Origin of the sequence: Acidocella sp. MX-AZ02, from assembly GCF_000306035.1 — a bacterium.
Classification (GTDB): Bacteria; Pseudomonadota; Alphaproteobacteria; order Acetobacterales; family Acetobacteraceae; genus Acidocella; species Acidocella facilis.
The window spans coordinates 295,293-351,361 of the sequence record NZ_JH976209.1; the positions used below are offsets into that span (position 1 = coordinate 295,293).

Consider the following 56,069-nt stretch of genomic DNA (forward strand, 5'->3'; position numbering starts at 1 on the left):
CACCCCCAAAAACTTTTGCAAATGTTCCTAAACCCAGCCCGCCTGCCGGTACCAGGCGGCCGTTTGCGCAAAGCCCTCCGCCAGCCCGATGCGCGGCGCATAGATCTCACGTGGCAATAGCTCCTGTGCGGGCACCGACCAGTCCGGATGCAATATCTCCCTTGCCTTGCCCAGTGTGAAGATCGGTGGCGCGCCGCGCAGCCATCCGGCAGCGCCGGAGAGCGCCCCCGCCGCCAGCACCAAAGACGCCGGCAATTTCACCAGACGCGGCGCCCCACCCATCGCCGCCCCGGCCTGCATCGCGACAAAGCGCAGCGTGTAGCCCTGCGCCTGGGCATCCGCCAGCGCGAAGCAGCCCGGGCGAAACCCAGCCCCGGCCAGCGCCGTGATCGCCCCGGCCGCGTCATCGGCATGGATCACCGCCACCTTGCTATCGCCAAGCACCGGCGCGATACGCCCTTTTGCCGCCTTGAACATCGCCAGGCTCTCACGATCCCACGGCCCATAGATCGCCGGCGGCCGGACGATGGCAAGCTGGTCCGGCGCCTGCGCATAAGCCGCCCGCGCCGCCTCTTCCGCCGCGCGCTTGCTGAACGCATAAGGTGAAAGCCCCGGCTCGCGCGCCGCCAGCGAGGAGATGAAAATAAACCGTGCCCCCGCCGCGTGCAGCCGCGCCGCCCGCGCCAGCGCCGCAGTGCCATCCCGGTTGCCGCGCAGAAATTCGGCCCGGCTGCGCGCCTTGATCAGCCCGGCGCCATGCACCACCACATCCGCGCCGCGCACCAAGGCCGCCAGCGCCGCCTCATCCTCCAGCGCGCCGCGCACGGTCTCGAAGGTCAGCCCCTCCAGGGCAGGATGTTCCACCGGCCGCCGGCTCAACAGCCGCAGCCGGAAGCCGGCGCGGGACAGGGCAGGGGCCAGATGCAGACCCAGAAACCCCGTCCCGCCGGTCAGCGCCAGAAGCGGTGCCTCAGTTACCACGGGTCTGATAGAGCACTGGCCAGTCCGCCGTGGCGCCGCCACACGCATCCTGGAAAGTCAGGCTGGCCAGCACGAAGCGGCGCCCGTCCCAGATCCAGCTCGCCGCCGTGCCGCAATCGCCGATGCCCCGGCCTTTCGCGAACATCGCCAACAGGCCCCGCGCCGGATCGAACTCCGGGCTGGTCAGGTCGGTATCGTCGCTGTCACCGGGGAGGGGCAAGGGCAGATGTAAGGCGGTGACGCTGCCATCCCCTCGCCCCACGATGAAGCCCAACATGCTGCCCTGATACGCGCCCATGATGCAGGGCAGCAGCACCAGCGCCTTATCGTCACTCAGCGCGTGCGCCTCCGGGGGCATGGCCTGGGCGGCATCCGCCTCGCACTCATCCGCCTGCAGCGCCGCTGCCTTGCCGTTGGCCAGGGCGATCAGCTTTGCGGCCTCGCCGGGCGCCAGCGTCGCGGTGATCTTGCGTGCCGGCAGCAGCGGCAAGGCGGGCGGGGCCGGCACGTCGCTGGCCGGCTTGGCGCCTTGGTTGAGCAGCGCGGTGACGGTGCCGACACGTCCCTGAATGGCATCTATTTTCAGCATCGCCGCCGAAAACCCGTCCAGTGGCACCGCCGTCTCACCCGGAAGCTCAATCTCATGCCCGTTGCGCACCGCCTGCACGAAGGCACGGATGGCGGTAGCATCATCGGTGCTCAGCGTGGTGACGCCGTCCTGCGTGACGCTGCGCCAGCCTGCACCCAGCTTCAGCGGGCCGCCATCCAGACTCAGATCGTTCAGCCCCAGCGTGGTGGTGGAAATAATGTCCAGCTCGGCCGTGCCATCCGCCCCGCCGGCGCGGGTGAAGTCGATGGTCGCCTGCTGGTCCGTGCCGTCGCTGTTCAGCCCCTTGGCCTCACAGTTCAGCCCGTTATCGCAGGCGATGATCCAGCTTTTATATTCATGGTAGAACGGCGCCGCCCCGCCCGCCCAGGCGAATCCCGGCAGCAGCCAGGCCAGCAGAGCGAGCCGGCGCATCGCGGCTCTACTCCGCGGCGGTGGCGGTGGCGCGCAGCTGGAAGGCGCCGTCCAGATACATCGCCCGCGCCCGCGAGCGGCTGAGCTTGCCGGACGAGGTCTGCGGCAGGCTGTGCGGCGGCACCAGCACCACCCGGGTTTCCAGCCCCTGGCGGCCGCGGAAGAAGCGGGTGAGATCCTCCACCAGCGCCTGGCGGGCCGCATCCTCCGTGGCGCGACATTGCACGAGGACGATCACCTCCTCATCCTCGCCATGATCCACCGAGAACACCGCGACATCGCCGCTGCGCAAGCTGGCGATCTCCGCCTCGGCCGCCCATTCCAGGTCCTGCGGCCAGACATTGCGGCCATTGACGATGACCAGATCCTTGGCCCGCCCGGTGATCACGATCTGCCCGCCGGTGAGATAGCCGAGATCCCCGGTATCCAGCCAGCCCTCGGCGGAGAGCACGCGCGCGGTCTCCTCCGGGGCGCCGAAATAGCCCAGCATCAGGCTCGGCCCGCGCACATAGATGCGCCCGACCTCACGCTCGGCTAGCAAGCCGCCATCCTCGCCGCGCACCTGGACCTCATGTTCGGGCAGCATTTGCCCGCAGACGACGAAATGCCGGGTGCGCGCACTATTCTCATTCGCCGGCACGGCGCGGTGTTCCTGCTCCAGCACCAGCTGGTCCACCGCATCCTCGCGCGCGCCCTGGCCATCCGGGCTGAAGCTCAGCGCCAGCGTCGCCTCGGCCATGCCGTAGCAGGGGATGAAGGCGGTGGGGGCGAAGCCATGCGCGTCAAAGCGTGCCGCGAAGCGGGTCAGCACCGCCGGGCGGATCATGTCCCCGCCAATCCCGGCACGCCGCCAGGAGGAGAGATCGAGATCCGCGGTCGAGGCGGTCTGGGCGCGCCTGGCGCAGAGCTCATAGCCGAAAGAGGGGCTGAAGGAGATGCTGCCCTTGTTGCGGGTGATCAGCTGCAGCCAGAGCAGCGGCCGGCGGGCGAATTCGCGGGTGGGCAGAATATCGACCGAAAGCTGGCAGGCCATCGGCATCAGCAGGAAGCCGACCAGCCCCATATCATGGTAATAAGGCAGCCAGCTGGTGCAGCGATCATCCTCATTCACCTGCAGCCCGTATTTGGCCATGTAATGCGCATTGGCCATGAATGCCGCCTGCGTCACCGCCACGCCGAGCGGAAAGCGGGTGGAGCCGGAGGAGAATTGCAGATAGGCCAGGGCCTCGGGGGCGGGCAGGCGCTCCTGCGGCACCATCGGCGCGTCGGCGAGATCCGCGATCAGCCCGGCGCATTTCAGCCCCAGCCCGTCAACGGCCTCGGCCAGCCAGTCGGAGAGCACGGCGGGGCCGAACACGGCATGCGCGTCGGCCGCCTGGATCATCCGGCGCAGGAAGGAAATATAGCCTTCCTTGCCACCAAACGCCGCGGGCAAGGGCAGTGGGGCGGGCACCAGCCCGGCATATTGGCAGGCGAAGAAGGCGCGGGCGAAATCCCCATCGCTCTCGGCCAGCAGCCCGACGCGATCCCCCGGCTGCAAACCCGCACCCAGCAGCTTGCGGGCCAGCTCCAACGCCTGCATACGCAAGCGGGCATAAGGCAGGGATTCGGTGAGGACACCTTTGCCGGAATAGAAATTCAGCCCGGTTGGGCCCAACGCGGCATAGTCCAGAGCCTCGGCCAAAGTGCCGAAATCGGCGATACGCTTGGGCTGCCCGGGATGGTGAGTCGGGGTCGGCTCAGTCATATTGCCTGGAATTTACCGTTGGTGCCATCGCTTGGCGCTAACAGACTCACAAGGGAATGGCAATGGCTTTGGCGTCTGGCACGGTTGACAGAGCGCCCCGCCGCCGCCTAGCCAGCCTTGGCTAACCGCTTCATTTTGTTTGCTGGATTACCAAATCTCCATGTCCATCCCCGCGATTGCGCGATTCTGCTGGATCGGTCCGAAGCTGGCCTGGGCGCACGGCCTGGCGCTGCTCTCCGCCGCCGCGCACGGGGGGATGGAGGGCGTCTGCCTGCATCATACCGATGATCTGGCGCCCGGCCCGGTGCTCGAGGCCCTGCAGGCGGCCGGCATCCAGCTGGTGCGCGAGGATGCGCCAGGCCGCCTCGCCCGCGTCGAGGCGGCGCTGGGCCTCGCCCCCGGCCTGACCCGGCTCTATGCCCGCCTGAGCAGCCCGGTGCAGCGCGCGGACATGCTGCGCGCCGCCATCCTGTTCGAGGAGGGCGGGGTCTATCTGGATGTCGATACCCTCACCGTGGCGCCGCTCACGCCTTTGCTGAATGTCCCGCAGTTTCTCGGCGCGGAGCGGATCGTCTGGCCGGAATGGGTGCGCGCCTCGCGTTCACCGCGACTCTGGGCCAAGCATCTGGGGCTGGATGTGCTGCGCAAAACCTTGCGCCTGCTGCCCGGCGGCTGGCGGTTCTTCCGGCTGGTGGAAGGCTGGTACGCGCCGGCGGTGAATAACGCGGTGATGGGGGCCACGCCCGGCGCGCCCTTCTTCGCCGCCGTGCTGCGCGCCATGGCGGCGCTACCGGGCGATGTCGCGCCCGGTGCTTACGCGTTGGGGCCGGATCTCTACCAATCCCTGCTGGAAGCCGCCCCGGTGCCGGACCTGACCATTCATGCACCGGCGGTTTTCTACCCCCTCCCGCCGGAAATCTCGGAACATTGGTTCCGCCCCACGCGCCACGCCCAGGCCGCGCTGGCCCGCGTGCTCAGCCCGCAAACCAGGGTCGCGCATTGGTATGGCTCGGTCCGCACCAGGCCCTATGTCGCTGAAATCAGCCCGGATTATATCCGCGCCCACCGCACCACCCAGCTTTTCAGCGCCCTGGCGGACCGGCTTCTGCCCGCCCTCGCCCCACAAGATTGAGCCCGTCCAGGCGTCTTACGCGCTTGTCATACTTGCGACACATGACGGAAACAGCTACGAGACTGACTTACTTACCGCGCAGAGTTCGGACTCATCCCGCAAGTGCCTGCAGTCCGTCCAGGGTTTTCCGCAAGAGGCGGGAGGCCCGGTGCCAATCCCCGGCAGGGCTGCGAGTGGCAGGAGGCCTTTGGTTACAAGGTTGAGAGACGAGCGCGTACCCGGTTCTGTTTACAGTCCCCGCCAGCTTTGCTGGCGCGGCCGGCGTGCGTCCTGGCGTCTGGTCAAGCTGGCGGCATCCTGCCCGTCGGCGGAATTTAGCGAGAGACGAGGTTGATTATGGCGAAGAACGGCGGCATCCGCATCGCGATCGCTGGCATCGGCAATTGTGCCAGCTCCCTGATCCAGGGCATCTATTACTACACGCCCGAGCGCTGCGCCGAAGGCGTGGTCGGCCTCATGCACACCGAGATCGGCGGCTATCAGCCCAACGATATCCGCGTGGTCGCGGCGTTCGATGTCGATGCCCGCAAGGTCGGTCAGGATGTCGCCACCGCGATCTTCGCCAAGCCGAATTGCACCAAGGTGTTCGAGCCGAACATTCCCGCCACCGGCACCATCGTGAAGATGGGCCAGGTGCTGGACGGCATCTCCGAACACATGGCCGATTACGACGAGGACCGCACCTTTGTGCGTTCCGACGCGAAAGAGCTGAGCAAGGACGAGATCGTCGCCGAGCTGAAGGCCACCAAGGCCGACGTGCTGCTGAACTACATGCCGGTGGGCTCTGAAGCTGCCGCGCGCTTCTATGCCGATTGCGCCCTGGAAGCCGGCTGCGCCTTCGTCAACAACATGCCGGTCTTCATCGCCAGCGATCAGGCCTATGCGGACAAGTTCGAGGCCGCCAACCTGCCGATCATCGGTGACGACATCAAATCCCAGGTCGGCGCCACCATCACCCACCGCGTGCTGACGGATCTGTTCGCCAAGCGCGGTGTGAAGCTGATCAATACCTATCAGCTCAACACCGGCGGCAATACCGACTTCCTGAACATGAAGAACCAGCAGCGCCTGGTCTCCAAGAAGAAATCCAAGACCGAAGCCGTGCAGGCCGTGGCCAAGGAGCGGATGCAGAAAGAGCACATCCATATCGGCCCGTCCGACTATGTGCCCTGGCAGAACGACAACAAGATCGCCTTCATCCGCATGGAAGGGCTGCAGTTCGGCGACGTGCCGATGGATCTGGAACTGCGCCTCTCGGTGCAGGACAGCCCGAACTCCGCCGGTGTCGTCATCGACATGGTGCGCTGCTGCAAGCTGGCGCTGGAAGCCGGTGTCGGCGGCGTGCTGGCCGGCCCCTCCGCCTATTTCTGCAAGCACCCGCCGGTGCAGTACACTGACGACATCGCGCATGAGATGACCGAAGAGTTCATCCGCACCTGCCGTCCGCTGCTGGCCGTCACCGCCGCCGAATGAAGGCGCTGATCGTCGCCGCCGGCCAGGGCACGCGGCTGCGCGAAAAGGGGGAGCTGAAACCGCTCATCCCGATTCGCGGCGTGCCGCTGATCGAGCGCGTCATCAGCAATGGGCGCGAAGCCGGGATCGAGGAGTTTCTCGTCGTCACCGGCTATCGTTCCGAGGAATTGCAGGCGCGGCTGGGGGAATTCTCCCGCCGCTCCGGCATCCATATCACACGCATCCATAACCGCGCCTGGGACCGCGCCAACGGCGTCTCCGTGCTCGCGGCCAAGCAATATCTGGATGAGCCGTTCCTGCTCACCATGTGCGACCATCTCGTCGACCCACAGATTTTGCGCCGGCTGATCGAGGCCAAGGCCGAGCCGGATACGGTCACTTTGGGCGTGGATTTCAATATCGAAAACCCGCTGAACGACCCGGAAGACGTCACCCGCGTCAAATCCGAGGGCGATGTGCTCAAGCATATCGGCAAGGTGATCCGCGACTTTAACTGCTTCGATACCGGCGTGTTCCGCTGCAACCCGGTGATGTTCGACGCGCTGGAAGAATCCCAGACCCGCGGCGATGACAGCATTTCCGGGGCGATGAACGTGCTGGCCGGCTGGGGCAAGGCGCGGGTGCTGGATATCGGCGACCGGCTCTGGGTGGATGTCGATGATCCGATCGCCTTCGGCAAGGCCGAGGCGCTGCTGGATGAAGGCCGGCTGTAAGAAGGTCCAGATATCGTGAGCGATGCCACCAGTGCCGGCGCGGCCGATCCGATCCGGCGCACCTATGAGATCGAGGACCCGACCAACCTCTATCTGATCCACCCGATCTCCGCCGCCCTGGTGCCGCTTTTCGCGAAATGGGGGATTTCGCCCAATATTGTTTCGCTGCTCGGCATGGGCTGCGGGATTCTGGCCGGTGTCTCCTATCATTTCTACAGCAGCACCGGCTGCGCCGTGCTGGGCTTCCTGCTGATGCTGGCCTGGCATGTGATGGATGGTGCCGACGGCCAGCTGGCGCGGCTGACCAAGCGTTATTCCGAGCTCGGCAAGATCCTTGACGGCATCTGCGACTATGTCACCTTCACCGCCGTCTATGTCGGGCTGGCGCTGGCGATGAGCCGGTTCATGGGCGGTTGGGCCTGGGCGCTGGTGGCCCTCTCCGGTGTCGCCCATGCGGTGCAATCGGCGTCGTATGAGATGCAGCGCCAGGATTATAATTTCTGGGGCTGGGGCCGGGCCTCGGCGGCGCTGCCGCGGCTGGATGCGAAGCCAAAAGGCATCGCCGGGCGCCTGCATCATCTCTATGCCCGGGTGCAGCTCTGGGCCTCCGGCGGGGCGGCGGAATTTCACCGCGTCTTCGCCGCCATCCTGATCTCAAAGCCCCGGCAGGAGGCGGCCTTGCGCGAAGCCTACCGCGCCCGCTTCGCCCCGGTGACCCGCCGCTGGGGCGTGCTCTGCGCCAATTACCGCACGCTGGGCCTGTTCCTTGCCGCGCTGGTGAAGCTGCCGGTGCTGTATTTCGTCTTCGAGATCATCGGTTTCAGCGCCATCCTGATCGTGCTGCTGGAGGCGCAGAAGGTGCAGTACCAGGCTTTCCTGGAGCAGATCGGCCAGCGGAGCGGGTCAGGCGCAGCCTGAAAGCTTGACCACCCGGCGCGACGAGGCCGGGTATTTCGCCAGCATCCGCGCCGGGCGGATCGGCCGTTCCACCAGATTGCCGCTGCAATTCGGGCAGAGCCCGCCCAGATCCTCGGCGCAGGCCGCGCAGAATGTGCATTCGAAGCTGCAGATGCGCGCGGTCTCACTCTCTGGCGGCAGATCGATATCGCAGCATTCGCAGTTCGGCCTAAGGTCGAGCATGGGGGCGTCCCGTTTTCGTTATACAACCATAATGATGTATCGAAACGGATCAGGCAAGCCAGGATTGCGTGCCGGTCAAGCCCCGGCGTTCAGCCGCCCCGCCCCAGCCGGCTATGGCTGCGCTCCAGCAGCCAGCCCCCCACTCCCAGCAGCACGAGCGAGGGGGCGAGGGCCGCGATCGCCGGATGCACCGCCAGCAACAGCCCGAGATAGCCGGTAATCTGCTGCACCAGCAGATAGACCATGCCCAGCAGCGCCCCGATGACGATCTGCCGCCCCGCCCCGCCGGCCCGCTGCGGCCCGAATACGAAGGGGGCGGCGATCAGCGCCATGCCGAACAGCGAGAGCGGCACCGCCACCATGCTCCAGAAGGTCTGCTGATAGCGCAATGCCTGCTGATGCTGCGCCTGCAATTGCCGCAGATAGGCGTAGAGCGCCAAAGGCGGCATCGTCTCCGGCGGGATCGCCAGCAATTGCAGCTGCCTTGTGGAAAGAAAGGGCTTCCAGCTCAGGCTCTGCGCCGGTGCGCTCTCCACCTGGCCATGGGTGATGACCTCATGATGCACCCCGCTCAGCGCCCAGCTGCCATCGGGTTGCGGGGTGGCGTCATCGGCCTGCACCACATCCCGCAGCGTGCCGTCCGGCGCCAGCGTGTAGATGGAGACGCCGTGCAGCGTGTGCCCATCGGCGAAGCTCTGCACATTCAGGAACACCCCGTCTTTCTGTGCCCAGAAGCCGCCATTCACCATCCCGGGCAGGGCATCGCCCAAGGCCGCCGCCTGGGCGCGCTGGGCGGCCTGCTGCGCCGGCGGGATGACGAATTGCGCCAGCAGGAACAGCGCCAGGATGATCGGCAGGCAGAGCTTGGCCACGGCGCCGACAATCCTGGCCTGCGACACGCCGAAGCTGCGAAACGCCGTGAGTTCGGAGGATTTCGCCAGGCTGCCCAATCCCAGCAGGCTGGCCAGCAGCATCGAAACCGGGGCCAGCTGCAGCAGCCGGTCCGGGGCGGTGAGCGCCGTATAGCTCAGAGCGTCGGCCAGCGTGTAATGCCCCTGCCCGACCAGCCCCAGCTGCTCGACGAAGCCGAGCAGGCTGAACAGCGCCGTGAGCCCGATGATGAACAGCAGAAAAGCGCGGCCGACCACCCAGCCGACATAACGGTCAAGCTGCATCGTGGCTGGTGGCGGCGTGCCAGTTGGTGTTGGCGGGGTGGGGGTGGCGCGGCGTCTCGCCCGGCCGGTGCAAAAGCCGGCGCAACGCTGGCCCGTACCAGATCAGCGCGATGAACAGCCCGAGCAGGCATGGCGCCCACCACAGCCCCGGAAACGCGCCGACATCGCCATGCTGCACCCAGGTGCGGGCGATGGTGCAGAGCAGGTAATAGGCGGAATAGGCCAGAATCGCCGGGCCGAACTTGGCATAGCGATTCTGCCTTGGCTTGCCCCGGCTCAAAATCGCCCCCAGCAGCGCCAGCAGCAAGGTGGAAATGCCGGTGGAGAGCCGCCATTGCCGCTCCGCCACGTCGCCGGGGGTGGAGGAGGTGAACAGCTTCGCACTGCTCGCCGCCACCGGGCTGTAGCCGGGCTTGCCGGGCAGCGCGCCATCCGGGTCGATATTCAGCCCTTGCGCGTCCAGCACCTGGTCATTCGCTGGGGTGCCGGGGTCGAGCTGATAGATATGCGCATCCGAGAGATGCACGATGCGCCGTCCGTCATCGCCCATCGTCGCGGGGGTGGCGTTGGCGGCGGTGATGATCTCCAGATGCCCGTTCTGTTCACGCGCCACGAACAGGTTCCGCGCGGCGGCGTGCGGCCCGGCGCGGTTGCCCAGAAATACCACCTGGTCGCCCTTGGCGCTGGCATAGAAGGTGCCGGCCTCCATCGCATTCACATTCAGCGTCACCGCAGCCCGCCGGGTGATCTCGTGCGAGGTGGCATAGGCCCAGGGCCGGGCGAAGAGCGAGAGCCCGGCCACGCCCAGCCCCAGCGTCAGCGCCAGGCGCATCACCGGGCGCAAAAGCTGGCGCGGCCCCAGCCCCAGGGCCAGCATGGCAGTGATCTCACCATCCGATTGCAGCCGCCCGAACCCGGCCACCACGGCGATGAACAGCGAAATCGGGATCAGCACTTCGAGCGAGATCAGCAATTTCAGCCCGGTCAGCGCGGCGATGGCGCGCACCGGCAGCAGCCCGTTCACGGCATCGGAGAGAATGTTCGCCAGGCTGTAGCCGGCGAACAGCAAGGCCAGAATCCCCAGCACCACGGCAAAGGGGCGGATGATCTCACCGGTTAAATAGCGATCCGTCTTCAAAGCGCTCGACCAACTCTCTCAAGGCAGCAGGGGGCCCGGCGCGTGATGCCGCCCGAAAGGCCCGTGACAAGGCGGTGCCCGCTCTTTAATAGAGGGGCTGGTAAGAAGTATAGTTTTTCCTGCACGTTTGTCATGGGCCGCCTGTGCGGCCCTGCCGTGCGGGCAATGGCAGAGGAGCCGCGCGCAGCGATATGTCTGATCAGGCCAACGAGATCCGCGAAATCATTTTCGACACATTGCGCGCCGCCCTGCCGCAGGACCGCCCGCTCTCCGACAATACCCATATCATCGAGGATCTGGGGCTCGATTCCGTCGCGGTGATGGATTTCGTCATGGAGATCGAGGACAAGCTCGACATTTCCGTGCCGCTGGACAAGATCGCTGAGGTGGAGACGCTGGGCGATCTCATCGCCACCGTGCAGCGCCTGAAACAGGCCGCCTGATCCGCCATGGCCGTGCTGGATAAATACGCCGCTCTGGCGCAGCAATATGCTGGGCTGGAAGCGGCGGGCGCCAACCCGTTCAACGTGCCGTTCGAGCGCGTGCTCTCCCCCACCGCCGCCATCATCGGCGGGCGCGAGACGCTGCTGCTCGGCACCAATAATTATCTCGGCCTGACCTACGACCCGGCGGTGGTCGCCGCGGCCAACGCGGCGACCCAGGCGGCCGGCACCGGCACCACCGGCTCGCGCATCGCCAATGGCAGCTATGGCAGCCATCAGCAGCTGGAAGCGGCGCTGGCGGATTTCTATGGCCGCAAGCAGGGCATGGTGTTCTCCACCGGCTACCAGGCCAATCTCGGCATCATCTCGGCTTTGGCCGGCAAGGGCGACCATCTGCTGCTGGACGCGGATTCCCACGCCTCCATCTATGACGGCTCGCGCCTCGGCTACGCCCAGGTGACGCGCTTTCGCCATAACAGCCCGGACGACCTCGCCAACCGGCTGCGCCGCCTGGCCGATGAGCCGGGCGAGAAGGTGATCATCGTCGAGGGCATTTACTCGATGCTCGGCGACACCGCGCCTTTGGCCGAATTCGCCGCGGTGAAGCGCGAATATGGCGGCTGCCTGGTGGTGGACGAGGCGCATTCGCTCGGCGTGCTGGGCGCCACCGGCCGGGGCCTCGCCGAACAGGCCGGGGTTGAGGCGGATGTGGATTTCATCGTCGGCACCTTCTCCAAGAGCCTCGGCGGTGTCGGCGGCTTCGCGGTGACGGACATGCCCGGGGCTGAAATCCTGCGCGTGGTCTCGCGGCCTTATATGTTCACCGCCTCGCTCCCCCCCGGCGTGATCGCCGCCACGGAAGCGGCCTTGCACCAGCTGCGCGCCCGCCCGGAGTTGCGCCAGCGCCTGAACGAAAACGCCCTGCGGCTCTATCGCGGTCTGGCCGGGCTGGGCTTTGAGCTGGGGCCGGAACCCAGCCCCGTGGTCTCCGCCATCATGCCCTCGCCGGAAGCCGCCTTCGGCTTCTGGGCGGCGCTGCTCAAGGCCGGGCTCTACACCAATGTCAGCCTGCCGCCGGCCACGCCCAAGGGCCTGGCTTTGCTGCGCTCCAGCGTGAGTGCCGCGCACAGCCCTGAACAGATCGACCAGGCCATCGGCTTGTTCGCGCAGGTGGGCGAAAGGCTGGGGCTGCTCGGCGCGCCTGCTTTCGCCGCTGCCAAGTAACCCGCGCCGGGGGAGGCCGCATGCGCCAGGTTGCGATCTTCCGGCATAATCTGTTCCGCCTCTCGGAGCCTTTCATCACCCAGCAGGCGGGGCGGTTTCGCCGCTACCGCCCGCTTTATCTGGGACGGTTGCGCTACGGCCCGCCGCCGCCGGGCGCCGAGGCGATGGCGCTGGAAGATCTGGCGCCGAAGCTGCGCTTCCTGCCGGCGGCCTGGCATCTGCTCTCCGCCAGCCCGCACCCTTATCTCTACCGGCTGGAGGGCCAGCGACCGGACCTCATCCACGCGCATTTCGGCGTCGAGGGTGTCTATGCCCTGCCGCTCGCCGCCCGGCTTGGCGTGCCTTTGGTCACCACGTTCCACGGCTTTGATGCCACGCTGAACCAGCTCGGCCTGCTCGCCAACCCGGCCTGGGCCCGCTACGCGCTGCGCCGGGGCAGGCTCGCCCGCCAGGGCAGCCTGTTCCTCGCCGCCTCCCACTTCCTGCGCGAAAAGCTCCTGGCCATGGATTTTCCGCCGGAGCGGGTGCGGGTGCATTATATCGGCGTCGACTCCTCCGCCATCGCCCCGCGCCTGGCCGCGCAGGAGGAGCCGATCATCCTGCATGTCGCCCGGCTGGAAGAGGTGAAGGGCACGCAATTCCTCATCCGCGCCTTCGCGTCCATCGCCCCGCAGCACCCGGCCGCGCGGCTGGTGCTCATCGGCGACGGCAAATTGCGCAAGAGCCTGGAAAAGCTCGCCCAGGACACCGGCTTTGCCGATCGCATCGACTTCCTCGGCGGCATGGGGCACGCGCAGGTGCTGGGCTGGATGCGCCGCGCCGCCATGCTGGTGCTGCCCAGCATCAAAACCGAATCCGGCCGCGAGGAAGGGCTCGGCATGGTGATGCTGGAAGCCGCCGCCTGCGGCGTGCCCGGCATCGGCGCGCGCGTCGGCGGCATTCCCGAGGGCATCGCCGAGGGCGAAACCGGCTTTCTCGTCCCCCCGCAGGACCCCGAGGCGCTGGCGATGGCGATGGCCACCCTGCTCGCCAACCCGGTGCTGCGGCTGCGCATGGGCGATGCGGCGCGCAGGCGCATCGAGCGCCAGTTCGACATTCGCCGCCAGAGCGCGGCCCTGGAAGATATCTATGACGAGCTGCTGGCCTGATGCGCCGCGTCGTCGTCGCCGCCCATCCTGACGATGAAATCCTCTGGATGAGTTCGGCCCTGCGCGCGGCCGACAAGGTCGTGCTCTGCTATGGCGCGCCCTACGGCAAGCCGGAGAAAGCCGCCGCCCGCGCCCGCGCCGTGGCCGCGCTGGGCCTGCCCAACCTGGTCAATCTCGCCATCCCGGAAAGCGGCACAAGGCTGCTGGTGAACTGGGACGATGCTGAAATGACGCCGACCGGCATGGCGATCAACGATGCAGCCGGTCAGGCGCGCTATGATGCGAATTTCGCCACGCTGCGGGAGCGCCTGCGCCCGCTGCTCACGGGCGTTGACGAGGTCTTCACCCATAATCCCTGGGGTGAATATGGCCATCCGGAACATATCCAGCTCTATCGCGTGGCCGAGACGCTGCAGAAAGAGCTTGGCTTCACCATCGTCTTTTCAAACTATGTCGCCCCGCTGAGCTGGTTGCTCGCCCGCCGCCTCGGCGCCGCGCCGCTGTTCGCGGAAAAGCGCCGGGCGGTGCCGGATATGCGCCTGGCAAGGCGCCTGCGCGGCATCTATCTGCGCCACCGCGTCTGGACCTGGTCAGTCTTCCACGCCTGGCCGGCGACGGAGACGCTTTACGCGCAACCGCCGGGGGAGCGGGAATGCTGGCAGAGCCTGGAGGGTGAGGCGCTGGTGGATGTGACGCGGCTGCGTTGGTGGAAGCGGGTGGGGGTGGCGAGGGTGTAAGGGACGGGTATCGAGCCAGCAGCGACATTGGGCTGTGCAGCCCGATGCCCGGTTTGGGCCGAGAGCGGTCCGACTGCTATGGAGCGCAACATGAAAGAACCGGACATTGTCCGACCGGAAGATGCCTATTGTTACGGCGAACTCGTGGCTGTTATGACCTGAAGCATCTCTGTAACCGATGCACCATTCGCATCGATGACGCGCAGGTGGTAGAAGCCTGGTCCGGCGGGCGCGAAGTGGGCGCTGCGCAGGGCTGGAATAGAATTTAGCGGCACGCCGTCAATTAGAAATGTGAGAGGCCGCACGCCACCAATAACGCGCAGCCTGATCGGCCCGATATCCGCCAGGACCGCATGCGGCGGCGGGTAGGCGATGGTGAGCGGTGTGTCTTGTTGCACTGCCTTCAGGCTGAGGGGCTTGGCAGAGGGCAGAACCTGGCGCGGATCGATCTGCAAAAGCCCAAAAGTTGAGGCCAGAATTGGTACCGCGCGGCCGATTGCGGCGGCGCCGGGGAGCGCGCCTCCATCTGGCCGGCCAACCCAGACGATAACGACATGGCGCCGGTCGAAGCCGATAGCCCAGTCGTCGCGATTGCCCGCGCTCGTTCCGGTTTTCCAGGCAATACCATCTGCCAGATAGCTTGGCAGCGGCCGGGTGAGGATATTAGCGACCTCCTCGGTAATGTCTGCGCTCAATAGCCGCACGCAGGGTTGCTTCTGGCCGTGGATGAAGTGCAGGGGTTCGACACAGCCGTCTGTTGCCAGACCGGCATAAAGCGCGCCGAGTTGACGCATGGTAAGGCCGTCACCACCCAGAATAACGGGCAGGCTGGGTTCGGCCCCGTAAGGCAATGCCAATGGCACCCCAACGGCGTTCAGCGCGGACCAGAAGCGCGCCGCGCCGTAGCGGTTGAGCAAGGCTACAGCCGGAAGATTGAGCGAACGGCGCAGCGCCGTGGCAGTGCTCACCGTGCCCATGAAGCTATGCGTGAAATCCTCCGGTCCATAGGCCGAGAAATCATGCGGCAGATCGTACAGCAAGGTGCGCGGCCCGGCATAGCCCTCGGCAAAGGCGAGGCCGTAGAGAAACGGTTTCAGCGCCGAACCTGGCGAGCGAATGGCCTGGGACAGATCGATGAACCCCGCGCGGGTGGGGTTGCCGGGATCGCCAAGGTAGGCGGCGCGAATAGCGCGTGTCTTGGCGTTGATGATAAGAATGGCAACGGACTCGGCCGGGCGCATGGTGGTGAGGGCAGTGCCGGCGAGACGTGCGAGCGCCGCGTTTAGTGCCGGGTTCAGCGTTGTGCGCGTGTTCGTGGCAAGGCCTATTGTAAGCTGGGGCGTCTGGCGCGGCAGTATTTGCCAATGGCGGGGGATGGGTTCTGCTTCAGCCCGGGCGGCGGTAGCGGCGTCGATTACGCCGTCGCGCGCGGCCTGTGTAAGGATGTGGTCACGCGCACGCTGGGCGGCTTGCGGGTGCAAATCCGGCCGCAATGCCTCGGGCCGGCGGCAAAGGGCAATCAGCAATGCCGCCTGCGCGGGGTCCAGGCTGCGTGGAGAAACACCAAACCAAAGCCGCGAGGCTGCTTCGACCCCGGTAATATTGCCGCCAAACGGCGCCAGAGAGAGCCACATGCCAAGAATTTGGCGCTTGGAATAATGTTCGCTCAGAGCGATGGCCTGCAGTGATTCGCGCAGCTTCACCCCCAAGGTGCGCGGCGCCGGATGCAACAGGCGGACCACCTCCATAGTGAGCGTTGAGGCGCCGGACACCACATGGCCGGTAGCCACGAATTGCGCTGTGGCACGCAGGATCGCCACGGGATCGACCCCAGGATTGTACCAGAAGCGTTTATCCTCGATGTGGACAAGCATGCGGAGCATCAGCGGATTGACCGCCGCGGCCGGGGTGGCGAATTTCCATTCCCCCGTTGCGTCCGGGTAATAGGCGATGGGCGCGCCGCCTTCCCCCGTAATAATGCGCCCTTGTTCCCGCAGCCGCGCAAGGCTGGGCGGGAACAGATACGCCACCAGAGCGATGAGCAGAGCGCCCGCCGCCAGAATGAGCGGCGCGCGCCAGGCAAGCGCCCTAAGGTGTTTTGGCTTTAGGCGCATTGCTGGGTTGGGCGGGCGGTGTGGTCGGGGCGCCGGGCGGGAGCACGGTCACCTCGCTCGCCGCCGTTGTGCCGCGTTCGTCAGGATGGGTGAGATCGGCCAGCACCGCGCCAGGCAGGATGAAATGCCCTTGTGTCACGGCGCGGAGTTCGACGGCGGTGACAAACTCCTGTGTATATCCGTTATCGGAACAGTCGATATCGGAACAGGGCGGGTAGAGCGTGAAGGCCGCCATGTAACGGTCATCAGCCGCCGCCTTGGCATCGGGCGAGGTCAGGTCCGGCAGCCAGGATAGTTGTGTCTGGCCGCTGGAAATATCGCCGGCAAGCTCCCAGCCGGCGGGCAGCCCCGCGGTAAGAACGGCGTGGTGCGGTGTGCTATCGGTGGCCCGCCCGCTAATGACCATGATGAACACCGTGTTCTGGTCCAGACGCGATACGTCGAGCGGCGTACCGTCTGTGGTGTAGAAGGCAATTTGCAGGCTCATACCATTCGACGTGGCCTTGGCTGGCGCCGCCGGGATGCCGGTGGTTGCTATAACAACAGGCAAAGCGGCTTTCCCGTTATTGGTGATCGTGACGCTTTTGCCGATGTTCTGAACAATGGCTTGGCTACTTGTTGCCGCTTTGCCGTCGATTGAGACCGAGAGCGTTTCTGGCTTACCCCCAAAATCCGCCGCGGCAAGCCCCGCCACGGCGAGTTCCTGGCTGTTCAGGCTATCGGGCGAAAGGCCCTTGCCCGGCAAATTGGCCGCAAGGCTGGGCCAATCCTGCTGCAGCAATCCCGTTTCGCGGGTGATGGCGGGCACGGCCCAGGCATCGCGCAGCGGTGTTCCGTAGCCGTCATTCCAGTCCTGGCCACGCCACCAGAAATAACCGCCCCTGTTATGGATGTTCAGCGCCGCTTGGAGAGCCTGCATGGCCCTGTCAGGCTCGCCAATCATTGCCAGGGCGGCACCGAGCTGCGCGCGGGCGAGCGGATGCGTTACGTCACCGATATTTTCGTCCATGACTCGTATGGCCCCGGCCGGAGCCTGCCCGTCCAGCGCCAGAACATAGGCCGCATAAATCTGCGCTTGCCCGGGCTGCGGATCATTATGAACTTCCTGGCGCAGCCAGGACAGCGCGGCCTTTAGCGGCGGGTCGGGAATATCAGCGCCAGCCTTGCGCGCGCGGAGCAGGAAATCCGTCGCATAGGCGGTCAGCCAGGGCTGCGCTGAATCCTGCGAAGACCAGAGGCCAAAGGCGCCATCGTAACGCTGGTCGTCGAGCACGTCTTCGACCGCTTGTGCCAAGCGCCCCTGCGGGTCTGGCCCGGCAACCGCGCCGGAGAGCGCGGTAAGGGGCAGCCCGCGGCTTACGCTCTCGTCCAGGAAGGGCAGGTTGCGCTGTTGTAGTGCCTGCAGGAAACCCGCGGGGTCGAAGGGGAGATGGTTCCCGAGTGTCATGACGGATTTGGCCGAACCAGGCACGAAGGGGCTAAGGTCAGGCGTCAGGGCCGCCTTCTGCCCTGGCGCAACCTCGGCACTCGTAAGCTGGGTGACGGCCGGGCGGACCAGATGCACCGAAATATCGCGCAGGCGCTCCTGCGTGTAGGCATCCGGGCCGGTTACATCGAGGCTGATATGCCCGGTGCCGATGGCATTGGCGGTAACATCCGTGTACACCACCTGGCGTGCGCCGCGCGCAAGCTCGACGGGGAAAACTTTCCCGCCGCTGACAGCACCTTTCGCCGCGACTGTGACGGTAAAATGGCCTGATGGCAGATCAAGGTCTTGCAGCATCACGCCGACATTTGCGGTGTCGCCGGGTGAGAGAAAGCGCGGCAGCAGCAAATTGGCGATGAGCTTGTGGCGGGAGATGATATCAGTCGCGGCCGAGCCCACGGCATCATCCTTCCAGGCCACGGCCATCAACCTGATCTTGCCGTTGAAGTCCGGCAGATGCATCACGAAGCGTGCCACACCATCCGGCCCGGCCTGGACGGGGCCAGCGAAAAGCGAGACGATTTTTTGTGGAATTGGTGGATTGGCCGGGCCGAAATCGCCGCCGCCGCCAACATGCAAAACCGCTTGCAGCCCCTGCGGCTGCCTGAGCAGCGCGCCGTAATCATCCCGTATATCGACACCGAGCAATCGCTTGCCGAAGAAATGGCCCAGCGGGTCGGGCGACTGGAAACCGGTCAGGGACAAAATTCCCTCATCCACCGCATCCAACGTAACATAAGCCCCGGGAGTAGTCTTAACCTCGAACGTCACATCACGGCCGGGCCGGTAGAGTGTCTGCACGTTAAAGGCGACGGGAAGTTCGTGCGTGCCTGGATTCAGGCCGAGCCAGACCAGCCCGATTGCGCGGTCGGGCGGTGTGGTGGCCGCAGCCGGACGATAGAGCTGCACGATTGCATACGCGCCAGCGCCCCAGGAGGCGGAAACCGGCACTTTGACATCGGCACCGCCTTTGGGAATTTCGAAATCGCGCGTGCTGATTACATGGTCATTGGCGAGCACGAGCACCGCCTTGCCCGCAAAGGGGGCGCTGATATGCAGTTGCGCCACATCGCCGTCATTATACGTTTTTTTATCACGGGTGACGGTCAGCCTGGTTGGCACATCTGGCTGGCTCGAGGTGATCCAGCCGGAATAGAAAACCGTCGAGCTCGCGGCATAACCGCCTGAATGCTGGATCAGTCGTAGCCGGTAGCGCCCGTTCGGCAGCGCGGGCAACACTAGATGGTAGGGCTTGCCGGGGGTGATGGTGATTGTTTCGTTCAGCACCTTGTGGTTGACATAATTATAGCGCCAGCTTGCGACTGAATCATTCCAGATGACGCCCCATTCATAATCCTGCCGGACCAAGGAGAGGTCGGCTTGCATCGGCACGGGTTTGCCGTCTGGCGCGACGGCGGCAATGTCGAAAACCGGCTTGGTGCCGCTATCGACCGCACCGCCGCTGAACCCAGGGCGGATGCCAATCAGCGGCGCCGCCGGCGTGATTTTCAGTGTCTGCTCTTTGGTTACGGCCCGGCCTGAAGGATCGTTGATTGTCACCTTGACCGCCGCCTGCAGCGCATGGGTTGCGTCTGGTAGCTGTGTTAGATCAATGGGGATCGATGCCGCGCCGGTTGCATCGGTTTCCGGCAGGTCCGGCTGCAGCATCGGCACGTTGACGATCTCATGGCGAAGGCCGAACGTGTATCCCTCATAGGCGGGAAACGGCGACGGATCGGCATTTACCCGCACGCTTGCCGTGCCGGTGAGGCCCGCCCCCGGCGCGCCGTAAAGAAATTCGACCGATATAGGCAGATTATCTATTTTTCCGGGCGCGAGAGGGCCGTGTGACGCGAAGCTGATCGCCAGCTTTGCGGGTACGAAGGCCGCAACCGTGAAGCTGCGCTGTGCGACTACAGGGCCGTTTTCGCCCTCCTGGAGGGAGATGCGCCAGTCGCCCGCTTGCGCTCCGGCAGGAAGGTGAATTTGTGTGACAAGGGACGAATCATCCGTCCACTTTGTCACCTCATCAATGAAGACCTGGCCGCCGGGACGATAGACGATCAGGCGTAAGGGTATGCCGAGCGGCTTCATGGCCGGATCGCGCAACAGAGCGCCGAGATTGACGGTTTCGCCGGGCCGGTAAATGCCGCGGTCGAGCCAGAGGTAGGGATCAACTGGCTGAGGCTGGGCCTGGCCGGAAACACCACGATCTGTCAGGTCGAATGGGGCGGCATTCAGGTCGGTGAGGGTGAAATCTCCATCTGGGTCAGTGATATGCAGCGCCACGGGGGCCTGCGCCTGCGCGCCATTCATCAGCGGCGCCGCAAAATGGGCGATGCCGTTCGAATCCGTAACCGCCGTATCGAGGACCGCATTATCCGAGGCGATGAGCGCGACTTTGGCGCCAGCGATCATCGAGGCATCGGTAAACCGACGGAGTTGCACGGTCAGCCCGTTCCGGCCCCACCAGCTTGTTGGCGCAATATTCGTGCGCAGCACTAATTGTTGCAGATTCAGAGAGCCATCATCGTTGGGGGTACCATCATCCGGTGCGAGCGAGACGGCGTAAAGTCCAGGCTTTGTCATCACCGTTGAAAGCGGCAGGGTGGCATGCACCAAGCGGTTCTGCTCAAAACCCGGTACAGCGGCGCTGCCCGTGAAGATGATCGGCGCGGTATTGCCATTGAGGCCGGGATTATAGGCGCCAGGATTGAGTAGCGGGTGATTCGATAGGAAATTGAGCAGACTGCGTTCGGAAACGCGCGCGATTTTTATTTTTACCTTCGAGATGTTGACGCCGGAAAATCCTATCGCGGGCGGATTATTCGCGGGGATGATAAAATGGTTTGGATCGGCGAACAGCGCGGGTTGGCGGTTAGCGAGTGTGACCTTGATGCTGCGTTGCTCTTTCAACGCAGTACCGGCAATTCCCGGTAAGCCAGGATGCAGGATAACCGTGGTTGTTGCCCCTGGTGTCAGTCCAGAAAGACAAAGCTGGCCGTTCGTCTCCGTAACAGCAAGATCTTCTATGGCAGGCTGCGTGGTGACATAGTCGCCCGGGTGCGCCATGCCCTGTGGAAGGTCGACGGTGAAGGAAATGCAGGCGCGGGCGGGGAAGGATTGCGGGTAGCTATCCACTTTACGGACTGCAAACCCGTACGCCGTCATCGCCTGGTCCAGCGTGGCACGGAGCGGGGCCTCCCGCGGATATGCCGATACCATTGCGCCAAGTAGGCGGATTTCCGCGCCGTGATTGCCCTGCTGGCCAAGCGCCTGGCGCATGAGGTTCAGCGCCCGCCAGCTTGCCGCTGCCGGGTTGTGGTCATGGCCGGCATTTTGCAGGCCAAGATAAGCGGCCTGCAACGCTTCCGCGGCCGGGCCGGCACCGTTGAGATCGGCCTCGGCAAGATCGAGCCAAGGTTCTGGGCTTTGGTTTGCATAGAGGTTGAGCCGGTTCTGGCTGGCTTGGCGCAAGCCTTGCCAATCCTGGGCCTTGCGGGCAGCCTGCATTGCCGCGTCATCCGTGGCAATTTCGCCTTGGAGCGAGGCGCTCCAGCCCGTGTTGCTGGCAAAGCCAAAAGCCAGTTGCTGAGCGTCGGCGCCAAGGCCGGGGAGAATTTTATCGATATCCTCAATGATCGGCGTTACCGGCAATGGTGGCGCGGATGCCACATTACCGGACGAAGCTGTGGCATTTTGAGCCACGGCGGATGGGGCGACCAGACCAACAGACAGGAGGACGAGGCCAAGAAGCACATTGCGGGCATAAGGATGCATGGTCTGCTCTAACTCCTGTCCAACCTAGCGCTGACGCCAAACCCTGACTTTTTTCCACAAAACGGCCTGTGGTTGAGTGCAGACTAGCTAGGTTCAATGCTGGGGGGAAGTTCGTTACTAAGAGCAACTTGACGTCCGCTTTCAGGCCAGCCGAAACTGGGCCGGAGCGGCAATAAAGGGCGCTGAGCGGACACACCGAAGCTTCTGCGTGATGCCGCTCCCCCTTTACCCCCGTCGCCCCCAAACCAACCCCCCATATCCCAACCCCGTCGCCACCACCGCCGCCGCAATCCGCCCCGCCGCCGTGCCGCCATAAGGCAGTGCCCGCGCCGCCAGGCACAGCCCCACCATCCCAACCACCGCCAAAGCCGGCCGCAAAAACGGTTTCGCCAGCGCCAGCGCGGAAATTTCCCATTCCCGGCGCAAATACCCCACACTCCAGCTCAGCAAAAACGGATACACCGCCAGCCACGCCGCCGAGACCGCCAGCAGCCCCGCCTCGCCATGCACGAAAATCCCCGCCGTGAGAATAAACCCGCCCAGCATCAGCAATGTCGCGAAGGAGAGGCTTGCCGCCTTGCCCGGCTGCCCGGTGCCCAGCAGCAGCGGCGTGATCAATTGCGAGGCGATGCGCAGCACCGCTGCCGCCGCCAGAATCTGCAAGGGCCGCGCCGCATCCGCATAGCTGCGGCCTTGAGAATCATGCAGCAGCCCCATCAGCGGTACCGCCATCAGCCCCAGCCCCGCCATGCACGGCGCCACCAAGCTCGCCAGACGCTGCAGCGACCATAACAAAGCGGCCCGCAACTCCGCAGGCGCCGCCGCGACTTTCGCGAATACCGGCTGTGCCGCGCGGTTGACGATGGTGCCCACCGCCATCGCCGGCTCCATCGCCACGTCAAACGCCACCCGGTACACCGCCAGCATCGCCGGCCCGTAAAACCAGCCAACCAGCAGGAAATCGATATTCTTGAAAATCTGCTCGAAGATATTCGCGCTGGCCGAGCGCCAGCCGAAATCCACCAGCGCCCTGATCTCGCCAAAGGCAAAATGCCGGCGCGGCACAAAGCGATTCGCCAACAACGCGCCCGCCAGAATGAACACGCCGGAGGCAAAATACCCGCCCACCAGCGCCCAGGCCCCGCCGCCCGCCACCGCGATGCCAAACCGCACCAAAGCCGCGCCGAAGGTCGCGCCGACATTCACCATGGCGATTTTCTCATAGGCCAGCGCGCGATTCAGCAAGGCCAGAGGAATCACCGCCGCCCCCACCAGCGGCTGCTTCGCCGCCAGCGCCAGGAAGTACAGCTTCACGCCGGAAACGCCATATAACCAGCCAATCGCCGGCGAGAGCGCCACCGCGGCCCCTCCCACAATCACCGCCAGCACCAGAATGAACCAGAACAGCGAGGATAAAGCCTCCCGGCTCACCGCCTTCGCCTGCACCAGCGCATCGCCGGTGCCCAAGCCATCAAACGCCTCCACCACCATGCCCACCGCCAGCACCAGCGAGCCGATGCCAACCTGAGTCTTGGTCAAAAACACCAGAACCGCGACGATGGTGGCGAAATCGGTCACCTTGGCGACGATGGCGGCCCCGCCCAGCCAGTTGAAGCCGCGCCCGAGATGGCGCTGATGCTCGTTTTCGCTCATGCGTCCGGCGGCAAAACCGGGGCGCGGGTGCGGATGAAATGAAGCAGCCAGCGCGCCGAGCCCTGGCGCCAGCGCGCACTCTGCGCTGCCCCCCACAGCCCGGGGCGCGGCGTGGCATCCGCCGCCCAGTCTTTCACCTGCGCGATAATCTTCTCCGCCCGCGCCGCCCAGGTATAGCCCAGGCTGTCCGTTGCCGCGCCGGCCGCGAGCCTGGCAGCCAGCGCCTCATCGCCGGTCAGCGCCGAAAGCCCCGCGACCAGCGCCTCCAGATCATCCGGCTGCACCAGCAGCGCGTTCTGGTCATGCTTCAGCACCTCGGCCACGTCCGGCGTATTCCCCGCCAGAATCGGCCGACCGGAGCCGAGATAAAAGAACAACTTCAGCGGCAGCACGGTGGAGCCGAACTTCGCCAGCGGCTGGAAGGAAGGCGGGATCAGCAACACATCGGCGGCATGGATGTAATTGCCCAGCGTCGCCTCGGTCTGCCAGGGCACGATCACCACATTCGGCACGCTCTTCGCCAGCGCCTCCACCGAGCCCTCGCCATAGGAGCCGACGAACAGGAAGGTGAGCTGCGGCAGCCGCTTCGCCGCCTCGATCACCAGCTCCAGCCCCTTCTTATGGTTCACCCGCCCGGTATAGATCACGGTTTTCGTGGCCGGATCGATGCCGATGCGCGCCTTCGCCTCGGCCAGCGGAACCGGCGCGGCGAAACGCTGCGGCTCGAAGCCGTTATGGATGCAGCGCAGCTTCTCCGGCGGCACGCCGAGCTCGATATATTTCTGCCTGGTATATTCGGAATGGCAGACCGAGCCCAGGAATCGCTTATGGCTGAACAGTTTGTAGAGCCAATATTGCAGCGGCGGAATCTGATCCGGCCAGGGGCGGTAATGGTCGAACACCACGCGCTGCCCGCAGCGCAGCGCCATCCACGCCACCCAGAGATTGCGGGTATAAACCAGATCCGCGGCCCTGAAGGCGCTGCGCAGCCCGATTGTCAGCCCGCACAGAATATGCCGCCAGGCCGCCGGCTTCAGCGGCGCGAAGGCGCTGATCAGCGGCATGCCCAGCCGCGCGGTCAGCCCCGGCAGATTGTCCGGCGCCATCGGCACATGCAGCCAGGCCGCATCCAGATGCGGGGCCAGATAGCGCGCCGTGGTGGTGAACACTTCCGCATCCGCCTCGGCGCTGGGCAGGGGGTTTTCAAAGGCGAAGAGGATTTTCATATGGTCCCGGCGATCAGAAACAGGCCGGGAACCCGGCGCGGATACCTACCCGCGTTCCAGGGGCGGGATCAATAAGCCCGGCTGTCACGCTCCGTTGCAAATTGCCGCGGACGCGCATTATCGGCAGAATTAGCTCTGTCATGAACAGCCCATGGAGACGCAGATGATCGGCCGCCGCCCCCTTCTCGCCGCCGCCGGTGCCGCCCTTGTCGCCCCTGCCGCCCTGGCCGGCACCACGCCCGAGCGCATCCCGCTCTGGCCAGGCACGCCGCCGGGCGGGGGAGGGCCGCAAGGGCCGGAGCGGGTCAACACCAAGGGCAGCGTGCGCGACATTCCCGCCCCCTATCTCACCCTCTACCGCCCGCAGAGCCCGAACGGCGCGGCCGTGCTGGTGGCCGGCGGTGGCGGCTACCGCCATATCGAGATGGGCACGGAGGCCGACCCGGCCGCGCTTTGGCTGAACGCACGCGGCATCACCGCCTTCACCCTGGCCTACCGGATGCCGGGCGAGGGCTGGGCAGCCGGCGCGCAGGCGCCGTTTCAAGATGCGCAACGCGCCATTCGCCTCATCCGCGCCCGCGCCAAAAACGATGGGCTGGATGCGCAAAGGCTCGGCGTGCTGGGCTTCTCCGCCGGCGGGCATCTGATGGGGCTGGCGGCGGACTGGTCGGATTTTCGTTCTTACGCGCCGGTGGACGGGGCGGATTTTCTCTCCGCCCGGCCGGACAATGCAGCACTCGCCTATCCCATCATCACGCTGGAGGCGCCTTATCAGCATACCTCCACCGCGAAAATCCTGGTCGGCCAGGATGCGGATACACAGGCCCGGGCGGAATGGTCGGTGCAGACGCATCTGCGCCCCGGCGCCCCGCCTTTCTTCCTGGTGCAGGCCAAGGACGACCCGATTTCCAACCCCGCCAACACCATCATCATGGCGCAGGCCTGCAGGCGCGCCGGCGTGCAGGTGGATTTTCACCAGCTCCCCAGCGGCGGCCATGGCTTTGCCATGGGCCGCCCCGGCACGCCGACAATGGATTGGCCGGGCTGGTATGAAAACTGGCTGCGCGCCCAGGGCATGCTGGTCAGCTAGAGCAACGTCCGATCAAACGGACTCGTTTGATCGGATAAAGTTGCTCGCTCGAACAAAAAGCTAGAGCGTATTCCCTGCACCAACGTGAACGGAATACGCTCTAGCAGGCAAAAAAGAGGGCGTTCACAATGTGAACGCCCCAATGGCTTTGCCAAGTTTAACGCGATCCCCGGGAGAGGCGCCCAAGAGCGCCGCCCGGCCATGAAGCCATCCGGATGTCCAGATCGAGATGGAGCCACGCGGGCAGAGTAGCAGATCGCCGGCACGAGTCAATGAGAATAGTTATCATTATCATCAAGCGATGATTCGGCCGTCTTTTCTCAGCTGGAGATGCCGCTCAACCGGCAATCCTTGGCGGCAAGCTGGCCCTGAAAGGCGCTCCAGGTCTGGGTCGCGCCAAAAAGCGGCAGCCCGACATAGCCGCGCAGCCGCAGCTCGCCCTGCCGGTCCAGCGTCAGCTTGATCTGATAGACCGAGCCGTTGCGAGGGTTGGTGATATGGCCATACCAGGCGCGGCTGCCATCATCCTGGCGGCGCGCATTGGCGTCAGCCTGTAGAATGACCAGCCCGCATTGGCTCTGGCCGGCCCAATCGGTAGGGGTGGGCTCGGTCTGGTTGAGCACCATGCCCTCGATGGCGCCGCATAATTTATCGCCGCAGGGGGAGATTTGAATGACCGCGTCATGGCTGGCGGTGACCCAGCTTCCTACGGGGCCAGGCGTTGCCGCGCGGGCCGGGAGGACGGAGAGTCCAAGGCAGAGCACAAGCACGGTTGCTATGCCCGCCCAGGAGAGCAGGGCCGCGAAACGTTCGCTCGACATCACGAAATTCCTTGGGTTGCAGAGCCTTCCCGTCGCCGCGGGCGCGGCCAGGCGAGGCGGTCTGGAAGGGCTGGTTTACGGCACCGCCAGGCCGTGGGCGGTTGTGCGAGAGCAACATGACCCTGACGGGAATCATTCAGGGACATAAAGTTGCTCGCCACAACAAACAGTGAGAGCGCGCTGACCGTTTACGGTCAGGCTGAAAGCGCTCTAGCCGGAAATATCGCTCTGGCCAGCATTATTCGCATAATCGACAGCACCCGGCGCGGTACCGAACTGAACCGGCACCCGGCCATTCTCAGCGCTGCGCCCATGAAGCTGGCTGGCCTGCGGGGGCGGGGCAATACGTACCAGATGGCGCGGGGCGCTGGGGCGGATATCGCCAGGGCGGGCCTGGGCGGCGAAGGGAGCCAGAGAAACAGCCAGCAACGCGGCGGCCGCGAAACGAGACATACGAGGCATGATACACTCTTTTTCTGAAATGAAATTCTGGGAGCAAGGCCCGGAGCGTGCGGCAGGGCGCCGCCGCTTCGGTATTTCGAGCCATTGCATCTGGGAGATGAGAGGGGCCGCTATCCAGGCGGTTCGGCTTTCGCCGGTCTGATCCGCAAGGCGGCCGTTGATCTCACAGGGGCGGATTAGCCGCCGGTGCTGTCGGACGCGGCGCCGCCGACATGGCGCAGGGCAACCGGGGTCTGCTTGCCGGCGAAACCACCCTGGGCGGCCTGGTTCGCCTGCGGATTATACTGGGCGACGCTGGTGTTCACCTGGAAATTGCCGGGTGCGGCGATCGCGGCGACAGGGGCCAGGGAGGCGGCCAGCAGGGCGGCGGAAGCGATTTGAGAGATGCGGTTCATGATACACTCCTGAATTGAGCTGGATGTCTAAAGGGGGGGCGCTTTGCGGCGGATTGAGCCGGGCCTGGCTTAGCCAGCCGTGCTGTCAGAGATCGGGCCGCCAACCTGGCGATCGGCGACCGGCATGCGGTGGTTGCCGGCATTGGTCTGGAAGGCCGGGATATTCTGGTTGGACTGCTGATTATAAGAGGCAACGCTGGTGGCCTGACGGTAGGACTGCGCGTTGGCGGCGATCGGGGCCAGGGAAGCGGCGATCAGAGCGGCGGAGGCGAAAGCGGTGAAACGAGACATGAGAAGATTTCCTTTTCAGTTCGGCGGGGCAGGTCGCCCTTTCGATGAGCCTGATTTAGATGGACGTACGTACGCTTGCAAGGCAAATTAGAACGGACGTACGTAAACTCAGTCATGTGTTTTTTGCATGCAAATCTAATAGTCATGCGATAATCGCAATCGAGTGCAGCTTTCTCTTGGTTTTTGTGCTTTTTTCTTGCGCTTTAAGACGTACGAACGTACTTAATGAGCATCATGTTCTGCAATAGATGCGATCAAACCCATGGCTAGACCCTCAAACCGCGAAAAAATCCTCACTGAAGGCCTCCGCGTCGTTCATGAGCGGGGCTTTTCCGGGGCCTCGGTGCGCGACATTGCCAGTGCCGCCAGCGTCCCGCTGGGCTCCTTCACCAATCATTTCCCCTCAAAGGAGATGTTCGGGCTGGAAATTCTGGAGCGCTATCATGAGCGCGTGCAGGAGGTGATCGGCAAGACCTTCCATGACCGCTCCCGTCCGGTGCGCGAGCGTGTAGCGTCTTACTTCGACCATGTGATCGAAAACCTCACCGCCAGCAACATGCGGGGCGGCTGCCTGGTCGGCAATTTCTGCGCCGAAGTGGCGGACCAGTCCGAGGTGCTGCGGCTGCGTCTGGCGAAAATTTTCCAGGATATCCGCGATGCGCTGGCGCAGGCGCTGGAGGAAGGTGTCGCCTCCGGCGAGCTGGCGCCGGATCTGGATTGCCTGGATACGGCCGGCTTCATCTATAGCTCCCTGCAGGGCGCGATCCTGATCGCGCGGGTGGTGCAGAACCCCAGCCCGATCGAGCGCTGCCGCCGCCAGATCCTGCAGAAGGTGCTGAAATAACGGCACAAGCGCGGCCGGCTCCGGCCTGCGGAAATCGCACGGGGACTGCAAAATTCCCGTATGCGCGGCGCGGGAATTTCTCTATTGCTCGCCCATGCTGACCGACAAAGACAATCTGCTGCGCCGGCTGCATGCGTTGCGCAGCGAGCACCGGGACCTCGATACCGTCATCACGCGGATTACCGACCTAGGTCCGGTGGATCAGCTGCATCTGCAAAGATTGAAGAAGCGGAAACTCGGTTTGAAAGATGAGATTTCCCGGCTGGAAAGCCGGTTGATCCCGGACCGCACGGCATGAGCCAGCCTCTGGTCGGGATTATCATGGGCAGCCGTTCGGACTGGCCGGTGATGGAACATGCCGCGCACATGCTTGAAAAGCTTGGCGTGCCCTATGAGGCCAAGGTGGTTTCTGCGCATCGGACCCCGCATCGGCTGGTCGAGTATGCCGGCAGCGCGCAGGCGCGCGGGCTGAAGATCATCATCGCCGGGGCGGGCGGGGCGGCGCATCTGCCGGGCATGGCGGCCTCGATGACCAATCTGCCGGTGCTGGGCGTGCCCGTGGCCGTCACCGCGCTGAACGGGCAGGATGCGCTGCTCTCCATCGTGCAGATGCCAGGCGGGATTCCCGTCGGCACGCTGGCGATCGGCAAGCCCGGCGCGATCAATGCCGGGATTTTGGCGGCCTCGATTCTGGCGCTCTCCGACCCGGACTTGGCGGCCCGCGTCGCAGCGCTGCGATCCGAGCAGACGGAAAGCGTGCCGGAGGACCCGGTCTGATGCTGCCGCCCGGATCGGTGATCGGCATGATCGGCGGTGGCCAGCTTGGGCGGATGTCCGCCCAGGCGGCGGCGCGGCTGGGGTTTCTCGTGCATGTGTTCTCGCCCGAGCCGGACGGCCCGGCGGCGCAGGTGGCGGCGCGCACCATAATCGCCGCGTACGATGATCTCGAAGCGCTACGATCCTTCGCCGAGGCGGTGGATGTGATCACCTTCGAATTCGAAAACCTGCCCGCCGCCTCGCTGGCGCTGCTGGAGAGCCTGAAGCCGGTGCGGCCGGGGGCGAAAATCCTTGCCATCAGCCAGGACAGGCTGCTGGAGAAGCAATTCCTCAACGATGCCGGCATCGCCACCGCGCCCTGGGCGAAGGTGGAGAGCCTGGCGGAGTTGGAGGCGGCGGTAGCCGAACTCGGCCTGCCGGCGGTGCTGAAAACCACCCGGCTGGGCTATGACGGCAAGGGCCAGGCCATGCTGCGCGCCCCGGAAGATCTGGCGCCCGCCTTCGAAAACCTGGCGCCGAAGCCGCTGGTTCTGGAAGGCTTCGTGGATTTCGCCGCCGAGATCTCGGTGATGGTGGCGCGCGGGGTGGACGGCACCATCGTCTGTTTTGACGCGGTGGAGAACCGCCACAAGCATCATATTCTCGACCTCACCATCGCCCCGGCGCCCTTCGGGCCGGAGATTCTGGAGGAGGCGCAAAACATCGCCCGGCTGATCGCCGAGACGCTGGCGCTGGTCGGGCTGCTAGGGGTGGAGATGTTCGTCACCGCAACCGGCGCGCTGGTGGTGAATGAGATCGCCCCGCGACCGCATAATTCCGGCCATTGGACGATGGATGCCTGCCCCTGCGGGCAGTTCGAGATGCATATCCGCGCCGTGGCGGGCCTGCCGCTGCCGCCGGCAGTGCGGCATTCGGACGCGGTGATGAAAAACCTGATCGGCCCGGAGGACATGGCGCTGTGGCCGCGCGTGCTGGCGACGCCGGGGCTGATCCCGCATCATTACGGCAAGACCGAAGCCCGCCCCGGCCGCAAGATGGCGCATTTCAATCGCCTCTTCCCCAAAGGCGCGTTGCCGGGCGAATTTGGCATCGAAGATGCCCTGGCTCTGGCGGAAAAATCGTAAAAGTTTTTGGTGCCGCTTTTTTCAAAAAGCGGCGAAAAACGTCTGGGGTGGCGGCAACGACATTGCCACCACCCCTGAAACTTTCGCTCAGTAATCCTTGCTCTGGCGCATCCGCTTGATGTCCCCGCGGCGCGATTTCGCATCCAGCCGCCGGGTTTTCGAGGCCTTGGTGGGCTTGGTGGCGCGCCGTGCCTTCGGGATGATGGCGGCCTCCTGGATCAGCGCGAACAGCTTCTCGCGCGCCTCCTCGCGGTTGCGCAGCTGGGAGCGATGCTCTTCGGACTCGATCAGGATATGCCCGCTCAGCGTCAGGCGCTTGCCGGCGAGGCGGGCGAGGCGGGCTTTGACATGGCCGGGCAGGGTGGTGTTGCCGACGAGGTCGAAGCGCAGCTGCACCGCGGTCGAGACCTTGTTGACGTTCTGTCCGCCAGGTCCGGAGGCCGGGGTAAAAAATTCCTCCAGATCAGCATCGCTGATCTGGAGGTGATCTGTAACCGGTATCAGCATCGGAGCCTCTCAATCAACGGCCCCGGCGCGAAATCAGGCGGCCTTGGCTTCTTTCTTCGCCGTGGCGCGCTCGAGGCGGCGCTTCAGCGCCAGGCCTTCGGTGGTCAGCTTCGCGTCGGAATGGGCGAGCAGAAAGGCGTCCAGGCCACCATTATGCTCGATCGTGCGGATCGCGCGGGTGGACAGGCGCAGGCGAACAGCACCGAGCGTATCGGAGAGCAGCGTGGTGACCTGCAGGTTGGGCAGGAACCGGCGGCGGCTCTTATTGTTCGCGTGGCTGACGTTATTGCCAGCTTGCACGGTCTTTCCGGTCAGGTCGCAACGGCGGGCCATGATACTTTTCCTCAATAAAACGCAAAGCGGGCTGGCAGGGGCCAGCCCGGAAATTCGGGGCGGCTTATGGCGCAAGCGGGGGGCATCGTCAAGCGGGTTCGCGCAAGGCTGGCCGTTGATTCAGCGCGGGGCTTGAATCTTTATGCCTCGCCGGCGTGATCCTTGCCCGCGGTGCCGCGCATCTCGCCGGACTCGACGCTCTCGATGGCGTTTTCCAGGATCTGCACCACCACCGCATCCGGCAGCACGCGGGTCAGCAGCCCCATGGCGCCGCCCAGCAGGGCGGAGGCGATGGCCAACTCCGAGATATCCTTGCCGACCATATACTCAATCGCTTTGTCCACGACGGAACCGGCGTGGCTGAGCTCTTGTTCGGGCGGGGCTTGTCGATCGTCGGTCATGGTCATCCGTTCAAAAATTTCCGGCTCTCTTATCTGGTGGCAGCCCGTGCCGCCACCAAGGGGAGGTTTATTCCGCGAGGCTCGGGGCGGTTTTTTCCGCCGGCGTGGCATTTTCGTCGTCCATCACCGCCTGTGCCGCCCACATCGCGGCATAGAGCCCGCCGGCGGCCAGCAGCGCCGCATGGGTGCCGCGCTCGGCCACCACGCCTTGTTGCAGCACCAGGATCTCGTCCGAGTCGGTCACGGTGGAGAGGCGATGCGCGATGACCAGCGTGGTGCGGTGCTGCGCCACGGAGCGCAGGGCGGCGGAGATGCCCTGCTCGGTCGCGGTATCCAGCGCGCTGGTGGCCTCGTCCAGGATCAGGATGCGGGGGTTTTTCAGGATGGTGCGGGCGATGGCGACGCGCTGCTTCTCGCCGCCGGAGAGTTTCAGCCCGCGCTCGCCCACCTTGGTCTCGTAGCCCTGCGGCAGCGAGATGATGAAATCATGGATCTGGGCGAGCCGCGCCGCCTCCTCCACCTCGGCGCGCGAGCAGCCGGGGCGGCCATAGGCGATGTTGTAATAGATGCTGTCATTGAACAGCACCGTATCCTGCGGCACCACGCCGATGGCGGCGCGCAGATCATGCTGCTTGATCGCCCGCACATCCTGGCCATCCACCAGCACCCGCCCGCCAGTGGCGTCATAGAAGCGGAAAAGCAGGCGCGAGATGGTGGATTTGCCCGAGCCGGTGGGGCCGACAATGGCGATCTTCTGGCCCGGGGCGGCGGTGAAGCTGACGCCTTTCAGAATTTGCCGGTCCGGGTTGTAGGCGAAGCGCACATCCTCGAAGCGGATTTCGGCAGGCGCGCCCTGGGGGGGGATGGGGGCGGCGTCAGGGGCGTCCTTCACCTCCTGATCGACGTTCAAAAGCCGGAACATCTGCTCCATGTCCACCAGCCCCTGATTGAGGGTGAGGTAGGAGAAGCCGAGGAAGTTGAGCGGCACGTAGAGCTGCAGCAGATAGGTGTTGACCAGCACGAAGCTGCCCACACTCATCGTGTGATGCGCCACGCCGAAAGCGGCCATCACCATCATCGCGCCCAGCGCCAGCGAGATGATCACCGCCTGGCCGATATTCAGCATGTTCAGCGAAACCTGCGATTTCACCGAGGCTTTTTCAAACCGGGCCAGGCTGTCATCGAACCGCGCCGCCTCATGCGCCTCATTGCCGAAATATTTCACCGTCTCGAAATTCAGCAGGCTGTCGATGGCCTTGGTCTGCGCCTCGTTATCGGTCTCGTTCATCGTGCGGCGGAATTTGGTGCGCCAGGTGGTGAAGGAGAGGGTGAAGAAGATATAGAGCCCGATGGCGCAGAAGGCGATGGCCGCATACCAGGCATTGAACAGATGCCAGAGCATGAAGGTGGTGAGCAGCAGCTCGATCAGCGTCGGCACCAGGTTGAAGGCGGCCAGGCGCAGCACCGACTGGATGCCCAGCGTGCCGCGCAGGATGATGTTGGAGAGCCCGCCTGTCTGCCGGTCCATGTGAAAGCGCATCGAGAGCGCGTGCAGATGCTCGAAGGTGCGCCGGGCGACGACGCGCGAGGCGCGCATCTGCACCCCCGCGAACAGCGCGTCACGCAGCTCGCCAAAGGCCGCACTGGCGATGCGCACCGCGACATAGCCGCCAATCATCGCCAGCGGCACCGCGATGGCGCTATCCAGATGGGTCAGACGGTCGACCAGATGGCCATAGACCACCGGCACATAGACCGTGCCGATCTTCGCCAGCAGCAAGCAGGCGGCGGCGAAGACGAGCTTCACCCGCAACCCGGTCTCGCCCTGCGGCCAGAGATAGGGAAACAGCGAGAGGATGGTTTTCAGCGAGCCTTTGGCGGTCTTGGCGGTCGCATTGGGTGCCAGATGGGGGTTGGCACGGGCGCGGGATCGGGTCATGAGCCTGCACATGGCATCTGACTCGCAAATTGCAAAGCTTTTAGGTGATATCCGCTCCTGCCACTCAGCCATGCTGCCGGGGGAGAGGCTGGTGCTGCGCGGCGGGGCGCAGAGCTTTGGCTTTGTGAAACCGGCGCTGGCGGAACAGCTGCGCGGCATCGAACCCGCCATTGAAATTTCATCCGGGGCGGTGACGCTGCCGCCGGGGCTGCTGCCCCGGCTGAACGAGCTGGCGCGCGCCGTCGGCATCCCCACCCGGGCCGAGGATTTCGATGTGCGGGCCGCGCCGGAGGGGGCGGTGCTGGGCGTGCTGGACCGTGGGGCGCTGCCCAGCTTCGGGGTGATCGGGGTCGGGGTGCATCTGAACGGGCTGGTGCGCCGTGCCGACGGGCCGCATCTCTGGGTGGCCAGGCGCGCGGCGAACAAGAAACTGGACCCGGGCAAGCTGGACCATCTGGTCGCCGGCGGCGTGCCGGCCGGGCTGTCGCCGTTCGAGACGTTGCTGAAGGAGGCCGAGGAAGAGGCCGGGCTGGAGGAAACGCTGGCGGCGCAGGCGGTGGAGGTGGCGCGGTTTCGCTATGACATGGAGCGCCCGGAAGGGCTGCGGCGGGATTTCCTCTATGCCTACGACCTGGAGCTGCCCGAGGATTTCATCCCGCGCGCCCTGGATGGCGAGGTAGAGAGCTTCGCGCTCTGGCCGTTGGAACAGGTGCGCGAGACGCTGCTGACCAGCGATGCCTTCAAATTCAACGTGGTGCTGGTGCTGACCGACCTGCTGCTGCGCCAGGGGCTGTTCGCGCCAGGCGAGGCGCAGAGGCTGCGCGCCGCCCTCGCCATGCCGGCCAACAGTTAAGGTTTCTGAATGGCCATTTCCAGCTGCGTTTCTGCTTACTGAATGTTAACCTGACGCCAAGAAACTCTCCGAGGAGGATTTCATGGACATTCAGCTGATTTACGAGGGCAGTACGTCTCTGGCGCCGTCCGGGTTCGACTCGGCGATGCAGTATGCCGCCAATCAGCTGGATGCGCTGATCACCAATAATGTCACCGTCAGCATCGATATCGGCTGGGACAGCAGCGGCCAGGTCCTGGGGGTGGCAACGCCCAATCTCAGCAGCAACGGAATTTACAGCTATGCCAGCGTGGTGGCGGCGCTGCGCGCCCACGCGCAGACCGCCACGCAGATTGCCGCTGTCGATGCCTTGCCGGGCACGGATCCGACCCATGGCGCCGGGCTTTACCTGACCATGGCGCAGGCGCAGGCGCTGGGCCTTGCCGATACCGCCTTGTCCCGCGAATTTTCCGGGATCGATGGCAGCGCCACCTTCGGCACTGGCGGCGGGGTGCTGAGCTTCGGCACGGCGGCCGTGGCGGGGGAGGTCAGCTTTATCGGCACCGCCGAGCATGAGCTGACACATGCGCTGGGGCGGATCGATTTCAACGATGGCGCGAATTACGCCCTCATGGATCTCTACGCCTATGCCTCGGCCGGCACGCTGCAGAGCACGCCCGACGCGCCGACCTTCTTTTCCCTGGATGGCGGCAAGACCAGCCTCGCCAGCTTCGATACCACCAGCGACAACAGCGACTGGGCGGATCTGCCGCAATATCGCAATGATGCCTTCGGGGCCTATGCCTATCCCGGTTACGCGACCAGCATCACCACGCTGGATACCACGCTGATGAGCGTGCTGGGCTTCGACATTGCCTGTTTCTGCCCCGGCACGATGATCGAAACCCCGCTTGGCGACAGGAAGGTCGAGACGCTGCGCATCGGCGACGAGGTCTGGACGCCAAATGGCCCGGCGCGGATCAAATGGATCGGCAAGAGCGCGTATGAGGGGCGCTTCCTGGCGCAGAATCCGTTGATGCTGCCGGTGATTTTCCTGCCGGGATCGCTGGGGGAGGGGATGCCGCGTTGCGCGATGCGGGTCTCGCCCGGGCATGGGATTTTCCTGCATGGCGTGCTGGTGCCGGCCTGGCGGCTGGTGAACGGGGTGAACGTGTTGCAGACGCCTTGCGAGGCGAAGGTGGAATATCGGCATATCCAGCTGGAGCGGCATGATTTGCTGCGCGCGGATGGGGCGCTGAGCGAGAGCTATCTCAACGGCACGCCGCGCAGCTGGTTCCAGAATGCGGCGGAATATGCGGCACTCTACCCGTGCGAGGCGGACGAGCCCTATGAGAGCTGCGTGCCGCGCCATGATGATGGCTGGGTGCTGGAGGCGGTTCGGGACTGGGTGAACCGGCGCGCCGGCCTGGCTGGCGGGATGGCGGAGGGGGCGATGCAGGGCGTGCTGGATGAGGCCGGGCCGGCGCTTTGCCGCGGCTGGGCCTGGTGCCCGCAAACCCCGGAGCTGCCGGTGGAGCTGCTGGTGCTGGCCGGTGGCACGGTGCTGGCGCGGGTGGTGGCGAACAGTTACCGGCAGGATTTACGCGCGGCGGGGATCGGCAAGGGGGTTTACGGGTTTTCGGTGGCGTTGCCGGACGGGGTGAGCGGCGCGATCAGCGTGCGGCGGGCAAGTGACGGCGCGCTGTTGGGCGGCGATGCGCAAAGCCGCGCAGCGGCCTGAAAGTTTTTGGGGGTGTGGGGACTTTTTTCAAAAAGTCCCCACAAACGTCTGGGGTTTTGACGACTGCGTTGCATACGCCCCCGCGTTTTCGCCGCTTTTTTGAAAAAAAGCGGCCCCTCCGGCGGCATTCCACCGCTGCTTCGCAGCGGCGGAACCTTGGCCGCCTCCGCCCAAAAACTTTTCAGCTTTCGTCCGGTGCCGGTTCCGCCGGGTGCAGCCGTTTCGCCCGCAGCCGCCGGATGCGCCTGGCATCCGCATCCAGCACCAGAAACTCCACGCCCGACGGGTGCATGATCAACTCGCCCCGCGCCGGCACCCGTTCTGCCAGATTGAACACCAGCCCGCCAACGGTTTCGATATCCGCGTCGCGCTCATCCTCCGACAGGATCGGGCCGATCTTTTCCTCGAACTCCTCCACCGGCAGGCGGGCATTGAGGTCGAAGGCGCCATCGGCGCGCTCGGTCAGCATCGGGCCCTCGATCTCGTCATGCTCGTCCGAAATATCGCCGACGATGGTCTCGACCAGATCCTCAATCGTCACCAGCCCGTCAATGCCGCCATATTCATCCACCACCAGGGCCAGATGGATATGGGTCAGGCGCATCTGCAGCAGCAGATCCAGCACCGGCACTTGCGGCGCCACCATCAGCGGCTTGCGCAGAATCTTCTCCAGTGCGAATTCCGCCGGCGCGCCGGTGAAGCCGAACACATCCTTGATATGCACCATGCCGGCGACATCATCGAGATGGTCGCGATAAACCGGCAGGCGCGAATGACCCTCCTTGCGGATCAGCGCCAACGCCTCATCCAGGGAGAGATCCGCCTTCATCGCCACGATATCCGGGCGCGGCACCATCACATCATCGGCGGTGATGTCGCGCAGCCGCAGCACATTGCCGATCAGCGCGCGTTCCTGGGCGTTGAGGTCGAGGGATTCGCTCTCCCCCTCCTTGTCCTCGGTGCTGGTCTCCTGCTGGAGCATCAGCTCGGCGATCGATTCGCGCACCGATTGCTCGGGGCTGCGCAGCTTGCCCAATAATCGGCTCAGCGCGTTGCTCATCGGTTTTTCCAGGGGTTGGGCTCGCCAAGCCGGGCCAGGATGCGGGTTTCCTCCGCCTCCATCTCCCGCGCTTCGCCGGGATGGTGATGGTCATAGCCCTGCAGATGCAGCGCCCCATGCACGATCAGATGGCTCAGATGCGTGCCGATGCTCTTGCCCTCGCGCTGGGCCTCCTTGGCCACCACGCCAAAGGCCAGCAATATTTCCGGCGGCGCTTCATAGGTGAGCACATTGGTGGGCTTGTTCTTGCCGCGGTCGCGGTAGTTCAAGGCCTTCACCGTGCGGTCATCGGTCAGCGCCACGCTGGCGGCGCAGCCTGTGGCGGCCAATGCGCGGGACACCCGGCGCAAGGCGTCCGGCACAAAGGCGCGCCAGCGCCGGTCCGTAACCACGATCTCAACACCCCCGAGGGGGCTGGTACTTCCAGGGTCGTCCATTTGCCTAATGTCTGTTGCAAACGAGGCGCAATTGGTCAACCGCAGGTCGGTTAACCCTGACGCTCGCGCGAATACTCCTTCACCGCCTTGTAGCGCTGGTCATAGGCATCGACGATGCGCGCCACCAGCGGATGGCGGACCACATCGGCGTTGGAGAAGCGGGTGACGCCGATGCCCTGGATGCCTTCCAGCGTCTCCAGCGCATCCGCCAGGCCCGAGCGGGTGTTGGGCGGCAGGTCGATCTGCGAGAGATCCCCGGTGATGACCATGCGCGTGCCCTCGCCCATGCGGGTGAGGAACATCTTCATCTGCACAGCGGTGGTGTTCTGCGCCTCATCCAAAATCACGAAGGAATGTGCCAAAGTGCGGCCGCGCATGAAAGCCAGCGGGGCGATTTCGATTTCACCGGTCGCCATGCGCCTTGTCAGCTGATCGCCGGGCAGCAGATCGTTCAGCGCGTCGTAGAGCGGGCGCAGATAGGGGTCGACCTTCTCTTTCATGTCGCCGGGCAAGAAGCCCAGACGCTCGCCGGCCTCCACCGCCGGGCGGGAGAGCACGATGCGGTCCACCTTGCCGGAGGTCAGCATCGCCACCGCCTGTGCGACCGCCAGATAGGTCTTGCCGGTGCCGGCGGGGCCGAGGCCGAAGACCATCTCATGGCGGGCCAGCGTATCGATATATTCCGCCTGGCCCTGGCTGCGCGGGCCGATTGGGCCCTTGCGAGTGCGGATCGCCGGCAGGTCAGAGAGCGGCAGGCGCGGCTCGTTCGCCGGGTCGGTCATGCGCAACACCCCATCCACCTGCGGGCCGTCGATCGTCTCCCCCTGTTCCAGCTTGCCGTAGAGCGTGCTCAGCGCCGCCTCCGCCGCCGCCACCTGCGCCGCCGTGCCCGAAACCGAGATCCTGTTGCCCCGGCAGGCCAGGCGCACGCCCAGCTTCTGTTCGATCCGGGCCAAATGGCGGTCATGATCTCCGAGCAGCATCGACAAAAGCACGTTATTGCCGAAGGTCATGGTGATGGTGCGCGGCGGCACCAGGGAAGGGCGGGGCTGGCTGGTGATGATCTGGCTCAAGCGGCGATGGTCTCCTGTTCCAAAAGAGTGCCTAAGAGAGAGTTAGGGTTGGCATGGTGGATTTTCACCATGCGCACCTGCCCGGTGAGGTCTTGCCCATGCTCGACGACCACCGGCTGCAGCCAGAGGGAGCGCCCGGCGATCTGCCCGGGATAGCGCCCCTTGCCGGTGAACAGCACGGGCGTTTCCAGCCCCACCGTCGCGGCGTTGAAATCATCCTGCTGGCGGCGCAGCAGGGCCTGCAGCGCCTGCAGCCGCGCATCCTTCACCGCCGTCTCCACCTGCGGCAGCCCGGCCGCCGGGGTGCCGGGGCGAGGCGAGTAGGTGAAGGAATAGGCCAAGGCGAAGCCGGTTTCGCGGATCAGCGCCATCGTCGCCTCGAAATCCGCGTCGGTTTCGCCGGGATGGCCGACGATGAAATCCGAGGAGAACGCCATATCCGGGCGGATGTCCTTCAGCTTGGCGACGATGCGGCGGAATTCATCGGCCTTGTGCTTGCGGTTCATTGCCCGGAGGATCTTATCCGAGCCCGATTGCACCGGCAGATGCAGGAAGGGCATCAGCTTTGCATTGTCCCGGTGCGCCAGGATCAGCTCATCGGCCATGTCGTTCGGGTGGGAGGTGGTGTAGCGGATGCGCTCCAGCCCTTCGATCTCCGAGAGGGTCTGCATCAGCCGGGTGAGGGACCAGATTTTCCCATCCGGCCCTTCGCCGTGATAGGCATTCACATTCTGCCCGAGCAGCGCCAGCTCCTTCGCCCCCTTGGCCACCATGCGCTTGGCTTCGGCGATGACGCTGACGACGGGCCGCGAGGCTTCCGCCCCGCGCGTATAGGGCACCACGCAGAAGGAGCAGAATTTATCGCAGCCCTCCTGGATGGAGAGGAAGGAGACCACGCCTTGCGGGGCGGCATCATCCGGCAGGAAGTCGAATTTCTGCTCCACCGGGAAATCGGTATCGATCACCGTGCCGGTTTTGCGATGCGCCTGGGCGATCAGCTCCGGCAGCCGGTGATAGGCTTGCGGGCCGACCACCAGATCCACGAACGGGGCGCGCTTGGCCAGCACCTCACCCTCCGCCTGGGCCACGCAGCCGGTGACGGCGATCATCATCTCGCCGTCCTTGGCCTCTTTCATCACCCGCCAGCGGCCGAGCTGGGAGAAGACTTTCTCCTCCGCCCGCTCGCGGATATGGCAGGTATTGAGGATGAGCATGTCCGCCCCTTCCGGCGCGTCCACGCTCTCATAGCCGAGCGGGCGCAGCAGGTCGGTCATCCGCGCGCTGTCATAGACATTCATCTGGCAGCCGTGCGTCACGACATGCAGCTTGCGAGGGGGGCGTTGGGTACTCATGCGCTCAAATCCATCCGGTTCGTCCGGATGGAGAAACGCGGGGTGGGCTTGCAGGTCAAGCGCAAAGCCTGAGAATCCTCCTGAGCATGAGGCTATTCGGCTATGCGAGGGCGCGTCGTGTCAAGAAAATTCGGGTGAAGGTTGGAAGACGTCGTGGCTCAGGCCCGGTGCGGGCGCAGCCCCAGATCGCTGAAAAAGCGCAAAAGATAGCCGTCAGGGTCGGCAATCACGAATTGCCGGTTGCCGGCCTCCTGCTCGTCCTGGCGGTACCATTTATCCTCAAGTGGAATGGGCATCTCCAGCCCGGCGGCAAGAACGGATTGGTAAAGCTGATCCACGTCAGGGATCTCGATCTGTAGATTGATGCCCCGTCCGAAGGGCCGCGCCATCGGCGCATCGGAGAAACGCCGGCCTGAGCCGCCGATTTCCTCCAGCATCAGATGCGCGCCATCGCGGGTGAGATAGGCAAACCCCTCCTCGGGACGGCCATAAAGCAGGGTGAAGCCGAGCGGCCCGAGATAGATGCGCAGCGAGGCGGTGAGGTCGCTGACCTCAAGTTCCGGCACCAGAGCCGGCCAGACAATATCCTCAGCCCCGCCCGCCATCGGTCAGGCCGGTTCGGGGGCTTTAATATCCACCATGAATTCGGCGGTCAGCCGCTCCAGCGCCGCGCTCACCGCCTCGGCGGTAACGCCCTGGGGCAGGCCCAGCCGCACGGTGGCGTGGAACATCTCCGCGCCGGTGAAGGGCGCGCTTTCGATATGGGAGGAGAAATCCTCGATATTCACGCCCAGGCCCCGCAAGGTCTCGGTGACGTCACGCACGATGCCGGGGCGGTCATTGCCGGTGAGGGCGAAGGTGACCTGCTCGGTCGGCGGGGCGGTTTCGGTGCCGGCGAGCACGGTGACGTTCAGCCCCTCGGCTTTCAGCCCGGCGAGGCTGGCTTCCAGCCCGGCCACCTGCTCATCGGCCAGGCGCACCAGCACGATGCCGGCGAACTGCCCGGCCAGATGCGCCAGCCGGCTATCCAGCCAGCTGCCCCCTGCGGCGGCAATGCGCGCCGAGAGGGCGTTGACGAGGCCCGGCCGGTCGGGACCGGCCAGGCTGACAACCAGCGAGGCCACCGGTCAGCGCTGGTTGCGCTGGCCGAAGAGCTGCAGCAGGAACATGAACAGGTTGATGAAGTTCAGGTAGAGCTGCAGGGCGTCATAGACGGAGCGCTTGCCCGCCATCTCCGCGCCATAGGCGCCGCCGAAGCGCAGATAATCGGTCTTGATGCGCTGCGTGTCATAGGCGGTGAGGCCCAGGAAGATGAACACGCCCAGGATCGACACCGCGAAGGCGATGGCCGGGGAATGCAGGAAGATATTCACCAGCGAGGCGACGATGATGCCGATCAGCCCCATGAACATGAAGCTGCCCAGGCTGGTGAGGTCCCGCCCGGTGACATAGCCATAGAGGCTGGTGGCGGCGAACATCGAGGCGGTGATGAAGAACACTTCCGCGATCGAGGTCTGGGTATAGACCATGAAGATATTCACCATCGAGGCGCCCATGGCGGCGCAGAACACCCAGAACAGAGCCTGGGCGCCGGTGGTGGAAAGCTTGTTCACCCCGAAGCTGAGCACCATCACGAACACCAGCGGCGCGAAGATGGCGGCATAGGCGAGGATGGTCGGGTGGATCGCCATGCCGGTGGCGGTTTGCACCGGCTGGTAGAACAGGTTGAGCAGCGAGGTATGAGCGATGGCGAACGCGATCAGCCCGGTCAGCACCAGGCCGGACGCCATCCAGTTATACACGCGCAGCATATAGGCGCGCAGTCCCGCATCCAGCGCGGCGCTGCCGTAGCCGGCATAGCCAGCCTGCACAGTGCGGTAGGATTGATTCGGGTTGAAGGCCATGAGGTTGTTTACTCCTGAAATGTGCCGCCTTGAGGGGCACTTTCTTATGATCAGCCCGATTCACCGGCTTTTCAAGTAAAATGGGGGCGAAAAACGCCCCCATTTTCGCTACGAACTGTAAATCAACCGGCCGTTTTTGGCCGTAGCGTGCGGGTTAGCGCCGCCACCAGCCGGTTTTCTTGGCAGCCGGGGCCTCCGTGGCGCCGACCAGGATCGGCTTCACCACCGGCTCGGCCGCGATTTCCGTGGCCTCCGGCACCGCCGTGACCTCGACCGGCGCGGCCTCGATGGCCTCCACTGGAACAGCGATTTCAGCCGGGGCCGCGTCCTTGGCGCCGTCCTTGGCAGCCGGCTTGCGCTTGCGCGGTGCGCGCTTGGGCTTGGCCGGGGCGGCTTCCAGCTCCGCCACGGCGGCCACCTCCACGGGGGTGGCTTCGATTGCCTCGGCCGGGGCGGCTTCGGGCTCCGCCTTGGCGCCGTCCTTGGCAGCGGGCTTGCGCTTGCGCGGGGCGCGCTTGGGCTTGGCCGGGGCCGCATCCGGCGCGGCTTCGGCGGCGAGGATCACCGCCGCTTCCGGCGCTGCCTCGATCGCGGTTTCGGCCAGCTCGGCTTCGGCCGGGCCCATGGCCTCGGCGTCGCGGAAGGCGGCTTCCAGGGCCAGATCCAGCTCGGTTGGCGGTGCATCCTCGGCGCTCTCGTCGCCGGTCTCGGCATCGCCCTCGCTCTCGGCGGCGGCGTCCGTGCCGTTGCCCTGGCCGTTTTCACCACGGCGGCGGCCACGCCGGCGGCGGCGGCGCTTGCGCTCGCCACGCTCGGCCGATGCAGCCTCGGCGGCTTCGGTGGTCTCGGCCTCTTCCAGCTCGGCATCCGCCTCATCGGCTTCCGCCGCGGCGGCTTCCAGCACGCGCTCGATCTTCATCGGGGCCGGGGCCGGGGGCGGCGCGGTGTGCGCCCTGGTCCGCTCCAGGCGGAAATTGGTGCCGGTCAGCCGTGCATCCGCCTCGAAGATCACCCGCATCGAATAGCGTTCCTCGATCGCCGAGAGCCGCTCGCGCTTATGGTTGAACAGATAGAAGGCGATTTCCGGCGGCAGATAGACACAGATTTCGGCGGATTTGAACTTGGCACCCTCATCCTCGATGGCGCGCAGAATATGCAGCGCGGCACTCTCCGGGCTGCGCACATGGCCCATGCCGGCGCAATGCGGGCAGGTGATCAGCGAGGCCTCGGTGAGCGACGGGCGCAGCCGCTGGCGCGACATTTCCATCAGCCCGAAATGGCTGATGCTGCCCACCTGGATGCGCGCGCGGTCATGCTTCAACGCGTCCTTGAGCTTGCGCTCGACGGCGGCATTGTTGCGCCGGCTTTCCATGTCGATGAAATCGATCACGATCAGCCCGGCCAGGTCGCGCATGCGCAGCTGCTTGGCGACCTCTTCCGCGGCCTCCATATTGGTGCGCAGGGCGGTGTCCTCGATTGAGCGCTCGCGGGTGGAGCGGCCGGAGTTCACGTCGATGGCGACCAGGGCTTCTGTCTGGTTGATGACGATGTAACCGCCCGAGCGCAGCTGCACCACCGGGTTCAGCATCGCATCCAGCTGCGCCTCGACCTGGTGCTTGGCGAAGAGCGGCTGGCCTTCCTGCCAGAGCTGCACCTTGCGGGCATTGGCTGGCATCAACATGCGCATGAAGTCCCGCGCCGCCTTGAAGCCGTCCACGCCGTCCACCAGAATATCCTCGACATCCTTGGTATAGACATCGCGGATCGCCCGCTTGATCAGGCTGGCTTCCTCATAGATCAGCGCCGGGGCGGAGGATTCCAGCGTCTTGTCGCGGATATCGTCCCAGAGCCGCAGCAGATATTCGCAATCGCGCTTGATCTCGGGCTTCGGCCGGTTGGCGCCGGCGGTGCGCACGATCATGCCCATGCCGGGCGGGATATCCAGCTCCGCCATCGTCTCTTTCAGGCGGCGGCGGTCGGTCTGCGAGGTGATCTTGCGCGACACGCCCCCGCCGGTGGGCGAGTTGGGCATCAGCACCGAGAAGCGGCCGGCCAGCGAGAGATAGGTGGTCAGCGCCGCGCCCTTATTGCCGCGCTCTTCCTTGACCACCTGCACCAGCATGATCTGGCGGCGGTGGATCACGTCCTGGATCTTGTAATTGCGCAGGAAACGCTGGCGCAGACGGCGCTCGCGGGCTTCCGCCGCATCGTCGCCATCGCCGCCGATCTGCTCCGGGGCCGGGCCCTCGGGTTCGATCTGCTCAACGCTGTCGCTCTCACCGGCCTCGGCGGAAATCTCGGCCGGCATCGCCTCTTCGGCGCTGGCATCGGCGGGGGCTTCCGGGTCCGGGGCGATCTCGGCCTCGTCGGCGCCGCTCAGCGCGTCATGCGGCAGCGCGCTGCCCTCTTCCGGGGGCGGCGCGGCGTGGATCTCGATCGGCTTGATCTCAAGCGCCTTGGCGTCGGCGGCGGCCTCGTCCTCCGGCTCGTCCTCGTCCTCGGCGGCGGCTTCGGCCTGGAGGTCCAGCAGCTTCTGCCGGTCGGCGACGGGGATCTGGTAATAATCCGGGTGGATTTCGCCGAAGGCCAGGAAGCCATGGCGGTTGCCGCCATATTCGACGAAGGCGGCCTGCAGGCTCGGCTCGACCCGAATCACCTTGGCGAGGTAGATATTGCCCTTGATCTGCTTGCGGCTGACGGTCTCGACGTCGAAATCGTCGAGGCGGTTACCGTCCAGAACCACCACGCGGGTTTCTTCCGCGTGGCTGGCATCGATCAGCATTTTCTTTGACATTAAGGATAAAACTCCGGCGTGCGCCGAGCGGGGCGGCATGGATCTGCCGGCCCTGCGCGCTGGGCGCGAAATAGGGATGAAAGGAGGACGTGTAAAAACCAGAGGACACAACGCCGAACCGGGCTAAAGCCTTGAAGGAAAAAGGGGTCTCGGTCGTCAGAGCGGTCATCGGTTCCATAAACTCGCCGGCGCGTTGGCACCGGATTGCGACATTTTTTATTCTGGATGCGACGCTGGCGGCCAACCGGTCAGGGCCAAACGCCGCGCCGCACACATCCTGTAATCGTAGATGACCCAAAAAACCCGCCCCTGCAAGGGGGTAGGGTTTGCCGCCGGGGTTGTCGGCCCCGGGCTTTGCCGCCAGACTTGCCATGGCTGCCGAAGGGAGGCGAGGTGGGGAAGATCGGTTGTGTGGCGATCGTGAAGAACGAGGCGCGCCATATCGCGGAGTGGCTGGCCTGGCAGTTCATCATCGGGTTTGACACTGTCATCCTGCTCGATAACGGCTCCACGGACGCCACCATCGCTATCGCCCAGGATTTTGCGCTGGGGCGCGACGTGCGGGTGGTGGCATGGTCCAGCACCGCCCCGGATTATCAGATGCGCGGCTATGAACATATCGCTCGCGCGATGGCGGAAGAGTTCGAATGGCTGGGTTTTTTCGACGCGGATGAGTTCCTGCGGCTGGATGACGGGCTGACGCTGAAAGGGCTGCTGGCGGCGCGGCCGGAGGCGGCGGTGGCGCTGCCCTGGGCGATTTTCGGCTCCAACGGGCATGATGAGTTTCCCGACGGGTTGCTGGTGGAGCGCTTTACCCGCCGGGCGGCGCTGGGGTTTGGCCCCAACCATCATGTGAAATCGATCATCCGCCCGGCACAGATGGAAAACTGCCTCAACCCGCACGCCTTCGCGATGCGGGGCGAGTATGTCGATCTGCTCGGGCGGCCGATTATCTGGGGCGGCGGGCCGGGGGTGCTGGCGGCCACGCCGGACCATCAGGGCGGCAGCCTCAACCATTATTTCGTCCGCTCCCGCGCCCATTGGCGCGAGAAGATGGCGCGCGGCTATCACGACCTCACCCGCCCGGAGGGCGAGTTCGAGGCGTATGACCGCAACGAGGTGCCCGATGAGCGGCTGGCGGCGCGGGCGGGCGAATTACGGGCGATGATGCCAAAGCCGGCGAAGCCACAAACGTTGCAGGCCCCGCCCGCGAGCGCCTATCGTTACCGCTTTGCCATTGCCGCCTGCGCCCGCTGGGAGACGCCTTACATCTCTGAATGGCTGACCTATCACCGTGCCATCGGCTTCGAGCACGTGTTCCTGTACTGCAATGACGATGAGCCGAGCGAGCTTTATGAAGAGATCCTGCCCTTCGTGCAGGGGCCGGCCCCGTTCGTAAGCTTCCGGTTTTTCCCTGAACAGGGAATGCACCGGAAGATGATGATGCATTTCGCCCGGCATGATAGCGGTGCCGCGCAATGGGTCAGTTTCCTCGATCTCGACGAGTTCATCAGCCTTCCGCCGGGCGAGGATCTGCCGGGCTTCCTCTCCCGGTTTGAGGAGCGCACTGATTGTTTGATGTTCAACTGGCTGCTTTTTGGCCCCAATGGCCAGACGACGCCGCCAAAGAGCGTGCTGCGCAGCCTCACCCGGCATCAGCCGCACCTGCACCCTTTTACCAAAATGCTGTTCCGCTCCTGCATTCTGGATCGTCCGGAATTATTCGAAACCATCGCTGACAATGGGTTTGTGCATCAGCTCTCGGATTGCGTGAATGTCGATATCCGGCCACTCAACGTATTGGGCGAGGATATGCGGCAATATTACCGGGATTTCCCCAATGCGGCGAACGCTTGGCTGCAACAGGATGGACGTGCCGAACGGATCATGCAGTCGGGCGCGATGATCCACCATTACGCGATCCGGACCGAGGATGCGTTTCGCCAGCGTGTCGCGCGCGGGTTGCGGGGAGATTTTCACGGCGAGCGGATCTGGGGCGAAATCGCGGATAAGCCCGACGAACTACAGGCCTTCCTGTCGCATATCAACGCCGTGGAGGAGCGCCGCTTGGCGCTGTTCTGGGAGCGGCTGGTCGCGCATGGCTGGGATAATATCGCCGAACTCGGCCCGGCAGTTGAGATGTTCGTGGCGATGCCGGATCACGAGCGGATCCGGCAGGCATTGGCGTCGGCGCGGGTGGTCATCGTCGAACCCGGCGTGCGCGCCTATTATGCCCTCACCGAACAATTCGCCGCCGAGATCGCCGAAGGCCGGCTGGTGGTGGAGAATTTTGCTCCGGCGGCGCGCGGCGGGGAGATTGCGATGCTCACCCCGGGCGGTGGCGGGCGGGCTTATCCCGTGGCGACGATCAGCTGGGATGAGCTGGTGGCCAAGCATGGCATGCCGACAAAGGTTTATCTTGGTGCCGAGCTGCCGGGATTTGGTCCGGCGCCGCGCTGAACGCGCCAAAATTGGTCAGGCCGGTATGGCCTTGCACCCGGCCGGGTCTTTGCGGCACAGTTTCACCGGGAAGGTGCAAAGAACAATGAAAGCAAGGAGTTGGTAATGCCGGACGCCAGAACATCCATTTCGGGCCTGTCAGTCGCCACGGTTCTGTATGATTTTGTGAATCAGGAGGCGCTGCCGGGTACGGGGCTGGAGCAGGAGGCCTTCTGGGCCGGGTTCGCCAAATTGCTGAAGCATTTCGCCACCACCAACGCGGTGCTGCTGGGCAAGCGCGACGAGATTCAGAAAAAGCTGGATGGCTGGTACCGCGCCCAAAAGGGCAAGCCGCACGACCAAGCCGCCTATGAGGCCTATCTGCGCGAGATCGGCTATCTGCTGCCCGAACCCGCCGCGTTTTCGGTGGAAACCTCGAAGGTGGATGACGAGATCGCGGTGATCGCCGGGCCGCAGCTGGTGGTGCCGGTCTCCAACGCCCGCTACGCGCTCAACGCCGCCAATGCCCGCTGGGGCAGCCTGTATGATGCGCTCTACGGCACCGATGCGCTGCCGGAGAGTGATGGCGCCACCCGCGGTAAGGGTTTCAACCCGGTGCGCGCGGATGCGGTGATCGCCCGTGCCCGCGCCTTCCTGGACGCGGCCTTCCCGCTGGAAGAGGGCAGCCATGCCGATGCGCTGGGCTACAAGGTTGAAGCGGGCAGGCTGGTGGTGCTGCTGCCCTCCGGCGATGTGGGCCTGAAAGACCCCGCCCAGTTCGCCGGCTATAATGGCGATGCCGCCTCCCCCAGCGCGGTGCTGCTGAAGAATCATCATCTGCACGCCGAAATCGTCATCGACGCGACCCACACGATCGGCAAGAACGACACCGCCCATATCGCCGACATCATCCTGGAATCCGCGATCAGCACGATCATGGATGCCGAGGACAGCGTGGCGGCGGTGGATGCCGAGGACAAGGTGCTGGTCTATCGCAACTGGCTGGGGCTGATGCAGGGCACGCTCTCCGCCCCGGTGGAGAAGGGCGGCAAGGTTTTCGAGCGCAAGCTCAATCCGGACCGCACCTACACCGCGCCGGACGGCTCGACACTGAGCCTGCATGGCCGCTCGCTGCTGCTGGTGCGCAATGTCGGCCACCATATGCTGACGGACATGATCACCATCGATGGGCAGGAAGTGCCGGAGACGGTGATGGACGCCGTCATCACCTCGCTGATCGCCAAGCATGACCTCGCGGCGAAGCGCAATTCCCGTCAGGGTTCGGTCTATATCGTGAAGCCGAAAATGCACGGGCCGGAGGAGGCGGCGAATGCCAATGCGCTGTTCGGCGCGGTGGAGGAGCTGCTGCACATCCCCGCCAACACGCTGAAAATGGGCATCATGGATGAGGAGCGCCGGACCAGCGCCAATCTGAAAGCCTGCATCGCGGCGGCGAAGCATCGTGTGGTGTTCATCAATACCGGCTTCCTGGACCGCACCGGCGATGAGATCCACACCTCGATGGAGGCCGGCCCCTTCCTGCGCAAGAACGACATCAAGGCGCAGCCCTGGATCAAGTCCTACGAGGACCGGAACGTGGATTTCGGGCTGGAATGCGGGCTGCAGGGCAAGGCGCAGATCGGCAAGGGCATGTGGGCGGCACCTGACCAGATGGCGGCGATGCTGGAGCAGAAGATCGCGCATCCGAAAGCCGGCGCCAACACCGCCTGGGTGCCATCCCCTACCGCCGCCACGCTGCACGCCATGCATTACCACGACGTGGACGTGCTGGCCCGGCAGAACGAGCTGAAGAGCCGGCCGGCCGCGAAGCTCTCGGACCTGCTGACGGTGCCGCTGGCCCATGGCGTGAACTGGAGCCCCGAGGAGATCCAGCAGGAGCTGGATAATAATGCGCAAGGGCTGCTGGGCTATGTGGTACGCTGGATCGACCAGGGGGTCGGCTGTTCCAAGGTGCCGGACATTCATGATGTCGGGCTGATGGAAGACCGCGCGACGCTGCGGATTTCCTCCCAGCATATCGCCAACTGGCTGCATCACGGCATCGTCTCCAAGGAGCAGGTGATGGAGACGCTGAAGCGCATGGCGCTGGTGGTGGATAAGCAGAATGCCGGCGATGCGGCCTATAAGCCGATGGCGCCTGGCTATGACGGCCCGGCCTTCAAGGCGGCGCTGGATCTGGTGTTCGAGGGGCTGAGCCAGCCCAACGGCTATACCGAGTTCATCCTGACCCGCCGCCGCCGCGAGGCGAAAGCGGCGTAACACGACGCGACCGATGACGGGCGGTCCTCAGGTCAGCCCGTTTACAATGACTGAGAGCATCAAGCTTTTAGCTTAATGCTCTCAGTTTTGTTTTAACGAGCAATTCAAGCGTTTATCTTGGCGCTGGCGCGTCAACCTAAACACATATTGTTCTAGCGGTTGAGTTCCGCCAGCGCCTGCGCGTGCAGCGCCGCATTGGCGCTGGCCAGCACTGAGCCGTCGCAGCCCAGCTTCAACGGCGCTCCGGCCCAATCCGTCACCACCCCGCCGGCGGCTTCGATCACCGGACCCAACGCCGCCCAATCCCAGGGTTTGAGGTCGTGCTCGGCGATCACGTCGATCTGCCCCAGCGCCAGCAGCCCGTAGGAATAGGCGTCCCCGCCCCAATAGATCCGCTTGGCGGCATGGCGCAGCTGGTTGAAGCGGCGCACCGCATTGTCCCCGGCGCCGGCGATCATCTCCGGCGAGGTGGCGGAAAGCTCGGCCTGCGCCAGGCTCACCGTCTGGCGGGTGCCGGGCACACCGCCGAGCGCGCTGGAGAACCCGGCCGGCACACCGCGCCCGCCCCACCAGCGCTCACGGGTGATCGGCTGGTCGATGAAACCCAGCACCGGCACCCCGTCCTCCAGCAGGCCCAGCAAGGTGGTGAAGCTGGTGCGCCCGGTGATGAAGGCGCGGGTGCCGTCGATCGGGTCGGTCACCCACACATATTTGGCCTGCGGGTTATGCGCCGGAAACTCCTCGCCGATGATGCCGAAATCCGGCGTCGCTTCGGCCAGGGCGGCGCGCAGCACCTGCTCGGCCTTGCGGTCCGCGGCGGTGACGGGGCTTTCGTCGGATTTATCGTCGGCGCTCAGACCAATGCGGAAATAAGGGCGAATCACCGCCCCGCTGGCATCGAGCGCCGCATTGGCAATCGCAATCAGCTCCTGCATGGATCAGGGCAGCTTGGCCGGGCTGGCCGCGTTCTGGTTCAGATAGGCAATCATATCCGCTCGCATCTGGTCGTTCTTGATGCCGGGATAGGCCATATGCGTGCCGGGTGCAAAGCTCATCGGGGCTTTCAGCCAGTCATCTAGCATGGCGGGCGTCCAGGGCTTGCCGGCATGGGGTTTCACCGCGTCCGAATAGGCAAAGCCCGGTGCGGAGAACGCCTTGGCGCCGACGATGCCGTACAGATCCGGCCCCACCCCGTTCGGCCCGCCGCTGGCGATGGCATGGCAGGCGGCGCATTGCTGGGCGAAGAGGGCCTTGCCCTTGGCCGGGTCCGCCTTGGCCAGCAGGCTGTTCAGATCCTCAGCCGGGGCAGAAGGCGTGGCGGCGGGGGTGGCGGCGGCCGGCGCGGCGGCGGCGCTGGCGGCTTTGATCTCAGCGGCGCTGGGCAGCGCCACCGGCTGCGCGGCCAGGGTGCGCAGATAAGCGATCACGTCCGCCCGCGTCTGGGTGCTGTGGATGCCGCTATAGGACATGCCGGTGCCGGGCGCGAAATCGTTCGGCGCGTACAGCCACTGGTTCATCTTGTCATAATCCCAGTCGCCCTTGGCCTTGCTCTTGACGGCGGCGGAATAGGTGAAGCCGGCATGGGCGAACATCGGCCCGCCGAGCACGCCATAAAGATTCGGCCCCACCCCATTGGCCCCGCCCGCTGTCAGCGTATGGCAGGCGGCGCATTGCTGGGCGACGAAAGCCTGGCCCTTGGCCACATCCGCGCTGGCCAACAGCGGCAGCACGCTCTCCGGCCCGCTGGGCGCTGGCGCGGTGGCCGGGGCGGCGCTGGGCAGGGCGGCCACCTGCAACGCCGCATGCTCTGGCGCCTCATCCGGGATGAGGACATGGGCGATCCGGTTCGCCCCCCACAGCACCAGCCCGGCGGTCAGCACGCCGGCGGCGATTTTATTGAAAAACAAACCATCCTTGCCCGAATTCTGCATGGTTTTCCCCAGGTTCGTGTTTTGGACTTCTAGTCTGGACGTTGTTGCCCCAGCACTCCCTGTCGCTTTGCCGTGGCGTATTGCCCTTAGGCGTAGAGGGAATTAGGCAGGGCGGCAAGCAGACAAGAGGGCCAGGCTTTTGAATCCCATCGTTTTGATCCCCGCGCGTTTCGGCTCCACCCGCCTGCCGGGCAAGGTGCTGGCCGATATCGGCGGCAAACCGATGATCGCGCATGTGCTGGACCGCGCGCTGAGCGCCGGGCTCGGCCCTGTCGCGGTGGCCTGCTGTGAGGCGCAAGTGGCTGAAGCGGTTGAGAAAGCCGGGGGCATCGCGGTGATGACGGACCCGGATCTGCCCTCCGGCTCGGACCGTATCTGGGCGGCGCTGCGCCGCCTCGACCCGGCGGGCGCGCATGATGTCATCGTCAATCTGCAAGGCGATCTGCCTTCGATCGACCCGTCCTATCTTGCAACAGTGGTGAAGCCGCTGGCCCAGGGGTTCGATATCGGCACGCTGGTCGCGCCGATCACCACCGAGGCCGAGCGCGATGCGCCCTCCGTGGTCAAATGTGCCTGCGCCTTTCCGGGGGATACCGAGGTCAGCCCGGCTTTGTATTTCTCCCGCCATCTGATCCCCTCCGGCGAGGGGCCGCATTGGCATCATATCGGCATCTACGCCTATCGCCGCGCCGCCCTTGAGCGCTTCGTCGCACTGCCGCCCTCGCCGCTGGAGCTGCGCGAGAAGCTGGAGCAGCTGCGGGCGCTGGAAGCGGGCTTGCGCATCGGCGCCGCGCGCGTGGCGCAGGCGCCGTTCGGCGTCGATACTCCAGAAGATCTAGACCGCGCCAGGGAGGCGCTTTGCCAATGAGCCTGATCGCCTTCCAGGGCATGCCTGGCGCCTATTCGGACCTCGCTTGCCGTACCGCTTTTCCGGGGGCCGCCACCCTGCCGTGTGAGAGTTTCCAGGCGGCGATGGCGGCGGTGCGCGAGGGCCGGGCGGATCTCGCCATGCTGCCGCCGGAGAACTCCATCGTCGGCCGGGTGGGGGACATGCACGCGTTGCTGCCCGATTCCGGCCTCTCGATCATCGGCGAGACGTTTTTGCGCGTCGAGCATTGCCTGCTGGCGCCGAAGGGTACGCGGATTTCCGACATCAAGCGCATCCATTCGCATCCGGTGGCTTTGGGCCAGGTGAAGCGGCTGATCGCCGAGCTGGGCGCGACCGCCGTGGTGGAATATGACACCGCCGGGGCGGCGGAGATCATCGCCAAACTCGACAGCAAGGCGGATGCCGCGATCGCTTCCTCGCTGGCGGGCGAGATGTACGGGCTGGAGATTCTGCGCCGTAATGTCGAGGACGAGGCGCATAACACCACCCGCTTCTACATCATGGCCCGCGAACCGCTGCCGGTGGAGCCGGAAACGCCGGGGCTGATGACGACCTTCGTGTTCAATGTCCGCAACGTGCCGGCCGCACTTTACAAGGCGCTGGGCGGGTTCGCGACCAATGGTGTGAACATGACGCGGCTGGAGAGCTACATGGTGAATGGCAGCTTCACCGCCACCCAGTTCCTGGCCGAGGTGGAAGGGCACCCGGCGCAGAGCGGGCTGAAACATGCCTTCGAGGAGCTGGGTTTTTTCTGCACGGACTTCAAAGTCCTGGGCACGTATAAGATGGACCCGTACCGCCTCGCGCACGGATGAAACAAAGAACCCGGCCTATGGCCGGGTTTTTTCGTGACAAGGCGTTGATGGCGTCCCGATGACGGAGCGGCGCAGCCGCGCAGTCTGAATCGGGCCGCCGCTTTCTTCAAGTATTCATCGCCTCGAAGAAATCGTTGTTGCTCTTCGAGTATTTCAGCTTGTCGAGCAGGAACTCCATCGCGTCCGTCGTCCCCATCGGGTTCAGAATGCGGCGCAGCACCCACATCTTCGACAGCACCGCCTTCTCCACCAGCAGCTCTTCCTTACGCGTGCCGGACTTGGTGATGTCGATCGCTGGGAAGGTGCGCTTGTCGGAGAGCTTGCGGTCCAGGATCAGCTCGGCATTGCCGGTGCCCTTGAACTCTTCAAAAATCACCTCGTCCATGCGCGAGCCGGTATCGATCAAGGCGGTGGCGATGATGGTCAGCGAGCCGCCTTCCTCGATATTACGCGCCGCACCGAAGAAGCGCTTCGGGCGCTGCAGGGCGTTCGCATCCACACCGCCGGTCAGCACCTTGCCGGATGAGGGCACCACGGTGTTGTAGGCGCGCGCCAGGCGGGTGATGGAATCCAGCAGGATCACCACGTCGCGCTTATGCTCGACCAAGCGCTTGGCCTTCTCCAGCACCATCTCGGTCACCTGCACGTGGCGCGAGGCCGGCTCGTCGAAGGTGGAGGCCACCACCTCGCCGCGCACGGAGCGCGCCATGTCCGTCACTTCCTCCGGCCGCTCATCGATGAGCAGCACGATCAGGAACACTTCCGGATGGTTGGCGGTGATCGAGGCGGCGATGTTCTGCAGCATCACGGTCTTGCCCGTGCGCGGCGGGGCGACCACCAGGGCGCGCTGGCCCTTGCCGATCGGCGCCACCAGGTCGATCACCCGGCCGGTGACTTCCTTCTGCTGGCCCTTCACGGTCGGCTCCGGCGCTTCCACTTCCATGCGCAGGCGCGAGGTCGGGTAGAGCGGGGTGAGATTGTCGAAATTGATGCGGTGCTTCACCGCCTCCGGCGACTCGAAATTGATCTTTTCGACATTTACCAGGGAGAAATAACGCTCGCCTTCCTTGGGGGCGCGGATCTCGCCATCCACCGTGTCGCCGGTGCGCAGGCCATAGCGGCGCACCTGCTGCGGGGAGACGTAGATATCGTCCGGGCCGGGGAGGAAGTTGGCCTCGGGGTTGCGCAGGAAGCCGAACCCGTCGGGCAGGATTTCCAGCGTGCCATCACCGTGAATCGCCTGCTCGTTCTCGGCATGGGCTTTCAGGATGGCGAACATGATCTCCTGCTTGCGCAGGGAGGAGGCGTTTTCGACCTCCAGCTCCTCAGCCAGGGCCAGGAGGTCGGTCGGGGATTTTGCCTTTAATTCGGCGAGATGCATGGGGAACCAGAGATCCAGTGACAGGAAACGCTGCGGCGGAAGGCCGCAGCTTTATGGTCAAAATGAGATTTACATGCGGCCGAGGACCGGCGCAGGGACGTGGACGTCCTGACGCTGTAATGGGGATTCGCACGCCCGCCGTCAAGACGGGCGTGGAAATTAGCGTTTTTCCAGTGCCTCGCGGGCTGCCGTCGCCAGCACGTCGGCGCGCTCATTCATCGCATTGCCCGAATGGCCGCGCACCCAGAGCCATTCGATGCTGTGCGGCTTCGCCGCCTCCAGGATCAGCTTCCAGAGATCCATGTTCTTCACCGGATCGCCGGTGGAGGAGCGCCAGTTCTTGCGCACCCAGCCCTGATGCCAGCGTGTGATGCCGTTTTTCAGATATTCGGAATCGGTGTGCAGCTTCACCGTGCAGGGGCGCTTGAGCGCGCTCAGCGCCTCTGCGGCCGCCGTCAGCTCCATGCGGTTATTGGTGGTGTCCGCATCCCCGCCGGAGAGCTCCTTCACCACCTCGCCGAATTTCAGGATCGCCGCCCAGCCGCCCGGGCCCGGATTGGGCTTGCAGCCGCCATCGGTCCAGATTTCAACGATCCGTGCCTCGTCCTCAGAGCCCATAGGCGCCCGCCCCCGAGACCGCGAAATGGAAGCGCAGCCGCCGGTAATAATCCAGCGGGTCTTTCGGCGTCACCAAGGCCGCCGGGGCGCGGTTCAGCCAGTCATAGAGCCGGGTGAGCAGGAAACGGATCGCCCCGCCGCGTGCGAGCACCGGCAGCGCTTCGATCTCCGCCTGGGAAAGCGGGCGCACCGACTGATAACCCCGCAGCAAGGCCCGCGAGCGGGTCACGTTCAGCTCGCCCGGCGTCTCGAAGCACCAGGCGTTCAGGCAGATCGCGATGTCGTAAGCGAGGATGTCCGTGCAGGCGAAGTAGAAATCGATCAGCCCGGAAATTTCGCCATTGAGGAAGAACACGTTGTCGGGGAAGAGATCGGCATGGATCTGCCCGGTGGGCAAACCCTGCGGCCATTCGGCCTGGATGCGCCCCAGCCAGCCTTGCAGCTCCGCCCCCAGCCCGCCCAGTACGCTATCGGCCTGGGGCAGGCTTTTCTCCAGCAGCGGCCCCCAGGCCTCCGGGCCCAGCCCGTTGCGCCGGGTCATGCCAAAGCCCTCGCCGGCCAGATGCAGCCGGGCCAGCGCCGCACCCAGCGGGGCGCAATGCTCCAGGCGGATCTGGCGCGGCCAGACCCCGGGCAGGAAGGTGGTGATGGCGGCCATCTTGCCTGCCAGCTCCTGCAAATTGCGCCCATCGCGCCCGCGCACCGGCAGCGGGCAGGAGAGGCCGCGCTCGCGCAGATGCTCCATCAGCCCGAGGAAATAGGGCAGATCCTCCTTGTTCACCCGTTTTTCGTAGAGGGTGAGGATGAAATCCCCGGCGCTGGTCTTCAGCGCGTAATTGCTGTTCTCCACCCCTTCGGCAATGCCACGGAAGGCGGTGAGGGTGCCGATGTCATAAAGTGTGAGAAACGCGCTCAGCGCCTCGTCGGTGACTTCCGTGTAAACTGCCATGCCGCGCTAGATGACCGGGGATAAAAATTCTGGCAAGGGAGGGCCATGAAAGATTTCCGGTCCGTCCTCGCGCCCGCCGCGGCGCTGCTCTCCTTGCTGGCCCTCGCCGCGTGCGGCGGTGGCGGCGACAAGCACCCCGACACCGCCGCGGCCGACGCCACCCCGGCCGACGGCGCCGCCCCGGACCCGACCAAATTCTGCCCGCAAGTGGCGGTGCTGCAGCAGGCCCAGACCGTGACCCTGTTCGAGCCCGGCCGCA

51 protein-coding genes (1 of these 51 only partly in view) are annotated in these 56,069 nt (G+C 65.0%); 20 read left to right on the forward strand and 31 right to left on the reverse strand.

The genetic code is table 11. The annotated features are described in order from the left end of the window. Window positions 1–27 precede the first annotated feature (27 nt). Genes MXAZACID_RS13620 through MXAZACID_RS13630 form a run of 3 tightly spaced genes read right to left on the reverse strand, consistent with a single transcriptional unit; the run spans window position 28 to window position 3,749 of the window. Window positions 28–981, reverse strand: a complete 954-nt coding sequence (locus MXAZACID_RS13620; RefSeq protein WP_008495019.1) for an NAD(P)-dependent oxidoreductase — start codon at window positions 979–981, stop codon at window positions 28–30. Further along, entirely contained in the window at window positions 971–2,002 is a 1,032-nt protein-coding gene (locus MXAZACID_RS13625; RefSeq protein WP_008495020.1) for a DUF1176 domain-containing protein, read from the reverse strand. Before MXAZACID_RS13625 ends, MXAZACID_RS13620 begins: the two co-directional genes overlap by 11 nt. 7 nt (window positions 2,003–2,009) lie before the next feature. Beyond that, complete coding sequence (locus MXAZACID_RS13630; protein WP_008495021.1) at window positions 2,010–3,749, reverse strand: fatty acyl-AMP ligase; 1,740 nt, start codon at window positions 3,747–3,749, stop codon at window positions 2,010–2,012. Between the two features lie 160 nt (window positions 3,750–3,909). On the opposite strand from MXAZACID_RS13630, the gene MXAZACID_RS13635 reads away from it, so the two are divergent. The 4 genes from MXAZACID_RS13635 (at window position 3,910) to MXAZACID_RS13650 (ending at window position 7,985) form a co-directional block, all read left to right on the forward strand. Continuing rightward, window positions 3,910–4,881 (forward strand): glycosyltransferase, encoded by a 972-nt coding sequence (locus MXAZACID_RS13635; RefSeq protein ID WP_051060389.1) that lies wholly within the window; start codon window positions 3,910–3,912, stop codon window positions 4,879–4,881. 336 nt (window positions 4,882–5,217) lie between these two features. Further along, entirely contained in the window at window positions 5,218–6,354 is a 1,137-nt protein-coding gene (locus MXAZACID_RS13640) for an inositol-3-phosphate synthase (RefSeq protein ID WP_008495024.1), read from the forward strand. Next, complete coding sequence (locus tag MXAZACID_RS13645) at window positions 6,351–7,067, forward strand: NTP transferase domain-containing protein (protein WP_008495025.1); 717 nt, start codon at window positions 6,351–6,353, stop codon at window positions 7,065–7,067. The genes MXAZACID_RS13640 and MXAZACID_RS13645 overlap by 4 nt, the downstream gene beginning before the upstream one ends. A gap of 15 nt (window positions 7,068–7,082) precedes the next feature. Further along, entirely contained in the window at window positions 7,083–7,985 is a 903-nt protein-coding gene (locus tag MXAZACID_RS13650; RefSeq protein ID WP_008495026.1) for a CDP-alcohol phosphatidyltransferase family protein, read from the forward strand. Here MXAZACID_RS13650 and MXAZACID_RS13655 read toward each other — a convergent pair. The 3 genes from MXAZACID_RS13655 to lptF all read right to left on the reverse strand — a co-directional run bounded on the left by MXAZACID_RS13655 (window position 7,971) and on the right by lptF (window position 10,520). Further along, entirely contained in the window at window positions 7,971–8,207 is a 237-nt protein-coding gene (locus tag MXAZACID_RS13655) for a DUF1272 domain-containing protein (protein WP_008495027.1), read from the reverse strand. The two genes, MXAZACID_RS13650 and MXAZACID_RS13655, sit on opposite strands and share 15 nt — an antisense overlap. A gap of 89 nt (window positions 8,208–8,296) precedes the next feature. Continuing rightward, the gene (gene lptG, locus MXAZACID_RS13660) at window positions 8,297–9,382 is read right to left on the reverse strand and encodes an LPS export ABC transporter permease LptG (protein WP_008495028.1); all 1,086 of its coding nucleotides are present in this window, start codon (window positions 9,380–9,382) and stop codon (window positions 8,297–8,299) included. After that, the gene (gene lptF / locus MXAZACID_RS13665) at window positions 9,372–10,520 is read right to left on the reverse strand and encodes an LPS export ABC transporter permease LptF (RefSeq protein WP_008495029.1); all 1,149 of its coding nucleotides are present in this window, start codon (window positions 10,518–10,520) and stop codon (window positions 9,372–9,374) included. The genes lptG and lptF overlap by 11 nt, the downstream gene beginning before the upstream one ends. A 191-nt stretch (window positions 10,521–10,711) precedes the next feature. Between lptF and MXAZACID_RS13670 the strand changes: the two genes are divergently transcribed. From MXAZACID_RS13670 to MXAZACID_RS13685, 4 genes are read left to right on the forward strand one after another with little or no spacing between them, the layout of a single operon-like run. Further along, window positions 10,712–10,963, forward strand: a complete 252-nt coding sequence (locus MXAZACID_RS13670; protein ID WP_008495030.1) for an acyl carrier protein — start codon at window positions 10,712–10,714, stop codon at window positions 10,961–10,963. Window positions 10,964–10,969: 6 nt separating this feature from the next. Further along, window positions 10,970–12,187, forward strand: a complete 1,218-nt coding sequence (locus MXAZACID_RS13675; protein ID WP_008495031.1) for an aminotransferase class I/II-fold pyridoxal phosphate-dependent enzyme — start codon at window positions 10,970–10,972, stop codon at window positions 12,185–12,187. A 20-nt stretch (window positions 12,188–12,207) separates the two neighbouring features. Further along, window positions 12,208–13,335, forward strand: coding sequence for a glycosyltransferase (locus MXAZACID_RS13680; RefSeq protein ID WP_008495032.1), 1,128 nt, complete (start codon window positions 12,208–12,210; stop codon window positions 13,333–13,335). Beyond that, window positions 13,335–14,072: a PIG-L family deacetylase gene (locus MXAZACID_RS13685; RefSeq protein ID WP_008495033.1), complete on the forward strand. Its 738-nt coding sequence runs from the start codon at window positions 13,335–13,337 to the stop codon at window positions 14,070–14,072. Before MXAZACID_RS13680 ends, MXAZACID_RS13685 begins: the two co-directional genes overlap by 1 nt. A 131-nt stretch (window positions 14,073–14,203) precedes the next feature. On the opposite strand, the gene MXAZACID_RS13690 is transcribed toward MXAZACID_RS13685, so the two are convergent. The 4 genes from MXAZACID_RS13690 to MXAZACID_RS13705 all read right to left on the reverse strand — a co-directional run bounded on the left by MXAZACID_RS13690 (window position 14,204) and on the right by MXAZACID_RS13705 (window position 24,331). Beyond that, a complete protein-coding gene (locus MXAZACID_RS13690; protein WP_051060371.1) occupies window positions 14,204–16,102 on the reverse strand; it encodes a transglycosylase domain-containing protein in 1,899 nt (632 codons plus the stop codon). Window positions 16,103–16,160: 58 nt separating this feature from the next. Then, a complete protein-coding gene (locus MXAZACID_RS13695; protein ID WP_083878775.1) occupies window positions 16,161–21,452 on the reverse strand; it encodes an alpha-2-macroglobulin in 5,292 nt (1,763 codons plus the stop codon). A 225-nt stretch (window positions 21,453–21,677) separates the two neighbouring features. After that, window positions 21,678–23,105: an oligosaccharide flippase family protein gene (locus MXAZACID_RS13700; RefSeq protein WP_008495037.1), complete on the reverse strand. Its 1,428-nt coding sequence runs from the start codon at window positions 23,103–23,105 to the stop codon at window positions 21,678–21,680. Further along, window positions 23,102–24,331, reverse strand: coding sequence for a glycosyltransferase (locus MXAZACID_RS13705; protein ID WP_008495038.1), 1,230 nt, complete (start codon window positions 24,329–24,331; stop codon window positions 23,102–23,104). The genes MXAZACID_RS13700 and MXAZACID_RS13705 overlap by 4 nt, the downstream gene beginning before the upstream one ends. A gap of 151 nt (window positions 24,332–24,482) precedes the next feature. Between MXAZACID_RS13705 and MXAZACID_RS13710 the strand changes: the two genes are divergently transcribed. After that, entirely contained in the window at window positions 24,483–25,421 is a 939-nt protein-coding gene (locus MXAZACID_RS13710) for an alpha/beta hydrolase (RefSeq protein WP_008495039.1), read from the forward strand. Between the two features lie 320 nt (window positions 25,422–25,741). Here MXAZACID_RS13710 and MXAZACID_RS18380 read toward each other — a convergent pair whose 3' ends face one another. The 4 genes from MXAZACID_RS18380 to MXAZACID_RS13730 all read right to left on the reverse strand — a co-directional run bounded on the left by MXAZACID_RS18380 (window position 25,742) and on the right by MXAZACID_RS13730 (window position 27,390). Next, complete coding sequence (locus tag MXAZACID_RS18380; RefSeq protein ID WP_008495040.1) at window positions 25,742–26,242, reverse strand: DUF2147 domain-containing protein; 501 nt, start codon at window positions 26,240–26,242, stop codon at window positions 25,742–25,744. A gap of 210 nt (window positions 26,243–26,452) precedes the next feature. Beyond that, complete coding sequence (locus MXAZACID_RS13720) at window positions 26,453–26,695, reverse strand: hypothetical protein (protein WP_008495041.1); 243 nt, start codon at window positions 26,693–26,695, stop codon at window positions 26,453–26,455. A 185-nt stretch (window positions 26,696–26,880) separates the two neighbouring features. Further along, on the reverse strand, window positions 26,881–27,099 hold the full coding sequence (locus MXAZACID_RS13725; protein WP_008495042.1) for a hypothetical protein: 219 nt from the start codon (window positions 27,097–27,099) through the stop codon (window positions 26,881–26,883). Between the two features lie 69 nt (window positions 27,100–27,168). Continuing rightward, window positions 27,169–27,390, reverse strand: coding sequence for a hypothetical protein (locus MXAZACID_RS13730; protein ID WP_008495043.1), 222 nt, complete (start codon window positions 27,388–27,390; stop codon window positions 27,169–27,171). A 262-nt stretch (window positions 27,391–27,652) separates the two neighbouring features. On the opposite strand from MXAZACID_RS13730, the gene MXAZACID_RS13735 reads away from it, so the two are divergent. The 4 genes from MXAZACID_RS13735 (at window position 27,653) to MXAZACID_RS13750 (ending at window position 30,135) form a co-directional block, all read left to right on the forward strand. Then, entirely contained in the window at window positions 27,653–28,234 is a 582-nt protein-coding gene (locus tag MXAZACID_RS13735; RefSeq protein WP_026439106.1) for a TetR/AcrR family transcriptional regulator, read from the forward strand. Between the two features lie 94 nt (window positions 28,235–28,328). After that, window positions 28,329–28,532 (forward strand): YdcH family protein, encoded by a 204-nt coding sequence (locus tag MXAZACID_RS13740; protein ID WP_008495045.1) that lies wholly within the window; start codon window positions 28,329–28,331, stop codon window positions 28,530–28,532. Continuing rightward, window positions 28,529–29,011, forward strand: coding sequence for a 5-(carboxyamino)imidazole ribonucleotide mutase (purE, locus tag MXAZACID_RS13745; protein ID WP_008495046.1), 483 nt, complete (start codon window positions 28,529–28,531; stop codon window positions 29,009–29,011). Before MXAZACID_RS13740 ends, purE begins: the two co-directional genes overlap by 4 nt. After that, window positions 29,011–30,135, forward strand: a complete 1,125-nt coding sequence (locus MXAZACID_RS13750; RefSeq protein ID WP_008495047.1) for a 5-(carboxyamino)imidazole ribonucleotide synthase — start codon at window positions 29,011–29,013, stop codon at window positions 30,133–30,135. Before purE ends, MXAZACID_RS13750 begins: the two co-directional genes overlap by 1 nt. Before the next feature lie 87 nt (window positions 30,136–30,222). Here MXAZACID_RS13750 and arfB read toward each other — a convergent pair whose 3' ends face one another. From arfB to MXAZACID_RS13770, 4 genes are all read right to left on the reverse strand, one after another. After that, window positions 30,223–30,642 (reverse strand): alternative ribosome rescue aminoacyl-tRNA hydrolase ArfB, encoded by a 420-nt coding sequence (gene arfB / locus MXAZACID_RS13755; protein ID WP_008495048.1) that lies wholly within the window; start codon window positions 30,640–30,642, stop codon window positions 30,223–30,225. A gap of 33 nt (window positions 30,643–30,675) precedes the next feature. Then, the gene (gene rpmB, locus MXAZACID_RS13760; protein WP_008495049.1) at window positions 30,676–30,975 is read right to left on the reverse strand and encodes a 50S ribosomal protein L28; all 300 of its coding nucleotides are present in this window, start codon (window positions 30,973–30,975) and stop codon (window positions 30,676–30,678) included. A 140-nt stretch (window positions 30,976–31,115) separates the two neighbouring features. Then, window positions 31,116–31,376, reverse strand: coding sequence for a hypothetical protein (locus MXAZACID_RS13765; RefSeq protein WP_035179192.1), 261 nt, complete (start codon window positions 31,374–31,376; stop codon window positions 31,116–31,118). 67 nt (window positions 31,377–31,443) lie between these two features. Continuing rightward, complete coding sequence (locus MXAZACID_RS13770) at window positions 31,444–33,315, reverse strand: ABC transporter ATP-binding protein/permease (protein ID WP_008495052.1); 1,872 nt, start codon at window positions 33,313–33,315, stop codon at window positions 31,444–31,446. Between the two features lie 70 nt (window positions 33,316–33,385). Between MXAZACID_RS13770 and MXAZACID_RS13775 the strand changes: the two genes are divergently transcribed. After that, on the forward strand, window positions 33,386–34,168 hold the full coding sequence (locus MXAZACID_RS13775) for an NUDIX hydrolase family protein (protein WP_008495053.1): 783 nt from the start codon (window positions 33,386–33,388) through the stop codon (window positions 34,166–34,168). A gap of 82 nt (window positions 34,169–34,250) precedes the next feature. Next, window positions 34,251–35,888 carry an NF038122 family metalloprotease gene (locus MXAZACID_RS13780; RefSeq protein ID WP_008495054.1) on the forward strand — a complete coding sequence of 546 codons (1,638 nt, stop codon included), beginning with the start codon at window positions 34,251–34,253 and terminating at the stop codon, window positions 35,886–35,888. A gap of 181 nt (window positions 35,889–36,069) precedes the next feature. Here MXAZACID_RS13780 and MXAZACID_RS13785 read toward each other — a convergent pair whose 3' ends face one another. The 8 genes from MXAZACID_RS13785 to MXAZACID_RS13820 form a co-directional block, all read right to left on the reverse strand. Continuing rightward, on the reverse strand, window positions 36,070–36,948 hold the full coding sequence (locus MXAZACID_RS13785) for a hemolysin family protein (protein WP_008495055.1): 879 nt from the start codon (window positions 36,946–36,948) through the stop codon (window positions 36,070–36,072). After that, on the reverse strand, window positions 36,945–37,385 hold the full coding sequence (gene ybeY / locus MXAZACID_RS13790; protein ID WP_026439113.1) for an rRNA maturation RNase YbeY: 441 nt from the start codon (window positions 37,383–37,385) through the stop codon (window positions 36,945–36,947). Before ybeY ends, MXAZACID_RS13785 begins: the two co-directional genes overlap by 4 nt. Before the next feature lie 50 nt (window positions 37,386–37,435). Beyond that, a complete protein-coding gene (locus tag MXAZACID_RS13795; RefSeq protein ID WP_008495057.1) occupies window positions 37,436–38,458 on the reverse strand; it encodes a PhoH family protein in 1,023 nt (340 codons plus the stop codon). Continuing rightward, window positions 38,455–39,810 carry a tRNA (N6-isopentenyl adenosine(37)-C2)-methylthiotransferase MiaB gene (gene miaB / locus MXAZACID_RS13800; protein WP_039885389.1) on the reverse strand — a complete coding sequence of 452 codons (1,356 nt, stop codon included), beginning with the start codon at window positions 39,808–39,810 and terminating at the stop codon, window positions 38,455–38,457. Before miaB ends, MXAZACID_RS13795 begins: the two co-directional genes overlap by 4 nt. Window positions 39,811–39,968: 158 nt before the next feature. After that, the gene (locus MXAZACID_RS13805; RefSeq protein ID WP_008495059.1) at window positions 39,969–40,415 is read right to left on the reverse strand and encodes a VOC family protein; all 447 of its coding nucleotides are present in this window, start codon (window positions 40,413–40,415) and stop codon (window positions 39,969–39,971) included. 3 nt (window positions 40,416–40,418) lie between these two features. Further along, a complete protein-coding gene (locus tag MXAZACID_RS13810; RefSeq protein ID WP_008495060.1) occupies window positions 40,419–40,934 on the reverse strand; it encodes a glycine cleavage system protein R in 516 nt (171 codons plus the stop codon). A 3-nt stretch (window positions 40,935–40,937) separates the two neighbouring features. Then, entirely contained in the window at window positions 40,938–41,714 is a 777-nt protein-coding gene (locus MXAZACID_RS13815) for a Bax inhibitor-1/YccA family protein (RefSeq protein ID WP_008495063.1), read from the reverse strand. 154 nt (window positions 41,715–41,868) lie between these two features. Next, window positions 41,869–44,508: a ribonuclease E/G gene (locus tag MXAZACID_RS13820; RefSeq protein WP_039885391.1), complete on the reverse strand. Its 2,640-nt coding sequence runs from the start codon at window positions 44,506–44,508 to the stop codon at window positions 41,869–41,871. Between the two features lie 393 nt (window positions 44,509–44,901). Here MXAZACID_RS13820 and MXAZACID_RS17960 point away from each other — a divergent pair, with 393 nt between their 5' ends. Then, window positions 44,902–46,968, forward strand: a complete 2,067-nt coding sequence (locus tag MXAZACID_RS17960) for a glycosyltransferase family 2 protein (protein WP_168118440.1) — start codon at window positions 44,902–44,904, stop codon at window positions 46,966–46,968. 105 nt (window positions 46,969–47,073) lie between these two features. Further along, window positions 47,074–49,227, forward strand: coding sequence for a malate synthase G (locus tag MXAZACID_RS13830; protein ID WP_008495067.1), 2,154 nt, complete (start codon window positions 47,074–47,076; stop codon window positions 49,225–49,227). A gap of 152 nt (window positions 49,228–49,379) precedes the next feature. Here MXAZACID_RS13830 and MXAZACID_RS19415 read toward each other — a convergent pair whose 3' ends face one another. Continuing rightward, window positions 49,380–50,162 carry an inositol monophosphatase family protein gene (locus MXAZACID_RS19415; protein ID WP_008495068.1) on the reverse strand — a complete coding sequence of 261 codons (783 nt, stop codon included), beginning with the start codon at window positions 50,160–50,162 and terminating at the stop codon, window positions 49,380–49,382. Between the two features lie 3 nt (window positions 50,163–50,165). Continuing rightward, complete coding sequence (locus MXAZACID_RS19420; protein WP_008495069.1) at window positions 50,166–51,158, reverse strand: c-type cytochrome; 993 nt, start codon at window positions 51,156–51,158, stop codon at window positions 50,166–50,168. A 139-nt stretch (window positions 51,159–51,297) separates the two neighbouring features. Between MXAZACID_RS19420 and MXAZACID_RS13845 the strand changes: the two genes are divergently transcribed. Next, window positions 51,298–52,026 (forward strand): 3-deoxy-manno-octulosonate cytidylyltransferase, encoded by a 729-nt coding sequence (locus MXAZACID_RS13845; protein ID WP_008495070.1) that lies wholly within the window; start codon window positions 51,298–51,300, stop codon window positions 52,024–52,026. Beyond that, the gene (locus MXAZACID_RS13850; RefSeq protein ID WP_008495071.1) at window positions 52,023–52,862 is read left to right on the forward strand and encodes a prephenate dehydratase; all 840 of its coding nucleotides are present in this window, start codon (window positions 52,023–52,025) and stop codon (window positions 52,860–52,862) included. Before MXAZACID_RS13845 ends, MXAZACID_RS13850 begins: the two co-directional genes overlap by 4 nt. A gap of 106 nt (window positions 52,863–52,968) precedes the next feature. On the opposite strand, the gene rho is transcribed toward MXAZACID_RS13850, so the two are convergent. From rho to MXAZACID_RS13865, 3 genes are all read right to left on the reverse strand, one after another. Further along, window positions 52,969–54,243, reverse strand: a complete 1,275-nt coding sequence (rho, locus tag MXAZACID_RS13855; RefSeq protein ID WP_008495072.1) for a transcription termination factor Rho — start codon at window positions 54,241–54,243, stop codon at window positions 52,969–52,971. 159 nt (window positions 54,244–54,402) lie between these two features. Next, the gene (gene rnhA, locus MXAZACID_RS13860; RefSeq protein ID WP_008495074.1) at window positions 54,403–54,861 is read right to left on the reverse strand and encodes a ribonuclease HI; all 459 of its coding nucleotides are present in this window, start codon (window positions 54,859–54,861) and stop codon (window positions 54,403–54,405) included. Continuing rightward, the gene (locus MXAZACID_RS13865; protein ID WP_008495075.1) at window positions 54,851–55,810 is read right to left on the reverse strand and encodes a homoserine kinase; all 960 of its coding nucleotides are present in this window, start codon (window positions 55,808–55,810) and stop codon (window positions 54,851–54,853) included. Before MXAZACID_RS13865 ends, rnhA begins: the two co-directional genes overlap by 11 nt. Before the next feature lie 45 nt (window positions 55,811–55,855). Here MXAZACID_RS13865 and MXAZACID_RS13870 point away from each other — a divergent pair, with 45 nt between their 5' ends. After that, a protein-coding gene (locus tag MXAZACID_RS13870) for a hypothetical protein (RefSeq protein ID WP_008495076.1) crosses the window boundary here: on the forward strand, window positions 55,856–56,069 show its 5' portion. The gene runs 386 nt beyond the window's last position; 214 of the gene's 600 nt are visible here — the first part of the coding sequence; it begins with the start codon at window positions 55,856–55,858; the stop codon falls past the right edge of the window.

Bases quoted from the DNA above. Each gene is read 5' to 3' on its own strand.
- MXAZACID_RS13630 (WP_008495021.1), bottom strand. From the start codon at position 3,749: ATGACTGAGCCGACCCCGACTCACCATCCCGGGCAGCCCAAGCGTATC.
- arfB (WP_008495048.1), bottom strand. From the start codon at position 30,642: ATGCTGATACCGGTTACAGATCACCTCCAGATCAGCGATGCTGATCTG.
- lptG (WP_008495028.1), bottom strand. From the start codon at position 9,382: ATGCAGCTTGACCGTTATGTCGGCTGGGTGGTCGGCCGCGCTTTTCTG.
- MXAZACID_RS13695 (WP_083878775.1), bottom strand. From the start codon at position 21,452: ATGCATCCTTATGCCCGCAATGTGCTTCTTGGCCTCGTCCTCCTGTCT.
- purE (WP_008495046.1), top strand. From the start codon at position 28,529: ATGAGCCAGCCTCTGGTCGGGATTATCATGGGCAGCCGTTCGGACTGG.
- MXAZACID_RS13780 (WP_008495054.1), top strand. From the start codon at position 34,251: ATGGACATTCAGCTGATTTACGAGGGCAGTACGTCTCTGGCGCCGTCC.
- rho (WP_008495072.1), bottom strand. From the start codon at position 54,243: ATGCATCTCGCCGAATTAAAGGCAAAATCCCCGACCGACCTCCTGGCC.
- MXAZACID_RS13805 (WP_008495059.1), bottom strand. From the start codon at position 40,415: ATGGCGGGCGGGGCTGAGGATATTGTCTGGCCGGCTCTGGTGCCGGAA.
- MXAZACID_RS13770 (WP_008495052.1), bottom strand. From the start codon at position 33,315: ATGACCCGATCCCGCGCCCGTGCCAACCCCCATCTGGCACCCAATGCG.
- rpmB (WP_008495049.1), bottom strand. From the start codon at position 30,975: ATGGCCCGCCGTTGCGACCTGACCGGAAAGACCGTGCAAGCTGGCAAT.
- MXAZACID_RS13785 (WP_008495055.1), bottom strand. From the start codon at position 36,948: ATGAGCAACGCGCTGAGCCGATTATTGGGCAAGCTGCGCAGCCCCGAG.
- rnhA (WP_008495074.1), bottom strand. From the start codon at position 54,861: ATGGGCTCTGAGGACGAGGCACGGATCGTTGAAATCTGGACCGATGGC.
- MXAZACID_RS13730 (WP_008495043.1), bottom strand. From the start codon at position 27,390: ATGTCTCGTTTCACCGCTTTCGCCTCCGCCGCTCTGATCGCCGCTTCC.
- MXAZACID_RS13685 (WP_008495033.1), top strand. From the start codon at position 13,335: ATGCGCCGCGTCGTCGTCGCCGCCCATCCTGACGATGAAATCCTCTGG.
- MXAZACID_RS13865 (WP_008495075.1), bottom strand. From the start codon at position 55,810: ATGGCAGTTTACACGGAAGTCACCGACGAGGCGCTGAGCGCGTTTCTC.
- MXAZACID_RS13725 (WP_008495042.1), bottom strand. From the start codon at position 27,099: ATGAACCGCATCTCTCAAATCGCTTCCGCCGCCCTGCTGGCCGCCTCC.
- MXAZACID_RS13655 (WP_008495027.1), bottom strand. From the start codon at position 8,207: ATGCTCGACCTTAGGCCGAACTGCGAATGCTGCGATATCGATCTGCCG.
- MXAZACID_RS13640 (WP_008495024.1), top strand. From the start codon at position 5,218: ATGGCGAAGAACGGCGGCATCCGCATCGCGATCGCTGGCATCGGCAAT.
- MXAZACID_RS13735 (WP_026439106.1), top strand. From the start codon at position 27,653: ATGGCTAGACCCTCAAACCGCGAAAAAATCCTCACTGAAGGCCTCCGC.
- MXAZACID_RS13700 (WP_008495037.1), bottom strand. From the start codon at position 23,105: ATGAGCGAAAACGAGCATCAGCGCCATCTCGGGCGCGGCTTCAACTGG.
- MXAZACID_RS13720 (WP_008495041.1), bottom strand. From the start codon at position 26,695: ATGTCTCGTTTCGCGGCCGCCGCGTTGCTGGCTGTTTCTCTGGCTCCC.
- MXAZACID_RS13705 (WP_008495038.1), bottom strand. From the start codon at position 24,331: ATGAAAATCCTCTTCGCCTTTGAAAACCCCCTGCCCAGCGCCGAGGCG.
- miaB (WP_039885389.1), bottom strand. From the start codon at position 39,810: ATGAGTACCCAACGCCCCCCTCGCAAGCTGCATGTCGTGACGCACGGC.
- MXAZACID_RS13775 (WP_008495053.1), top strand. From the start codon at position 33,386: ATGCTGCCGGGGGAGAGGCTGGTGCTGCGCGGCGGGGCGCAGAGCTTT.
- MXAZACID_RS13625 (WP_008495020.1), bottom strand. From the start codon at position 2,002: ATGCGCCGGCTCGCTCTGCTGGCCTGGCTGCTGCCGGGATTCGCCTGG.
- MXAZACID_RS19415 (WP_008495068.1), bottom strand. From the start codon at position 50,162: ATGCAGGAGCTGATTGCGATTGCCAATGCGGCGCTCGATGCCAGCGGG.
- MXAZACID_RS18380 (WP_008495040.1), bottom strand. From the start codon at position 26,242: ATGTCGAGCGAACGTTTCGCGGCCCTGCTCTCCTGGGCGGGCATAGCA.
- MXAZACID_RS13815 (WP_008495063.1), bottom strand. From the start codon at position 41,714: ATGGCCTTCAACCCGAATCAATCCTACCGCACTGTGCAGGCTGGCTAT.
- MXAZACID_RS13850 (WP_008495071.1), top strand. From the start codon at position 52,023: ATGAGCCTGATCGCCTTCCAGGGCATGCCTGGCGCCTATTCGGACCTC.
- MXAZACID_RS13635 (WP_051060389.1), top strand. From the start codon at position 3,910: ATGTCCATCCCCGCGATTGCGCGATTCTGCTGGATCGGTCCGAAGCTG.
- MXAZACID_RS13740 (WP_008495045.1), top strand. From the start codon at position 28,329: ATGCTGACCGACAAAGACAATCTGCTGCGCCGGCTGCATGCGTTGCGC.
- MXAZACID_RS13645 (WP_008495025.1), top strand. From the start codon at position 6,351: ATGAAGGCGCTGATCGTCGCCGCCGGCCAGGGCACGCGGCTGCGCGAA.
- MXAZACID_RS13680 (WP_008495032.1), top strand. From the start codon at position 12,208: ATGCGCCAGGTTGCGATCTTCCGGCATAATCTGTTCCGCCTCTCGGAG.
- MXAZACID_RS13750 (WP_008495047.1), top strand. From the start codon at position 29,011: ATGCTGCCGCCCGGATCGGTGATCGGCATGATCGGCGGTGGCCAGCTT.
- MXAZACID_RS19420 (WP_008495069.1), bottom strand. From the start codon at position 51,158: ATGCAGAATTCGGGCAAGGATGGTTTGTTTTTCAATAAAATCGCCGCC.
- MXAZACID_RS13675 (WP_008495031.1), top strand. From the start codon at position 10,970: ATGGCCGTGCTGGATAAATACGCCGCTCTGGCGCAGCAATATGCTGGG.
- ybeY (WP_026439113.1), bottom strand. From the start codon at position 37,385: ATGGACGACCCTGGAAGTACCAGCCCCCTCGGGGGTGTTGAGATCGTG.
- MXAZACID_RS13710 (WP_008495039.1), top strand. From the start codon at position 24,483: ATGGAGACGCAGATGATCGGCCGCCGCCCCCTTCTCGCCGCCGCCGGT.
- MXAZACID_RS13820 (WP_039885391.1), bottom strand. From the start codon at position 44,508: ATGTCAAAGAAAATGCTGATCGATGCCAGCCACGCGGAAGAAACCCGC.
- MXAZACID_RS13670 (WP_008495030.1), top strand. From the start codon at position 10,712: ATGTCTGATCAGGCCAACGAGATCCGCGAAATCATTTTCGACACATTG.
- MXAZACID_RS13830 (WP_008495067.1), top strand. From the start codon at position 47,074: ATGCCGGACGCCAGAACATCCATTTCGGGCCTGTCAGTCGCCACGGTT.
- MXAZACID_RS13765 (WP_035179192.1), bottom strand. From the start codon at position 31,376: ATGACCGACGATCGACAAGCCCCGCCCGAACAAGAGCTCAGCCACGCC.